The sequence below is a fragment of the Streptomyces sp. NPDC003635 genome, from assembly GCF_053587635.1.
Genome location: NZ_JBSFOK010000031.1, coordinates 56,256 through 105,526, shown reverse-complemented (window position 1 = coordinate 105,526; position 49,271 = coordinate 56,256). Strand labels below are relative to the sequence as shown.

The window sequence follows — 49,271 nt, the reverse complement described above, 5'->3', positions numbered from 1 at the left end:
TCCGCGAAGTCGTGCAACGACTTCGCCAGCAACCGCACCTGCTGCGGATCCCCCGGCACCGGATCCTTCTCCAGGTCCAGCACATGCCAATCCGTAGGCCGATGCCCCGCCATACCGCAACCCCCGCCACGTGCACATCACCAACACCCGTATGCACAAGTGAACATACAAGGCACGGGCGTTCGAGGTGAAGTTCCGCTTGACGCGCCGGAGGACGAAGTCAGCGCCACACCACGGGATCCAGCGCGGCGGTCACACACCCCTCCCGGTGGGTGACCGTCAGATCTGGATGGCGTGCGGACAACGCGACGCGTTCCGCGTCGAAGGCCTCGAACTCGAAGACGAAGAACTGCTCGATCGCGGCCCGGTCGAGCGGACAACCATCCAGGTCCACCGCCGAAGTCGCGCGATCCGCGCACTGGCAGAGCACCGGCACCAACAGAGCGAAGTGCGGCACCTGCAGCAGGCGATCGGCGCCCCGGATCACCCCCGCGACGCCGACGCCACCAGTGACCTCGCCGCACAGATCGTCCAGGCAGTCCACCATCGCGTCCCAGTTCCCGCCGAAGTATCCGGGGAAGCGGAAAACGCCGGCGAACGTGTCGTACACGCCTTGCTCGGTCATCAGGCAGCGGGCGTCGACGCGCCGGACACGGCCTCCCGCCGCTTCCAGCTCCGACAGTCGGCGCTGGGCCTCCGCCGAGCCCTCCGGGACGAAGAGGGCACCCCATGCGCTCATCGTTGCGAAGACTTCCCTCCCGTCGCTCACTCCGCGAAGCGGAATGTCGACGTGATCGCGTCGAAGATGTCGAAGAACGAGTCCGCGAGGTCCAGGACCTGGCTGCTGCCCGCCACCAGGGCGACCTTGCCCTCCTGGCCGGGGACCGGGATGAAGGTCTGCATCAGGACCGCCCGGATCGTGCGCTTGAGCGCATCGTCGGGGATCGGGATGTCCTCGATGCCGTACGTCCGGGCCGCCGGGCCCACGCCCGGGATGTCGACCGTGGTCACCTTGCGCCAGGAGTCGCCCTCCTTCCTGGCTTCCTTGACCGCGAGCGTGCTCGCCATGACCGCGGGGTCCGTCGACAGCGGCTCCCCGGACCTGGTGCTGCCGCCGACCAGGGAGACCGTGACCGAGCCGGTGATCGGGGTGTCGCCGCCGAAGCCGTCCGCCATGCAACCGCAGTACATGGCGCCCGACTTCCAGGCGTCGGCGGCCGCCTTGCGCAGGAAGTCCGTGTACACGTCCCGGTACTTCGCCAGCTCCGGCCTGCCCTCCAGCCGCTCGTTCACCATCCGCCGGATCGAGTCGTCCCGGGACTCCGGGCGGACGTCGAACTCCCACCACGATTCCGGGACCTTGATCCGGAAACCCCCGCGCTCGATGGTGAGCGCCTCCATGTAGCGGGCCATGACGTCGACCTTCCGTTCGATGTACCGTGCCGATCAGCCTACGAGTCACAGTCGGGGGACCAACACCATGGGCAAGGGCAAGAGCGACCTCTCGCTGCCGCTGACCGAGCTGGAGGACTACGGCCGACGGCTGCGGTCCATCAAGACGCGGATGAACCACACCAAGAAGATGTTCGAGTCCTACGCGGACGACATCGGTGACGGCACCGTCAACGACGCCCTCGGCGACTTCGAGTCCAACTGGGAGGACGGCCGCGAGGACATCGGCCAGCAGCTCGACGCCCTCGCCGGTATGTCCGACGCGGTGGTCCGCGAGTTCAAGAAGCTCGACGACGAGCTGGCCAAGCAGGTCAACGACTCGATGAAGGTCCAGGACACCCGGCCCAAGAAGGGGGACGGCGGCAAGGCGTGAGCCCCGGTCCGACGACCGGAGCCGGGCCGCTCAGCCCACCTCGTTCTCCGCCACCGCCTGGCCGCGCACGATGACGTCGCCGCCGTAGAACATGCCGGTGAAGACCGGGGAGTACGTCAGCTGGACCTCGACCTGCACCTGGTCGACGGTCGCCACCGTGCAGCGCGTCGCCGCGATGTCCGCGCCGGTCATGTCCATCTCGGTGGCGAACTCCTTCACCCGCGCGTCGCAGTTCTGGAAGTTGATCGGCGCCGGGCCGCCCTCGTTGTCGTAGAGGGCCTCGCGGTCGATGTCCTGGGCCGCGTAACGGGCCGCCTGTTCCGCGATGTCGGCCGCCCGCTCGCGCTTGGAGATGGACAGGCCGCCGTCGATCACGAACGCCGACAGCGACAGGAACACCAGCGCGAAGATGATCACCGCGCCCGCACCCGAACCCCGGTCGTCCATACGGCTCCGGCGGTCCGCCAGCCACTGCCTCACGCCGACCTCCTGAACGGGTCCAGCGGTGAGCTGAAGGACGCGTCCATCGTGGGGTCTATGTCCAGACCCAGCGTCGCGAGACCCCGGACGCGGCAGCTGACCTGCACCGAGAACAGCGGGTCCACCTCGGGGTCGAAGCCGACGCTGGTCTGCGTCACCGTCACGGGCCCCGCGCACACGTCCGCCAGGTTCGCCTGGGCCGCCTTCCGCGCCTCGGCCATCGCCGTGGCGTGGTCCTTCTGGATGGAGCCGGCCCGGGCCGCGTCACGCGCGGCGCCGTCCAGGGCGCCCCGGCCGTCCACGAGCTGCCCGAAGGCCACCAGGACGAGGATGAACAGCATCATCACCGGGGCGAGGATGACCACTTCCACGGTGGACAGACCGCGGTCGTCGTCGCGCACACGACCCATCAGTTCTCCCCCTCCGGCACGAACCGCTCCACCGGCCCCGCCGACTGCGCGTGCACCGTGAAGTCCAGCCCCGGAAACACCGACGGCACCTTCGCCGTGATCTCCACGCCCACCGTGTTCTGCTCCGGCTGGAGCATCCGTACGTCCGGCGAGAGCACCAGCGCCGGTCCCAGCTGCTCGATGTAGCTGTCGACGACCGTACGGGCCTCGCCGCGCCAGCCGCCCGGCTCGGCGTCCGCCGTGGCGCGGGCCTTGCGGGCGCCGGCCTGGGCGGCCGCCTGGGCGACGTGATCGGCGAAGAAGTACAGCGCGAACTGCACGGTGGCGAAGATCATGAAGAACAGCACCGGGGTCAGCAGCACGAACTCGATCGCGGTCATGCCGGAGTCGCCGCGCGCCGAGACTTCCTCCCGCCGCCGGCGTACCCAAGCCCGCATACGTCGCTGCACCCCCGTCACCGTGACCGTGATCAGCAGGTGCCGCTCTGGTTGGCCCCGTTGATGCAGTTCTCCACCTTCTCGGCGCCACCCTCCAGCGCGCGGTTGATGATCGCGGCGACCACACCGACGATCGCCACGACGACCGCGGAGATGATGACCCACTCCACGGCCGAGGCACCGCGGTCGAGTTCGCCGGACCGGGCGCGCTGCACCCGGCCCTGGAGGAAGGTGACGAGGAAGTCAACCGCCGGGATCCCGGTGCGGAAGTTCCGTTCGGTCATGATCAGTTGTCCTTTCAGAGGGTTGGCCGGCGTCAGACCTGGAACACACGCATTGCGGCCGGATAGATCAGGAACACCAGGAAGCCGGCGCACAGCAGCAGCTGCGCCACGAGCATCGACTGGGACTTCTCGCCCGCGCTGCCCTCGATCTCGGCGAGTTCGCGGTGCCGCATGGTCTCGGCGCGGGAGGCGAGGGACTCCCGGACCTTGGCGCCGTCGTCGGCGACCAGGGCCAACGAGGCGGAGAGGTCCTTCAGCTCCTCCACTCCCAGCTCCTCACCGAGCGAGCCCAGCGCCTGCCACTGGCTGATGCCGGTGATCCGGGCGTCGGCGAGGGCACTGCGGATGCGCTGGTTGGCCCAGCCGTCCGAGATCTCCGCCGCCGCCATCAGGGCCTCGGGGAGACCGCGGCCGCCCGCCAGGCTCATCGACACCAGGTCCAGGTACGCCCCGATGACCCGCCGCAGGTCGCGCCGCTTCTCGGCCGCGTCCCGCCGTACCTCCACGTCGGGGAGGAAGAAGAACAGGGCCGCGAAGAGCAGGGCCAGCCAGACCGGGACGATCGGGCTGCTGCTCAGGCTCATCGTCCACACCACGGCGAACAGGAACGGGCCGAAGAACAGGCCCGCCACCCCGAGCAGCACCTTCGTCGCCAGGAACTTCTCCCAGCTGCGCTCCAGTACCGCGAGGTCCGCCCGCAGCGAGCGCTGTTCCCAGCCCTGCTGCAGATAGAACTCGGCGACCCGCTGGCCGACCTCCGCGCGCAGGGAGGCGAAGCGGCCCGTGTCCTGCGTGGTCCGCGCCGACTCGTACGCCGCTCCCCGGGCCCGCATCGCGTCGATCCGCGCGACCTGCGCGACGGCGCTGCGCTTGGTCGGCATCAGCGCGCGGACGAGGGCGTAGACGCCCAGTCCGAAGACCGCGCCGACGACGATCGGCATCGTCACTTCACTCATCGTCGTGCCCCCTCGTCCGTGTAGAGCGGTCCCTGGGTCGCCGTGGGCGTGCGGGGCCGCACGAACTGCACCGACGACTCGTCCCGGACGAGGAACCGTTCGGGCGTCTCGATGGTCGACAGCTTCCGCAGCCACAGGAAGCCCAGCGCGAACAGCCCGCAGACGCAGGCGAGGACGAGCTGACCGACCGGGTCGCCGTACGGCTCGACGAACTCCCGGTTGAAGATGGACAGTCCGAGGACGAAGGCGACCGACACCGCGACGACGATCTGCACCGACCGCCGGGTGGAGGCCCGTTGGGCCATCACGCGCTGCCGCATGTCGACCTCCTCGCGGGCGGACTTGGCGAGCGCGCCGAGCACCTGCCGCAGACCGGGGCCGCGCAGCCGCGCGTTGAGGATGAGCGCGGCGACGATGATGTCGGCGGACGCGTCGTCGATCTCGTCGGCGAGCTGCTGCAGCGCGTCGGGCAGCGGGGTGCGCGCCCGCAACCGGTCGACGAGCGCGTCCAGATGCGGCCGCAGCACCGGGGCCGCGGCCCGGGCGGACGCCGGGATCGCCTGCTCCAGACCGACCGCGCCCGCGATCGTGTCCCGCAGCGACTCCGTCCAGGAGGCCAGCGCCTCGACCCGCTTCATGGCGGCCCGCTCCTCGGCGGCACCGCCGAAGAGCCGGTCCCAGAAGAAGACGAGGATGCCCGCCGCGATGCCGAGCACGGCCCACCGGGTGAGCAGCAGCACGGCCAGTCCCACGACGGCGGCGAGCGACCCGCGCTGACCGGCGAACCGGATCAACTCGTTCGCCCGCTCGCTGGCCTTCTGCTTCTCGTGCTCGGGCTTGGCTGGCAGCCCTCGTACGGCGATCAGGAGCAGCGCGAGCCCGCCCCCGACGGCGACACCGCAGGCGAGCGCGTACAGGACGGTCGTGGAGAACAGACCGCCGAGAGAACCGAGTTCTCCGCTCATCGTGTGCTCACCCCCATGTTCCGGCGGGCCGGTAGCCGTGCGCCATCAGGTCGTCCAGACAGGCGAGCGGCGCGTGCGGCACGACCCGGCCGTCGGGCGTCTCCGCGAACACCTCGCTGGACAGCACGCGGCCGTCGACGCCGTTGACCTCGCGGACGGAGGTCACCATGCGCTGGAGGCGACCGCCGCTCTGGAAGTCGTTGCGCCGCTGAATGAAGACGACGAAGTTCACCGCGCCAGCGATCAGCATCTGGCTGGCCTCGATGGGCAGCCGTTCGGTCGCCTGGAGCGCGTAGGTCGAAATACGGTTGAAGACCTCGCTGGAGCTGTTGGCGTGAATCGTGGACAGCGAGCCGTCGTTGCCCTGCGACATCGCGTTCAGCATGGTCACGATCTCGTCGCCGAGGACCTCACCGACGATGACGCGGGAGGGGTTCATACGGAGGGACCGCCGCACCAGCTCGGCCATGGTGATGGCGCCCTGACCTTCGGAGTTGGGCAGCCGCTCCTCGAACGCCACCACGTTGGGGTGGAGTTCGGGGAAGGTGTCGAGCCCCAGCTCCAGGGCGCGCTCGACGGTGATGAGCCGCTCGTGTCCGGGGATCTCGTTGGCGAGGGCCCTCAGCAGCGTGGTCTTACCGGCGTTGGTGGCGCCCGCGATCATGATGTTCTTGCGGGCCCGGACCGCGCAGGCGAGGAAGTGGCCGACCTCGGGGGTCAGCGTGCCGTTGCCGACGAGGTCGGAGATGAACACCTTGCCCATGCGCGCGCGACGGATGGAGAGAGCGGGGCGCCGGGCGACGTCCATGACGGCGGACAGCCGCGAGCCGTCGGGCAGCCGCAGGTCGAGCTGGGGGTTGGCGGAGTCGAAGGGACGGGACGAAAGACCCGAATAGGCACCGAGCACCTGAATGAGCTCGATGAGCTCCTCGTCGGTCTCCGCGACCGGATCCCCCTTCACCTCCCGACCGTCGCTGTACCCGACGAAGACCTGATCGCACCCGTTGATGTCGATGTTCTCGACCTCGGGATTGTCGAGAAGCGGCTGAAGCCGCCCCACCCCGAAGAGCGCGGCGTGCACGGCGGCCGCGTACTGCTCCTCGGTCTCCGCGTCGAGCGGAGTACGACCGGCGTTGATCTCGGTCCGGGCGTACTCCTCCAATATCTGCGCGATGACGGCACGGGCGTACTGCCGCTCGTCCTCGTTGGACATCGGGGTGACACCGCTGACCTGGTCCAGGCGGCGCTGCTCGGCGATCCGGTCGCCGGCCTCCTGCCGGAACCGCTTGACCAGCTGATGGTCGACAGCCGTCATCGGGCGGCCTGGCCGTTCATCTGGGCCTGGTGCGCCCACGCCGCCCCGTACTGCTGGTAGATGTCGGCGGCGACCTTGCGGGCCGAGCGGATCAGCAGCGACTTGTCGAGCCGTCCCCGCTTACGGCCGGCCAGCTGGTCGGCGCCGGTGGGGTCGTCGGCGATGGTGCCGACCACGCGGGCGCCGGTCTGGGCGTGCACGAGCATGTCGTTGACCTGGCCCGCGATCTTCCCGGCGTCGCCCGGGTCGGCGATGAGCACTACGCCGATCAGCGGGGTGGCGAGGCCGGCGGCTCCGCGCGGTCCTCCGTGCAGCTTGGTGGACAGGGCGGCGGCACGGTCCCGGACGCGCGCGATGGCCTCGGGTTCGGTACGGCTGATCAGCAGGACGAGCGCGGCATGCGGGAACAGTTCCACGGCCGGGGTGTCGCCGCTGATCCGGCCGCAGTCGGCGATGACGTCGGCGGGCGCGTTCGGGGAGTCGGCGAGGGCGGAGAAGGCGTGGCCGAGGGTGGGCCAGAGCCCGGCGAGTCCGGCGGCCTGCTCGGCGATGCCGAGTCCCACGAGGACCTCGAGCCCGCCACTCAACGGCTGCACGTGGTCCCAGAGTTGATCGGGCACGAGGCCGCGTCGCGCGGTGGCGGCTATGGAGAGCATGCCGGTGTTCGGGTTGAGCGGTCCGCCGTGCGCGGCGGCACTGCGGTACACCAGGTCCCCGCCCGCCGGGTCGGTCTCGGCGAGCAGGACGCGACGCGGCCAGACCGCCGAGAGGGCGACGGCCGCGGTGGTGACGCCGGGGGAACCCTTGTCGGCGGCGAGAGCGATGAGCGCCATGGGGTGTGTGCCGCCTTCTAGTTGCTGCCGGGGACGCGCACGACGGCCACTTCGCCGTTGGACGCGGCCTGGGCGAGGGGGGCGGCTTCGTCGGTGTCGACGGTCACGGTGATCGTGTAGTTGGTGCTGCCGACGAGGTCCTCGCCCTTGTCGCCGGGCACGGAGGAGATGGTCGCCTGGTCGACGATGACGCCGCTGCCTCCGGCGGTGGCACCGCCGCCGGTGTCGGCGTCGTCGGAGTTGGAGTTCGAACCGGTGGCGCCGACGCGGTAGGCGGCGACGACGTCGCCCACCTTCAGCCCGGTCGGGTACTGGCCGGCCTTGAGGGAGAGGCCGACGGTGGCCTTGCCCTGGGCGGGCCCCGCCTCCTCGCCGAACATCTCACCGACGGCGACGGCTCCGGCCGGGATGGTGTTGACGGCCTTGAGCTTCTTCAGGCCCTCCAGCTGGTTCCACTTGACGTAGTGGATGCTGTCGTCCTCGGCGACCATGACGGAGGTCACGCTGTCGTCGGTGACGGAACCGCCGGCCGGGATCTCCTTGGTCACCTTGACGACCTCGACCCGGTCCCCGGCCTGGAGCACGAGCATGGTCGCCCCGAGGGCACCCACCAGGATGAGCAGCACCGCCAGCGCGGCCAGCGCGGGTTTGCGCTCGCGAGGAGGGGTGGGAAGCCGGTCACCGACCGCAGGCTGAGCCGGAGCGGCGGAACGTCCCGCGCCCGCCCCCGTACGCTCTTGGATCTTCACGCAACCGCTCCCCGTACACCCAAGAAAATGTCTGCCAAATACTCTTCGAATCCGGACACTTCACCCGTTCCTGCGCGGATAACCAGCGGCTGGGCGAGTGTCAAGCCATCGCACCGTACCAGCCGCCCATAAGCCCCTCAAGGCGCGTCCGGCCCCGTGCGGAGCGGGGACCGTACTGTTACCCGTCCGCAACGGGAAGCCCACGTGCCCCAGTTGTCCTCATGCTTTGAGCTGCGCCGTTCTGCGTGTCAGCGGAGCAGGGCCCGCCCCGGAGCGCTCCCCTCACACCTCCCCCATGCACCCTGCACGATTCACTCACGAGAGCGGGAAGCGGCCGGGGGCCCGCCCTCACAAGACCGTCGCGGTTTCGCAGCAGCGAAGGGCCTGAGTAGAGTGCCGCGGTGAATTGCTGCCGGGCACGGGGGAGGCGACAGTGAGCAGGATGGGCGTGCGCGAACTCAGCTCTCGAATAGGGACGTTGCTCGTTCTGAGCACCCTGGCAGCACTGTTCGCGGGGTTCGTCACAGCCACTCCCGCACGCGCGGCGGACACCCAGGCGAGCTACCTCGCCGACCGCCTCCGCGAGAACCCGGTCTACGTCAGCGACCAACTCCCCCGCGAGGTCCCGAAGTCGATGACGCGGGACTTCGCCCGGGTGGCGAAGGGCACGGGCGTACCGACGTACGTCCTCGTGCTGCCCAGCGGCGCCGCGTACGACGACGGGCTGCTCGGCGCCGTGCACGACCGGCTCGGGCGGGACGGGCTGTACGTGATCCTCGACGAGTCGTCGGTGGCGTCCGCGATGGCCTACGGCGTCTCCGTACCGGTCGACGACGCACTCGCCGTGACCCTCTACGAACTGCCCTACGACGCGGGCCCCCTGCGCGAGCTCGAGCTGTTCGCCGAGGTCGTCACCCAGGGCGCCGAGAAGGCGGCCGCGCGGGCGGAGTCGGCGCGCGCGAAGTACGAGGACGGCGAGCCGGCCCCGATGTACCTCGGCCCGTCCGACCGCGAGAACCAGTCCTTCCTCACGGGGATGCTCATCACCGGCGCACCGCTGCTGATCGTGCTGCTGGTTCCGTACGTACGACGGTTGCGGCGCCGTAAGCGGACCGGGCGCTGGTGGGTGGCTCCCGCCGCCGCCCTCGCGACCGCCGGCGTCATCGTCGTGACGGCCCCCCTCGTCTTCGACCAGACGAGGTCCAGTGCCTCCCCCCGCCCCCGCGCGATCGACCTGAACGCCCGCCTCGACCGCGTCGTGGAGGGTCTCGCGCAGGCTCCGGTGTACACCGACCCGGAGAGCCCGCGGGTCCTCGACGCCGCCCAACTCACGCGGCTCCACGGTCGTATCGAGAAGTTCGAGCGATCCGAGGGCGGCGGCCCGGTCTTCGTGTCCGTAGTCCCCCAACTGCCGGAGGACGAGTCCGAGGGCGACGGGGAGATGTTCGCGGACTCGCTCCACGACAAGCTCGGCGAGGACGGGCTGTACGTGGTCGCCGACCCGCTCTACGGCGACATCGAGGTCTTCAACCACGGCCTGCGACTGGACAGCCTGGACCTCGCCTTCGAGCTCCCCGACTCCATCGCCCTCGTCGACGACAAGGCGCGGGAGGCCGACGACCATCGCCTCGGCGAACGGCTCGACGCCCTGATGAACCACCTCGACAAGGCCCCCCGCACGGAGGACCCGGACAGCATCGGCGACCCCTACCCGGTCACCAACCCGGTCACCGAGGACGACCTGCCCACCCTCTACGGCGCCGACGACTTCGAGCCAGGCCTGTTCATGGGCGCCCTGGCGGGGGGCGCCGTGTTCGGCCTGGTGGCGGCCGTCATCGGCATCGTCCGCAGGGTGATCCGGCGCCGGCGCCCCGAGCCCCTGGCGACGGACAGCCTCCCGGAGGTGTCGCCGACGGAGCCGTCGATGTCGTACCTGCGGACTGTGGCGAAGACCGAACTCCGCGCTCTGACCAGGGGCTTCGAGGACGCCCCACCCCGGTCCGACCCCCGCCCCGGCGACTGTCTCGACGCGGCGACGCTGCTACTGGACGGCGACCCCGGCCGTATCGCGGACGCGGACGCCGCCACCCTGCTCGCGGTCGTGGTGCTGGCCCGCTCCGGCAGGGCCGCGCTGGAGGGCAAGGGGTACAACCGCTGCTGCGCGGTCAACCCGCTGCACGGCCCCGCGGTCAACCGCCACCACGTCCGCGTCTCCGCCGACACCCGGGCCCGACGCATGCTCCACCTCTGCGGCCTGTGCCTCGACACGGCGATCGCGGCCCCGTCCACCCTCCGCACCCGCATGCTCACCCTGCCCGGCTCCGAGGCACGCGTGCCGTACGAGGAGGCCGACGACCTCCTCACCGCCGTACCCGACGGTGTCCGCCGCCTGATCGAACGGGTGAAGGAGCGGGTCCATGTCCCGTAGCGGTCGCGCGGCCACGGCGATGGCGGCGGGTCGTCGCTGCAGCGAGGCGGGGACGGGCTCGCGATAGCTTCCGCGAAGGGGTGGGTCGGCGGCACCCCGAGAACCGCCGCCTCCGCCGACTGCTCTCCGAGACCGACGTCACTCTCCAGCGGCTGCGTTCAGGACATCGAGGGCACCCCATTTGTGCCACTGAGAGCCCACTTGGCCACCTCCGACCGCGGGTTCCGCCTGGCGAACCCAGCAGCCCCACAGATACCGTCAGTGCCCTCAACTGCATCTGCATCTCACGGGGAGTCCACTGTGAAGCGCCGCTCTTTGCCCGTTGCTGCCGCGCTCGCCGCGACGGCGGCCCTGCTGCTGACAGCGTGTGGCAGCGAGGACGACAAGTCCAGCGACAACGACAAGATCGCCGGAGCGGAACAGGGATCGGAGAAGCCCAAGGAGTCGGCGGCGGCGTCGGGAGTCCCGGCGGAGACGAAGCCGGACGGCGTGGACGTGTCGTTGCCGAAGGACATGAACCTGGTCTTCGACTGGGAGACGCCGGAGGACGAGAACGAGGCGGCGGCGATGGCCGACGCCGCCAACTTCTTCCGTGCCATCTATCGAGGCGTGGACACGCGGACCACCGAGGACGCGGCGGTCACCTCGTACTCCACCGGCGATGGACTGCACTACGCGACCACGCAGATCAACGCCTGGATCGACGGCGGCTGGACCGCCACCGGCACACTGCGTCACTACGACGTCAGCACCCGGTCCGCCGAGAACGGCACATCAGTGGAGGTGGCGTTCTGTGCGGACGCCAGCAAGTTCTTCGGCAAGGAAGTCAAGGGCGGGAAGGTCCTCAAGACCGAGCCCAGCGTCGAGGACTTCGACTACTACAAGATCATCATGGTCAAGCACCCCACAGGGACCGACCTGTGGCAGGCATCGAAGGTGTTCGTCGAAACGAAGGCGGCGAAGTGCCAGTGAAGACGTCGCGCCGCGCCCTCCTCACCACCACAGCGCTGACCCTGGCCTTCAGCACGTTTGTCCTCACGCAATCGGCGTACGCAGGCAAGCCCGTGGGCTCCGGTGAGGGAGCCACGGAGGAAACAAACGGCGGCAGTGACAACACCGGCATTTACGCTGCCGCACGAGTGACCTACTCCGGCTCCGTCGCCAAGAGCGGCGGCAAGGGCAACGTGACGTCCACCGACGTCAACTGGACGCCCCCGCCCTGCTGGTACGCCCCCTACCTCGGTGCCAAGGACTTCAAGGAGAAGATGTCCAAGGACATCGACGGCCAGATGTCCGCACCCGGCATGGGCGGCCACGCGGGCGCCGCGCTCAGCGAGCTGCAGCGGCACTACGAGGACGAGTACGGCTGGACCGACACCCCCGGCTACAAGGACTACAACGTCGAGAAGGACGGCGAGGGCATGTTCTGGGCCGCCGTGGAGAACCCCGACGAGCCGGACATCCTCAAGCGCAGCTCGTGCAACGACCTGCCGTTCTGGGTGGACAACGGCGAGGCCCCGCCGCCCCAGTACGAGCAGGCGATCACGCCGGAGATACTCGCGGCACTGGCCTACCAGCACATGCAACTGCCGGACACGAAGGTCACGCTGGCCCCCGAGGCGATCACGAAGGTGAACCTCCCGACCTGGGCCTGGCTCGACAAGGCGGTCTTCGACGAAGTCCAGGCGACGGCGGCCATCAACGCCCCCGGCTTCAACCTCCAGGCGACAACGACAGCGAAGCCGGTCTCCCTGAAACTGGAGCCGGGCACGGCGGACGCGGAGACGTACCCGGCGTCGGGCGAGTGCACGATCGACGAAGACGGCTCGATCGGCGAACCGTACGCCAAGGGCAAGGCCGACCAGACCCCGCCCTGCGGCCTGAAGTACCTCCGCTCCTCCGGCGACGGCACCTTCGCCCTCCAGGCCACGATCACCTGGGAAATCACCTGGACCGGCACCGGCGGAGCCGGCGGCGACCTCCCGAACGGCACCTTCGGCAACGACCAGGCCGTAACGGTCCAGGAAATCCAAGCCGTCAACCGCTGACTCTCCACGGTCGAACAGTGAACAGACAGGAGGATTCATGTCGGACTTGGTCGTCGACTTCACCTTGCTCAGTACGTCGGCGAAGCAACTCGAGGCCATCCGGGACGAGTTCAAAAACCTCGGAGAGTGGAAGGACGACATCACGTCGGTGGTCGGCGCTTCGGAGCTACGGGATGCGATGGGTGAGTTCATCGACAACTGGGACGACAACCGCAAGAGGCTGCTGGAGTCCTTGAAAACGGTGGGGACCATGGTGGAGGGCACCCGCGACGCCTTCAAGGGCCTTGACGACGACCTGGCCAAGGTCGGCAAGTCGAAATAGCCGGCTTGCTCACATTCATGATTGATCCCATCTCGCACAGGGAAATTCAATGACCCGCCCCAAGGACTGGCATCCGCTGCGTGAGAGCGATCCCGTACCCGGAGATCCGGCGGGAATTCGCGATCAGGTAAAGCACATGAAGAAGATCGCTGAGTACCTGCGCACGCAAGCAGCCGCGCTCACCGCGATGGCTGACGCCGACAATCTCAAGGGTAAGTACGCCGAGAAGCTCGGCGAGGAGTCACGAGGTCTGGGCCGGAAACTCGACGAGGCAGAGGACCGGTATCGAGAGGTGAAGGGCCACCTCTCCAACTGGGCCGATGAACTGGAAGACTTCCAGAAAACGGCAGACAGGGCTCTCACGGACGCCAAGGAAGCGCAGCGCGTCATCGACAGTCATGCCGCCAAGCCCAAGGACGCCGCGAAGGACAAGGAGAAGGAGAAGGGCAAGGACTCCGGGGAGTCGCCGGACGAAGACCCCGCACTCAAGCAGGCCAAGGAAGACCTGGAGGACGCCCGCAAGCGTCTGAACACCGCTGAGGGGGATTACCAGGAGCGCTCAGGCCACTTCGCGAGCAAGATTCGATCCTCCATCGACGACGACATGAAGGACAGTTGGTGGACCGACTTCAAGGCCTGGGTCGCGGACGCGGATTGGTTGAAGGACTGGACCGAGCGCCTCAGTTGGCTGGCGACCGCCGCAGGAATCGTCGCCATGTTCATCCCTGTCGTGGGATGGATCGCACTCGGTCTGACCATCGCGGTGACGCTGTCCCATCTCACCATGGCCGCCACAGGGAACGGCTCATGGTTTGACGTCGTCATGGACATCGGTGCGCTGAAAATGGCCCGAAACGGCCTCAAGGCGGCGAAAGCCATCAAGGGGCTGCAGCAGAGTTCCCGCGCCACTGCCTCCGGAGTCGCCAACACGCAGAAGGCCGCGCAGTCCGCCCAGCGCAACGCCGCTGCCCGCGCCAACGCCCAGCGGGCGTCACGGAGGCGCGGCGGCACGTCGGGCAACAAACGTCGCGCCGCCAGGGCACGCAAATTGAACCTTGAGGCCAAGAACCGGGCAGCCGGCGAGAAGGCCGCTGCCGAAGTCCGCGATGCCGCGTTGCCACAGGCCACCGTGCGGGACAAGGTCAGTACCATCGGCGACGCGAAGCTCAGTCAGCAGATGAAGGACATCAAGAAGTGGCGGGACGAGTACCCGGACAACCCCACTCTGGCCGACAACGCGGCACAGGCTCAACGACACCAGAACACACTGCAGGGCTCCTGGGCGGTCGGCACCGGGCTCGACATGGGCGACAAGTTCGGCAATGACGTCTCCGGTGGCGAGTACGACAGGATGAAGGGGCGCATGGAGGCGCCGGTCGGTCAGTGGTGAAGGAAGAGTTCGGATGAGCAGTCGAATCGGTGCAGGGGAGAAGTCAGGGTCCGCGCAGGAGCGCATCGACCGTTCCCTGCTGGCCTTGAAGGTCATCCTGGTGATCGCCATCGTGCGGCTGCTCGTCGGCCCCGCGACCGAGGATCTCCTCGGGAACAAACTGATGAACCTGCCGACGTGGGAATGGTCCCTGTGCGCCCTCACCCCGCCGACGCTTCTGTTCCTCTGTCGCAGCCCGGCGAACTGGAAACGGCTGTCGTACGACGTCATCTATGTGAAGTCCGCCGCTGGGCTCTACCTCTTCTACGCGACGGCTTTCGTCGCCTTCCAGGGCGGATGGGTGCTCTGGATCGCCGTCGCGGCCTCGCTGGCTTCCTTCCTGGGTATTTGGTGGCTGAACCGTGAGGAGCGTTCGAGTGCCCGCTGAGCAGGCCGAGTCGATGGGCACCGCCATCACCGGCTATCGCATCATCCTGCCTGACGACTGGGCACAGATTCCCCTACGTCACGGCACGGAGGAGGCGATCCGTCATATTCTGGACGAGGCCTTCGGCGTCATTCCCGCCGATGCGCCGGCAGACAGCGTCGGCCCGTTCAAGCGTGAGCTGGAACGTCGTTTCCGTGCCGCTGTCGCCCAGGCACAGGAGAGCGACGCGCTCGACCTGTACATCCCGGTGAAGTCGACATCCGGGGTGAACCTGGGCGCGTCGATCGTTGTGTCCGAAAGCCTGCTGCCGAACCTCGGCACAGCGGCGGACGCACACGGCGCCCCGACTGATATCGCCGTACAACTGCTGGCGCAGGACGGCGTCGAGGACGCCGACCTGAGCTCGGGGCAGTTGGACGGAGCCCTCGCCGTGCGCCGGGAGCACGTCGTGTCGGCCCACCCGGACCAGGGTGTCGAACTCGGCTCTCGCCGGGTGGAGTACATCGTGTCCGTACCGGACGATCCCGACCGATGGTTCGTCGCTGCCTTCTCGACGGTGGGAAGCGGAGATCCGAGGGATGATCTGGCCGATGCACTCGTCGAATGGTTCGACGCAGTGATGGCGACCCTTCGCTGGAGCCATGGATGAACGACTTCTTCGCCATTCTCGACATCGAGCACATCGACCTCTATCCGTGGACGGTGATTCCTCCCCGGTCCGACGAGGAGAACCCGTTCGAGGCGTGGGTCGACATCGCCGCATGGTGCCGTGAGGAGGCCGAGGATCTGTGGGACGACCGCGAACTCGATCCGGGCCCGAACGGCGTCGACTTCGTCGCCGGGACCTTTGAACGCTGTGCGCAGGCGTTTTCTCCGCCAGGCTCCGACCATTGGCTCTTTCTGCACCGCGACCAGCCGACTGACCTGCCCTTGCCCGTGTGCGCGGCCGTCGGACCGGCTTCGGGCCCGCGAGACGCAACGCTGCGCGCGCTCACCATGGCGGATGATCCACAGGCGGTCGAGCCCCCGGTCGTCAAGCGCTTCACATCGGAGTACCTGGGCGAGGGACTGACCGCGTTCCGCTACGTGACCGAGGAAGGCTCGCCCCGCCTGCTCGCCTGCGTGCGCTACGCGTGGCGGGTCGAGGAGTGCGGTGCCGACGTCGTGATCTGGACCGCCACAGAGGACACCGCCCGCATTCTGCGGGCCGCCGAGGACATCGAGGATCTGGCGCGATCGCTGACGATCTTCAATCCCTGAGCCTCCGAGGCTCCCCCGGCAATTACCGCATACGCTCCCGCGCCGCCCGGCTCTTCCCCCCGCCCTTCTTTCGAAGCCGTCGCATGCGGGCGCGCTCCCGTGCCGCGCGCTTCTCGGACGCCGCGCCCTCCACCGAGAGCACCAGCCAGCCCACGACGATCACGGCTCCCGCGTAGGCCAGCAGGGCGCTCCCCGTGCCGGGGATGTAGGCGCACCTCGGGCCGTCGGAGTGGCAGTTCCTGCCGGGGAGGGATGCGAACAGGTAGTAGAGCGGGCCGACGGCGGCCAGCCAGCACACGCCGGATCCCGCCGTACGCAGTGCGCGTCGCGCACCCGCGCTGCCGCTCCCCCCGAGCAGCAGGCCGCCGCATGCTCCCGCCACCGAGATCAGTCCGAGTACCGCGCCGGCCGCCCAGGATCCGCCGGGAAGACCTACCAAAGCCGGCGCCGTGGCGCGGGCGAAGCTCTTCCAGAGGCCCAGGACCAGCAGGAAGAAGCCCACCACGGCGGCTCCGAAGCCCACGGCGCAGGTCAGTCCAGCGCCGATCTCAGCGCGAGACCGCGCGCTCAAACGCTCTGCCATCAAGTCCGTTCCTCAGCCGCACGCCGATGCGGCGGTGCGACGGCCGAACCGTCGCCCCGCCGCATCACGGACTCACTTGCCCCGAGCCTGCTTCGCCAGCTCGTCGTCGATCTGCTCGAACTTGTCCGCCGCCATGGTGAGGTAGTCCCCCATGCCGTCCAGACCGTCCAGCGTGTCCTTCGAGCCCTGGACGAACTCCGTGAAGTTCTCGTCGAAGGCCTTGGAGGAGCTCTTGGTGACGTAGCCCGACTCAACGAGGTTGTTGATGTACTTCTTCAGGCCGTCGAGCTTCTCCTGGAGCCGCTCCTTCTCCTTCACGACATGCTTGGCAGCGTCCCGCATGTCCTGATATGTGATGTCAAGGTCCTTGGCCATGAAGCCGCTCCCTCCAAAACGCCGCAGGGCCAACCCCCGTGGCTCCCTGTTTGCGGTCCGACAGTCACCGGCCGACGTCAACTCGCTTGTGACAGCCGGTGTTGGCCGGTGTGATCGACCGCTCTTGAGGCAGCAGCCTACTTGTGCGACTTGAGGTGTCACATCCCAGCGTCGTGAACAAGGCGTCCTGAGGTCGTAACGACACCCGCACAAGTCATTGCCATCGGGAAGCCCTCCGCGCCGACCGGCTGTCCGCGCCCCGCGCCCAGCGGATATCGTCGGGCTCCTACTGTGACCAGCGTTGTGGAAGCGGTCGCAGGGGCAGCGGGGAGGACAAGAGACGTGCGCCTGACTCTGACCGTCGTCGACCCCTTCGGCGGCGGCACCGCCGACGTCGTACTCGATGCCGATCCTGAGTCCACCGTGGGGGACATAGCGGCCGAGTTGGCCAAACAGGTCGGGCACAGCGGGGCTCAGATCATTCCCATCGGGCAGCCCCAGCACGTGCCCGGCAACAACGCCCCCCTCCTCTACGTCGACGGGTACGCCGTCGATCCATCCGCCACCGTCCTCAACTCCCCACTCCGCGAAGGCGCCGTCGTCAGCCTTCAGGATCCGTCCGGGTGTCTGCCCGGTGAGCCCGCCGGGCTCGTCGAACTGCGGGTCGTCGGCGGGCCCGTCGCGGGGTACGTCCACCGCCTCGGTGTCGGGCGCTACGACATCGGCAGCGGGCCCGCCAGTCACATCCGTATCGACGACCCCGAACTCGACGCCCGCGCCCTCACCCTCTCCGTCGCGACGGACGGCACCTGCCGGTTCAAGGTCCACGGCGACCTCGACGGTGTCTTCCTCGACGGCACCCCCGTCGACGAAATCCTCAACCCCAAAGAGGATGACAAGGACACAAAGAGGAAGAAGAGGAAGGAGAAGCGGCAGCAGGACACGGAAGCCGAAGCCGTCGCGCCCGCCGACCCCGACCTCTGGACCTTCGGCGCCCAGATCGCCATCGGCAACACCCTGGTGGAGCTGGCCCGTTACTCGCCGCCCAACGCCGCCCTCAAGTGGTCCGACGACGGCATCGGGCTCGACTACAACCGGCCCCCACGGCTCCGGCCGCCCGAGCGGCAGACCCGGTTCCGGCTGCCCTCGTCGCCCCGTGAGTACGAGGCCCGGCCGCTGCCGTGGCTCATGGCGCTCACCCCGCTCGTCGGCGCCGTCGTCGCCGTGCTGATCTTCCAGCGCTGGTACTACCTGATCATGGCGGGCCTCAGCCCGATCCTGCTCTTCGCGAACTACTACAACGACAAGAAGCACGGCCGGAAGTCGCACGCCAAGCAGGTCAAGGAGTACGAGGAGCAGAAGGCCCGGATCGAGCAGGACGCGCAGGACGCTCTCGTCGCCGAACGGAACGACCGGCGGCAGGCCATACCGGATCCGGCCACCGTTCTCTCCCTCGGCACCGGGCCCCGGACACGGCTCTGGGAGCGGCGGCGCACCGACCGCGATCATCTGCTGCTGCGCGTCGGCACCGGACAACTCCCCTCCGAGGTGGTCCTCGACGACCCCGAGCAGGACGACCACAAGCGCGAGGTCACCTGGAAGATCGAGGACGCCCCCGTCGCCCTCAACCTCCGCGGGCTCGGTGTCATCGGCATGGCCGGACCCGGCGACTCCGCGCGCGCCATGGGGCGTTGGGCCGTAGCGCAGACCGCCGCTCTGCACAGTCCCATGGACGTCCAGTTCTACGTCCTCAGCGAGCAGACCGCGCAGGACAGTTGGGACTGGGTACGCTGGCTGCCGCACGCCAGGCCCTCCGGCGGCCAGGACATCAACGTCCTCATCGGCACCGACGCCGAGACCGTCGGCGCCCGCATCGGCGAGCTGACGCAGATCCTCGACGCCCGCAAGAAGGCCGCCGAGCAGAATCGCAGCCAGGGAACCTCGTTCAGCGACCCCGACATCGTCGTCGTATGGGACGGGTCCCGGCGGCTGCGCTCCCTTCCCGGGGTCGTACGGCTGCTGCGCGAGGGCCCGTCCGTCTCCATGTACGCCCTCTGCCTCGACGCCGAGGAGCGGTTCCTGCCCGGCGAGTGCCAGGCCTTCGTCGTGGCCGAGCCGAAGGCCGTCGAACAGCAGAACCAGCAGCAGCCCCAGGCGCAGCAGGCCCCCGGCGGCTTCCCCTCCTTCCAGGCCTGGCACCAGGCCGCTCCCGAGCCCGCCCACTCCGCCGCGCCCGACAAGCTCCGCCTCCGGGTCGAGGAGGCCGGTGCCGAGCGGCGCAAGGACGTGCGGCCCGACTTCGTGTCCAGCTCGTGGTGTCTGCGGCTGGCCCGTTCGCTGTCCTCGCTGCGGGACATCAGCGGGGAGACGGAGGACTCGGCGCTGCCCGGCGCCAGCCGGCTGCTCGACGTTCTCGAGCTCGAACCGCCGACCAGCGACGCGATCGTCGCCCGCTGGCGGATGGGCGGGCAGTCGACCCTGGCCGTCATCGGTGAGTCGTACGACGGGGCCTTCGGGATCGACATCCGCAAGGACGGGCCGCACGGCCTCATCGCCGGTACCACCGGTTCGGGTAAGTCCGAGCTGCTGCAGACCATCGTCGCCGCGCTCGCCGTGGCGAACACGCCCGAGAACATGACCTTCGTCCTCGTCGACTACAAGGGTGGCGCGGCGTTCAAGGACTGCGTCCATCTCCCGCACACCGTCGGCATGGTGACCGACCTCGACGCCCACCTCGTCGAGCGGGCGCTGGAGTCACTGGGCGCCGAGCTGCACCGGCGCGAGCACATTCTCGCCAAGGCCGACGCCAAGGACATCGAGGACTACCAGGACCTCGTCAGGAGGGACCCGAGCCACAAGCCGGTGCCCCGACTCCTGATCGTCATCGACGAGTTCGCCTCGATGGTGCGCGATCTGCCCGACTTCGTCACGGGACTTGTCAACATCGCCCAGCGAGGACGGTCCCTCGGCATCCACCTCCTCCTCGCCACCCAGCGGCCCTCCGGCGTCGTCTCCCCGGAGATCCGGGCCAACACCAACCTCCGTATCGCCCTGCGCGTGACCGACGGCGGCGAGTCGACGGACGTCATCGACTCCCCCGAGGCCGGCCACATCTCGAAGAGCACCCCGGGTCGGGCGTACGTCCGCCTCGGGCACGCCTCGCTCGTGCCGTTCCAGTCGGGCCGCGTGGGCGGACGCCGGCCCGGTGCCGCGGATCCCGCCGTCCTCATGCCCTGGGTCGGGCCGCTGGCCTGGGAGGACCTGGGCCGTACCGCCCTCACCAAGCCCAAGGCCGAATCCCGCGAGGACGAGGAGATCACCGACCTCAAGGTGCTCGTGGACACCATCCGTGACGCCAACCGCTCGCTCGGCATCCCGCCCCAGCACAGCCCCTGGCTGCCGGCGCTGGACGAGCAGCTGCTCCTCGACGAGATCCCGGCCCCCGAGTTCACCCCGGCGCCCGGCAGACTGGCGCCCGCGGCCTTCGGTGTCGAGGACCTGCCCGCGATGCAGTCCCGCCGCCCGGTGGCCGTCGACTTCGCGAGCTTCGGCCATCTGATGATCGGTGGCGCCCCGCGCAGCGGCCGCTCGCAGGTGCTGCGGACGATCGCCGGTTCCCTGGCCCGTACGCACTCCACCGCCGATGTGCACATGTACGGCATCGACTGCGGCAACGGCGCCCTGAACGCGCTGACCCGGCTGCCGCACGTCGGCGCGGTGGTCAGCCGCAACCAGACCGAGCGGGTGGTCCGGCTCGTCAACCGGCTCAAGGGCGAGCTGGACCGTCGCCAGAATCTCCTGGCCGACAAGGGCTTCGCGGACATCGGCGAGCAGCGGGCCGCGGTCGCCGAGGAGGAGCGGCTGCCGCACATCGTGGTCCTGCTGGACCGCTGGGAGGGCTGGGTGCCCACCCTCGGCGAGGTCGATCACGGCGCGCTGACCGACGAGTTGCAGACGATGATGCGGGAGGGTGCCTCCGTCGGCATCCACCTCGTCCTCACCGGTGACCGAACGCTGCTGGTGGGCCGTATCGCCACCCTCACCGAGGAGAAGTACGGTCTGCGGCTGGCCGACCGCAGCGACTTCTCCACGCTCGGCATCCCGGCCCGCAAGGTGCCCGAGGAGATACCGCCGGGCCGTGCCTTCAAGAACGAGGCCGGTACGGAGACGCAGTTCGCGCTGCTCGCCGAGGACACCACCGGCCAGGGGCAGGCGGCGGCGCTGGCGGCGATCGGCGAGGCGGCGGCCGTACGGGACGCCGAAGTGCCGCGCGCCAGGCGGCCGTTCCGAGTCGACAGCCTGCCCAGCCGGATCTCCTTCGGCGAGGCCTGGGAGCTGCGCGACCCGGATGTGTCCCGGTCCAAGCTGTACGCGCTGGCCGGTATCGGCGGCGACGAGATCGTCGGCTTCGGCCCCGATCTCGCGCAGGGCGTCCCGTCGTTCGTGATCGCGGGTCCGGCGAAGTCCGGTCGCTCGACCGTCCTGATGAACTTCGCGCAGTCCTTCCTGAACCAGGGCGCACGGCTGATCGTCGCGGCCCCCAGGCAGTCCCCCGTACGCCAACTCGACGGTGTGGCAGGGGTGCTGAAGGTCTTCACGGGCGACGACATCGACGAGGACGAGTTCGAGGAGCTGATCGACGACTCGGAGCCGTCGGTCGAGAACCCGATCGTGGTGCTCATCGACGACGGCGAACTCCTCGAGGACTGCGACGCCGAGAGCCAGATGAAGAAGATCGTCTCCCGGGGCGCCGAACGCGGGCTCGCGCTCGTCATCGCCGGTGACGAGGAGGACGTGTGCAGCGGCTTCTCCGGCTGGCAGGTCGACGCCAAGAAGGCGCGCCGCGGCATCCTGCTCTCCCCGCAGGAGTCCTCCAGCGGCGACCTCATCGGCGTCCGACTCAACCGCGGCATGGTCGGCGGCCAGGCCGTCCCCGGCAAGGGCATGCTGCACCTGGGCGACGGGGAGCTGCGGACGGTCGTCGTGCCCGGCTGAGCGGCTACTCGATCCGTGACAGCCGGGACGTCGGTTTGCCCGACTCGGCGCTGTCCGAGGCGTAGTCGAGGTCGTCGCCCACCGGGGTGAGGGTGACGGTCGTGATCGCCGGGTTGCAGCCCTTGTGGTTGGACTCGGCGCCCGCGGACGAGGCCACCAGCCGCTTGGCGGACACCGTCTTCAGGGTCAGTACGTCGTTGCAGACCCCGCCGAGCAGGTCGGTCTGGCGGAGGGTGCCGAGCTTCTCGCCCGTCTTCGCCTCCTTGACGGTGAGGCGGAAGGTGCCGAGCGGAAGCTTGCCGTCCAGGGCCACGCCCTGGCCCTCCCAGGTGCCGAGGTAGGCGGCCAGGGCGTTCGCCCCCGCGGGGGCGGAGGCGCTGGGGACCTGGGAGTGGGCCGAGTCGGCGTTCGAACCTCCCCGGTCGTCCCCGGCGTCCTCCGGCAGCAGGTCCAGGACGAACACCGAGCCCACCGTGACCGCCGCCAGCGCGCCGGCCACCGCCAGCGCCACCGTGCAGCTCATCCGGCGGCCCCGGCCACCGGCACCCGGCACCGAGGTCGCCGCGACGGACACCGACAGCCGGCCGGGCGACCGGGTCGCCTTGGGCGGGGCGTCCCGCGGCTCGGGTACGGAGGCGGGGGAGAAGTCGGGAACGGACGCTGGGGAGGGAACGGACCCTGGGGCGGAGACGGGCGCGGGGGCGGGCACGGCCGCAGGGGCGGGCACGGCCGCGGGGGCCGGGGCGGCATCGGGCGGCGTCATGACCGGCGGCGGACCGAACTCCCCTACGGAACCGACCGGAGCCGCGGAACTCACCGGACCGCCCGGGCCCACCGGCGCCGGCGCGACCGAACCCACCGCACCCGTCACCCTCCCCACCGACGGACTGCTGAACCCCACCGGCCCCGACGGCTGTTCCCCGCCCGTCGCCTCCAGGTTCAGCACCTGCACCGCGCTCCGGCTCACCCGCTCCACCACAACCCCCGGAAGCCACCCCTGGGCCACCAGACCCGCCGCCCCCTGCGGGGCCAGCCGTCGGGCCAGCTCGCCGGGGGTGGGCCGGGCGGCGGGTGTCTTGTTCAGGCAGGCCTCCACCACGTCCCGCAACTCGCCCTCCAGCGAGCCGAGTTCTGGTTCCTCGTGCACGACCTTGTAGAGCAGCGCCGCCGAGGAGTCACCGGAGAAGGGCTGTGCGCCCGTCGCCGCGTACGCCAGCACCGCGCCCAGGGAGAAGACGTCCGCCGCGCCCGTGACCCCCTTGCCGACGATCTGCTCGGGCGACATGTAGCCGGGCGAGCCGATGGAGACGCCGGTGGAGGTGAGCGACGCCGTGCCGTCGGTGGCGCGGGCGATGCCGAAGTCGATCAGGAGCGGACCGTCGAGGGTCAGCAGGACGTTGGACGGCTTGACGTCCCGGTGCACCAGGCCCAGTCCGTGCACCGCCGCGAGCGCCTCCGCCAGCCCGGCCCCCAGCACCCGTACCGAGTGGTCGGGCAGCGCGCCGGTGTCGGTCACCGCCGCCGACAGGGACGGCCCGGCCGCGTACGCCGTCGCGACCCACGGCACCGGTGCCTCCGGGTCGGCGTCCAGGACCGGTGCCGTCCACGCGCCGCCGACCCGGCGGGCGGCCTCGACCTCGCGCCGGAAGCGGGTGCGGAACTCCTCGTCCAGCGCGAAGTGCGGATGCACGATCTTGACGGCGACCGTGCGGCCTCCGGCGCTGCGCCCCAGGTAGACCCGGCCCATGCCGCCGGACCCGAGCCGGCCGAGCAGCCGGTAGGGCCCCACGACGGTGGGTTCGTCGGCTCCGAGCGGCTGCATGGCGTCCCCTCCCCCGTTGAACTCCCAGCAGACTACGGCCTCAGCGCGCCGGGCTCCCCAGGGCGGGAGCAGCTGCCCCTCAGGGCTGGAGCAGATCGACCTTCACGTCCGCCGGGAAGCCCGTCGTGGGCCCCACCCGCCGGGCGAACTCGGCGACCGCCGCCAGCTGCGGGCCGCCGAAGCGGAAGTCCAGCGTGGTGAAGTACCGCTCCAGGACGCGCTCGTCGAAGGCCTCCCAGCGGGCGGCCTGCTCGGCGACCTTGCCGACCTCCTCCAGGGAGAGGTTGCGGGAGGCGAGGAAGGCCTCGTGGACGCGGCGGGTGATGACCGGCTCGCGCTCCAGGTAGTCGCGCCGGGCGGCCCACACGGCGAAGACGAACGGCAGCCCGGTCCACTCCTTCCAGAGCGCGCCGAGATCGTGCACCTGAAGGCCGTAGCGCGGTCCGTCCAGCAGGTTGGCACGCAGCGCCGCGTCCCCGATGAGTACGGCCGCGTCGGCCTCCTGCATCATCAGGCTGAGGTCGGGCGGACAGGTGTAGTAGTCGGGCCGCACGCCGAAGCGCTCGGCCAGGAGGAGCTGGGCCAGGCGGACCGAGGTGCGCGAGGTCGAGCCCAGGGCGACCCGGGCACCGTCCAGCTTCTCCAGCGGGACCTGCGAGACGATCACGCACGACATGACCGGTCCGTCGCATCCGACAGCGATGTCGGGGAAGGCGACGAGGTCGTCGGCGTTCTTGAGGAACTCGACCAGGGTGATGGGCCCGATGTCGAGGTCTCCCTGCACCAGCTGCTCGCTGAGCTTCTCCGGGGTGTCCTTCGTCAGCTCGAAGTCGAGGAGCGTGCCCGTTCTCGCGAGCCCCCAGTACAGAGGCAGGCAGTTCAGGAACTGGATGTGGCCGACGCGCGGCCGGGTGCGAGAATTGTCCACATCGCGAGGCTAGACCCTATGAGGTACGCTCCAGACTCCGGCCCCGACGTCAAGTGATTTAAGACCTTCAAACGTCCGGGTGACGTGATCTTGACCTCTATTGCTTTCGCCTGCCCCCGTGCTAGGCTCGCCGCAAGTTGCAGTTTGGTTTCCCTTGCAGTACAGAGCCTGCGGAGCATGTAACCGCGGGCTCTAGTCGTTTTCAGACGTATGCAGTGCGGCATTTGCTCTCACACTTGCAGGTTCTGGAGCAGGGCAACCCTTTGGGCCCAAGGAGGGCTTATGGCTACCGGAACCGTGAAGTGGTTCAACGCCGAAAAGGGCTTTGGCTTCATCGCCCAGGAGGGCGGCGGCCCCGACGTCTTCGTCCACTACTCCGCGATCAACGCGAGCGGCTTCCGTTCGCTGGAGGAGAACCAGCAGGTCTCCTTCGACGTGACCCAGGGCCCGAAGGGCCCGCAGGCGGAGAACGTCACCCCCGTCTGAGGCGAGCCTCGTCTCTGATCCGGAACTGAGAGCAGTACCCAAGGAGCCCCGCGCCGCAAGGTGCCGGGGCTCCTGCCTTTTCATAGACCTTACGGCGGGCTACACGTGCTGCATGACCAGCACGAACGTCGTCCCGGGCGCGAGCGCCTCGTACGAGTGCGGCACATCCCCCCGGTACGACATGTAGTCGCCCGCCGCCAGTTCGACCTGTTCGCCCGTCGGTCCGGCCTTGATCCGGCCCGATCCCACGATCAAGTGCTCCACCGTGCCCGGAATGTGCGGCTCCGATTCGCGGGCCGGGCCCGGTTCGGCTCGCAGGTGGTAGATGTCCCGGCGGGCGCCGGGTGGGCTGGCGGACAGCAGGGTGGCCGCGTAGTCGGACTTCTCCGAGGCCACGGAGGGCCCCTGTCCCGCGCGGATGACCTGGACCGACGGTGTGGGGGGTTCGACCAGGGCGCTGAACGGCACGCCGAGCGCGACCCCGAGCGCCCAGAGCGTCTCCACGCTCGGGTTCCCGCCGCCCGCCTCCAGCTGGGAGAGAGTGGACTTGGCGATTCCGGCGCGTTTGGCCAGCTCGGAGAGGGAGAGGCCGGCGCGGGCGCGCTCCCTGCGCAGGGAGGCGGCGATCCAGTCGAGGGGGAGCTTGGACGGGGGACTGTCGGACATGCTGTTCGCTCCGTAGGTACGATCGTTCGCCTTGACGAACGCGAGGCCATCTGTCCATTGTAGAGAACATGCGTACGGCAGAGCGAACAGCGCGGGTTTCCCGGGAGCTGGTCCGGGACGCCTCCCTCGTGTGGGTCGCGAGCGGGGTCGTCGGGGTCTCCTTCGGGGCGATCGCGGTGGCGGGCGGGCTTCCGATCTGGGTCCCGGTGGTGATGTCGCTGCTGGTCTACGCGGGATCGGCGCAGTTCAGCGCGGTGGGGGTGCTGCTGGCCGGGGGCGGGCCGCTCGCCGCGGCGGCGACCGGGCTGCTGCTGAACACCCGTACGGCGGCGTTCAGCCTCGCGGTCGCCGACGTCCTCGGCGGCCGGGGCCGGCTGTCCCGCCTCGTCGGGGCGCACCTCGTCACGGACGAGACGGTCGCCTTCGCGCTGGCGCAGCCGGATCCGGGACGGCGGCGGACGGCGTTCTGGGTCTCCGGGATCGGTCTCTTCGTCGTGTGGAACGTTGGGGTGCTGGCGGGGGCGCTGGCCGGTACGGCTCTGGGGGACACCGCGGTGTACGGGCTGGACGCGGCGTTTCCGGCGGTGCTGGTCGCGCTGGTGCTGCCGACGCTGCGGGTGGACGCGGCGGTGCGGCGGTGTGCGGTGGCGGGGGCCGCGATGGCCCTCGCGGTGGCGTCGGTGGTTCCGGCGGGGGTGCCGGTGCTGCTGGCACTGCTGGGGCTGTTCCTGTACGGCCGTAAGGGGGGCGTGGCGTGAGCGCGACCGTGGCTCTGATCCTGGCGCTGGCGGTGGGGACGTACGCGTTCCGGCTGGTGGGACCCGTCCTGCACGGCCGGGTCGTCCTGCCCGACCGAGTACGGGAACTGCTGTCGGCGGGTGCGGTGGTGCTGCTGGCGGCACTGCTCGCCACGGGGGCGCTGACGGAGGCCGGGGACTTCGCGGGCTGGGCCCGTCCGGCGGGAGTGCTGGCCGGAGGCGTCCTGGCGTGGCGCCGGGCCCCGTTCGTGGTGGTGGTCCTGGGCGCGGCGGGTGTCGCGGCGGGGTTGCGGTGGCTGGGGGTGCCGTGACCTCGGTGAGTTCAGAGCGTTCCCGCGATGTGCTTCGCCGCTATGTAACCGAACGTCATCGCCGGGCCGATCGTGGAGCCCGCGCCGGCGTAGCTGTGGCCCATCACCGCCGCGCTGGCGTTCCCGGCGGCGTACAGGCCGGGGATCACCGTGCCGTCGGCGCGTAGGACCTGGGCCGCGGGGTTGGTGAGCAGGCCGCCCTTCGTACCGAGGTCGCCGGGGACTATGCGGAAGGCGTGGTACGGGGGGAGCCACAGGGGGGCAAGGCAGGAGTTCGGGGTGATCGCCGGGTCCGTGTAGTAGTGGTCGTACGCGCTGTCGCCCCGGTGGTGGTCGGTGTCCTCGCCCTGTCGCGCCAAGGTGTTGAAGCGGTCCACCGTGGTGCGCAGGGCACCGGCGGGCACGCCGATCGACCTCGCCAGGGCGTCCCAGGTCCAGGCCTTGTGGGCCGCGCCCGAGCTGTACCAGGAGTCCGGGAAGGGGAGTGTGGGGGCCACGTCCCGGAAGAGGTAGCGGTTGCGGTAGTTCTGGTCGACGATCAGCCAGGACGGGATCGCCGGGTTCGTCGGATGCTGGTCGTACATCGTGTGCACGACATCGCTGTACGGCGCCGCCTCGTTCACGAAGCGGGCGCCCGCCGCGTTGATCAACAGTCCCCCGGGCAGCGTGCGTTCGGCCAGACAGAAGTACGGCTGGCCAGGGAGCGGGATCGCCGGTCCCCACCAGGCGTCGTCCATCAGATCCAGCGCGCCGCCCGCCCGCTCACCCGCGCGGATCCCGTCCCCGGTGTTCTCCTTCGCCCCGACCGTCCACTCCGTGCCGATCGGCTGGCGCTGGTACTGCCCGCGCATGGCCGCGTTGTGCTCGAACCCGCCCGAGCCGATGATCACGCCCTTGCGGGCCCGGACGAGGGCCGGCCCGGAGCCTTCGCGGGTGACCACCACGCCGGAGACGACGCCGTCCTCGATGTGCAGGTCGGTGAGGGGGGTGCGGAGCCGGACCGGGACCCCCGCGGAGGCCAGCCCCGCGCGCAGGCCCGCCGCGAGGGACTGGCCCATGGTGAGCGGCTTCTGCCCCAGCAGGGCGGCCTTGGTGCCGCGCGCCAGACAGGTGGCGGCCACGGCGGCGCCCTTCGCGCTCACGGCCGCCAGGGCGAGCCATTTGTAGTCGGCGCTGAAGACCACCATGCCGGCCGGGACATCCATGTACGGCGGGTTGAGGCGCGCCAGTTCGGCGCCGAGGATGGTGCCGTCGAGCTGGTCGGGTTCGATGGAACGGCCGTTGGGGAGACCGCCGGGGAGCTCGGGGTAGTAGTCGCTGTACCCCTCCATCCAGCGGAAGCGAAGGGGGCTGTGCGCCATGACGTACGACAGCATGGCCGGGCCGTGGGCGAGGAAGGCGCGCTGACGGTCGAGGGAGACGTCAGGGCCGACGACCGCGGCGAGGTAGGCGGCCGCCTTGGCCGGGGTGTCGGGGACTCCGGCGGCGAGGACCACGGAGTTGTTGGGGATCCAGATCCCGGCACCGGAGCGGGCGGCCGAGCCGCCGAAGGTGCCGGCCTTCTCCAGGACCACGCAGCTCAGGCCCTGGTGGGCGGCGGTCAGCGCGGCGGTCATTCCGGCGGCCCCGGCGCCCACGACCACGACGTCGTAGGTGCCGAGGAGGGGTAGGTCGGCGGCGGTCGCGGGGCGGTGGGTGAGGGCGAGGCCCGCCGCGGCGGTGGCGGTGGTCGCGAGGACCCGTCTGCGCGTGGGGGAAGAAGTCGGCGTGGTCATGGCTCGGCGCTCCAGCATCCCGGGAGACTCTGACGAAGCGTCAGACTCGCGAATGTGGCGCGACGGTCTTGTGAAGTCAAGCGGCGTGCAGCGCAGGGAGCTCGGCTGACACGCGGGGTCGACGCGCGTGTGCCGAGCAGCCGCGGACGGGGGGTGGGCAGACACCCGGGTCGGTTCCCATGCTGCGAGCAGCCGCGGACGAGGGGCTGGGCCGACACCCGGATCGGTCCGCATGCGCCGAGCAGCCGCGGACGAGGGGCTGGGCCGACACCCGGGGTCGGCGCGTGTGCTCCGAGCAGTTGCGGACGGGGTTGGCTGACACCGGGTCGGCGCGTGTGCGCCGAGCAGTTGCGGACGGGCGGCGCTCCGGTCCGTCAGTGGCCCCGCCCGGCTGGTGCGGGAACGGCCCCGGAGTCAGCGGGCGTACAACTCCTCGATCTCCTCCGCGAAGTCCCGCATGACCTGCTCCCGCCGCAGCTTCATCGACGGGGTGAGGTGGCCCGCCATCTCCGTGAAGTCGTACGGGAGGATCCGGAAGCGCCGGATCGACTCGGGGCGGGAGACCAGCTTGTTCGCCTCGTCCACCGCGCGCTGGATGATCGCCCGCAACTCCTCGTCGTCCAGCAGGAGTTCGGCCGGTACCGGGTGGCGGCCGTTCATCCGGCGCCAGTGGGTGACGCCGTCCATGTCGAGGGTGATCAGGGCAGAGACGTACGGGCGCCGGTCGCCGAGGACCATGGCCTGGGAGATCAGGGGGTGGGAGCGGAGCCAGTTCTCCAGCGGGGCGGGGGCCACGCTCTTGCCACCCGCCGTGATCAGCAACTCCTTCTTGCGGCCGGTGATGGTCAGATAGCCCTCGTCGTCCAGTTCGCCGATGTCGCCCGTGGCCAGCCAGCCGTCCAGCGCCGCCGGGACCACTCCCCCGGCCGCCGGGTCCCAGTAGCCGCGCAGCACCTGTTCGCCGGAGATCAGGATCTCGCCGTCCGCCGCGATCCGGACCCGGGTGCCGGGCAGCGGCCAGCCGACCGTGCCCAGACGGGGTTTGAGGGGCGGGGTGACGGTGGCGGCCGCCGTGGTCTCGGTCAGGCCGTAGCCCTCGTAGATCTCGATGCCCGCGCCCGCGTAGAAGGCCGCGAGCCGGCGGCCGAGCGGGGAGCCGCCGCAGATCGCGTGGCGGACCCGGCCGCCCATGGCGTTGCGGATACGGCGGTAGACGAGCGGGTCGTAGAAGCTGCGGGCCATGCTCAGGGCGCGGCCGGGCCCTGATCCGGTGCCGTGCTGCTTGGCCTCCGTGGCCTCGCCGTAGCGCCCCGCGACCGCCGCGGCCCGGTCGAACATGGTCAGCCGGCCGCCCTCCTCCGCCTTGGCGCGCGCGGAGTTGTACACCTTCTCCAGCATGTACGGGATGGCCAGCAGACAGGTCGGGCGGAAGGCCGCCAGGTCGGCCATGAGGTCCTCGGCCTCGAGGCTGGGCGCGTGGCCGAGGCGGACCCGGGCGCGGACGCAGGCCACCGCCACCATGCGGCCGAAGACGTGGGACATGGGGAGGAACAGGAGGACCGAGTCCTCCTCGTTCGATCTGGACTTGAAGACGGGATAGAGGAGTTCGATGGCGTTGTCGACCTCGGCGAAGAAGTTGCCGTGGGTCAGCGCGCAGCCCTTGGGGCGGCCGGTGGTGCCCGAGGTGTAGACGAGGGTGGCGAGGGTGCTCGGGCCGAGCATGCCCCGGCGGACGTCGACCTCCTGGTCGGGTATCTGCGCTCCGGCCTCGGCGAGCCGCTCGACATGGCCTTTCTCCATGACCCACAGGTGCTGGAGGTCGGGGATGCGCTCGCGCTCCGGGCCGAGGGCGGCGGCCTGCGCGACGGTCTCGGTGACCAGGGCGACGGCGCCGGAGTCCTGGAGGATCCAGCGGGTCTGGAAGACGGAGGAGGTCGGGTAGACCGGGACGGTCACCAGGCCCGCGGCCCAGGCGGCGAAGTCGAGCAGCGTCCACTCGTACGTCGTCCGCGCCATGACCGCGATGCGGTCGCCCGGCATCAGGCCCTCGGAGATCAGCCCCTTCGCCACGGCGAGCACCTGTTCGGCGAACCGCGTCGCCGTCACGTCCGTCCAGCCGCCCTGCTGCGTCTTCCGGCTGAGCAGCACCTTCTCCGGTACGGCGACGGCGTTGTCGAACGGCAGGTCGCCCAGCGAACCGTGCGACACGGGCGGCGCGAAGGGCGGTACGTAGGCCTCCCGGACGACACCGTCAAGACGCCGGGTCTCGGGCTCCACGAGGGTGGGCGCGGGAGCGTCGTCGAAGGCGGCGGACGCGGCGAAGGAAGGCAGAGGCGTGGACACGGGCGGCTCCTGGCACGGCGTTCACGGACGGCTCCCCGTGTGCGGACATGGGGTTACCGCCGGTTAGACAGGGGATCGTACGGGGCTGACGTGTGGGGGCTGTGCTGGTTCGGGGAGGGATGGGGGGCGGGGCTGTGCAACCTCGGGGGTTACGTGAGGGTCACTCAGCTCTGTGCCGTACGCACCCCCTTACCTCCGGTAACCTTACTCCGGAGTAAGCAACTGGAGGAGTAGGGAGACGCCCCCATGACGGTCCTGGCCTTCACAAGTCCCCGCCCCGACGCGGACTTTCCCCGCACCCCGCTGGTCCGCCCCTCCGTCCGCGTCGACCTGGCCCGGCTCTCGGCCTATGAGCGGGTGTGTGGGTTCCCGACCGGGGAGGACGCGCTGCCGGTGACGTACCCGCATGTGCTGGGGTTCCCGCTCGCGCTGCGTCTGATGGCCGGGCGGGGCTTCCCCCTGCCGCTGCTCGGTCTGGTGCACACCTCGATCGACATCACGGGGCATACCCGGCTGCCGGCGACCGGGGTCTACGAACTCTCCGTGCGCGTCGACGGGTTGGCGCCGCACCGGCGCGGGACCGAGGCGGGGCTCGTCACGGAGGTCAGGGCCGGGGAGACCGTCGTATGGGAGTCGCGCAGTACCTATCTCGCCCGGCATCGGACGGACGCGAAGGGCACACCCAGGCGGGAGCCGCCGCCCCTGCCCGCGGTCGCCGAGTGGCGGCTGGGGGGTGACATCGGACGGCGGTACGCGGCCGTGTCCGGGGACCGCAACCCGATCCACCTCCACCCGCTCACCGCCCGCCCGTTCGGCTTCCCGAGGGCCATCGCGCACGGCATGTGGACGGTGGCCCGCTGCCTCGCGGCCTACGGAGTCCCCCCGGCGGGACGGGTCACGGCGGAGTTCCGGGCGCCGGTCCTGCTGCCGGGGACGGTGACGTACGGCGCCGGGCCGAGGCGGTTCGAACTGCGCGGCGGCGACGGGCGCGTACACCTGACGGGAGCCGTCGGCTGACGGACGAGGGCCGCGTACAGGTGACAGGGGCCGTCCTGACGAGGGCGGGCGGACCGATCAGTCGGTGGGGGGCGCCCAGGGCCGGCCGTCCATCATGTCGCCCAGGCCCGCCCAGGCGAAGTTCATCAGGGTCGTCGCGGCCTGGCGGGCGGTGACGCCCGGGGTGGCGTTGGCCCAGTCGGCGAGCGACTCGGCGGCGCCGACCAGGGCTTCGGCCAGGCCCGCGACCTCGTGCTCGGGGAGGTCCGGGTCACGGTGGGCGGCGCGGGCGGCGGCCAGGATCAGCTGGGTGACGAAGGCGACGATCTCCTCGCGCATCGCGGTCACCTCGGCGGCGAACACCTCGCCGTGGGTGCGGGCCTGGAGATGCAGTACGGCCCAGCCGTCCGGGTACCGCGCGGTGTGCGTGAAGAACGCCCGCAGTCCGTCCCAGAGTTGGCGGTCGGCGGGCGCCCCGGTGTCGACGCCGGTCCGCACGGCGGCGGTGAGCGCACGCGCCTCGCGGCGGATGCAGGCGGTGAAGAGGTCGTCCTTGGAGTTCAGGTACAGGTAGACCAACGGCTTGGAGACACCGGCGAGTTCGGCGATCTCGTCCATCGAGGCGGCCATGTACCCGCGTCGCCCGAAGGTCCGTACGGCGGCGTCCAGCATCTGCTGTTCCCGGACCGCACGCGGCATTCGCTTGGTCTTGACTGCACCCATGGGAGCAAGACTAGGACGTCTGCCCCTGGGCCCGGGCCGTGTCGTCGGCGAGGTCCTCCTGGCTGCGGTTGGCCTCGAGGTTGGCCTTCACGCTGTCGACCTTGCGGACGATCTGCTCGGAGGCGCGGTCACGCTCCTTGCGCAGGACGACGAAGCTGATCGGGGCGGAGAGCAGCAGGGCGAGCAGGATGACCCACATGCCGTTGGAGTCGCCGAGGCCGCGCGGGGCGAGACCGGAGTAGACGAGACCCCAGACGACCACGAGGCAGCCCACGAAGATCCCGAGGCGCATCAGCGTGTAGCGGAGCATCTCAATCCACTCTTCCGATTCCGACAATTCCAGTAAGGAGCGACATCCAGTGAAGCATGTCCGCCGCACGATCTTGGGGGCGGGGCTCAGTCGAGCGGCAGCAGCATGATCACGTCGTCGCGGTGATCGTCCGGCGCGACCCGGATGGCCTCCGGTATCCGGCCGACCTCCTTGTAGCCGCAGGAGCCGTAGAAGCGCTCCAGGCCCTGGCCGCCGCGGCAGGTGAGCCGGATCGCCCGGATGCCGTCGAAGCCGCGGGCGGCCTGCTCGGCGGCGGCCAGCAGGTCCCGCCCGTACCCCTTGCCCTGGTGTCGCGGATGGACCATCACCGTGTACAGCCACACCCAGTGGGTCATGAGCCGGTGTGTGTTGAACGAGAAGAAGGCGGTGGCGGCGACCTGCCCGTCCGCGTCCCGCCCGACGAGCAGCCGCGTCCGCCCCTCGGCCATCGCCACGAAGTGCCTGACCAGCTCGGGCCGGATCACGTCCCGCGTCACGGGCGGCACGAAGCCGACCGAACCACCGGCGTTGGAGACGTCCGCCCACAGATCGAGGACCCCGTCGCGCAGGGCGGGGTCGATGGCGGGGTCGAGCGTAAAAGTAAGGGACACAATTGCATAGTAACCATTACGCCAGAACTCGCGCCGCCACTTCCAGATCCGAGACCAGCCCCTGGTAGGCGGCATCACGATCGTCGGAACGCAGCACGGAGGACGGATGAACAGTGGCCACCAGCCGCTCGGGCCGGCCGTGGATCTCCTCCTCCAGCACCGTCCCGCGCACCTGCGTCACCCGGAACGACGCCCCGAGCAGCGCTTTCCCGGCGGTGGCCCCGAGCACGACGATCAGCTCGGGTTCGACAAGAGCGATCTCCCGCGCGAGCCAGGGCCCGCAGGCGGTCATCTCCCGCAGGGTGGGCGCCTTGTGAATACGCCGCTTCCTGGGCTCGGCCTGGGTGAACTTGAAGTGCTTGACCGCGTTCGTCACATAGGTGTCGTCCGGATCGATCCCCGCCTCGGCGAGGGCCCGGTCGAGCAACTTCCCCGCGGGCCCGACGAAGGGTTTGCCCTGCCGGTCCTCCTGATCGCCCGGTTGCTCACCGACGAGCATGACGGCGGCGTGCGCGTTCCCGACACCGAAGACGGTCTGCGTGGCGGCCTCGTGGAGCGGACAACCTCGGCACTCGGCGGCTGCCCGCCGGAGGGCGGGAAGACCGCCACGCTCCGGCAGAAAGGGTTCCGCGGTGTAGTGATCCTCGGGCGCCTTACCGACCATGCGCTCCGAGTACCCACCTCAGGGGCCGCGGACGACAGGCTCACACCCGCATCGGCTGCGGAGACTCCCGGCGCGCGGGGTCCGGCCCGTCGAACTCCCGGATGATCTCGTACCGGGTGTTCCGCTCCACCGGCCGGAACCCCGCGTCCCGGATCAGGTCCAGCAGATCGTCCCGCGTCAGCTTGTTCGGCGTGCCGTAGTTGTCCGCGTCGTGGGTGATCTTGTACTCGACCACCGACCCGTCCATGTCGTCGGCGCCGTGCTGAAGGGCCAGCTGGGCCGTCTGGACGCCGTGCATGACCCAGAAGACCTTGACGTGCTGGACGTTGTCGAACAGGAGGCGGGACACCGCGAAGGTCTTCAACGCCTCCGCGCCCGTCGCCATCTGCGTCCGCGCCTGCAGCCGGTTCCGGACCTTGCCGTCCTTCATGTCCACGAAGTCGTGCTGGTACCGCAGCGGGATGAAGACCTGGAAGCCGCCGGTCTCGTCCTGGAGTTCCCGCAGCCGCAGCACGTGGTCCACGCGGTGGCGCGGTTCCTCGATGTGGCCGTACAGCATGGTGCTCGGGGTCTTCAGACCCTTCTCGTGCGCCAGGCGGTGGATGCGGGACCAGTCCTCCCAGTGCGTGCGGTGGTCCACGATGTGCTGGCGGACCTCCCAGTCGAAGATCTCCGCGCCACCGCCGGTCAACGACTCCAGACCCGCGTCGATGAGCTCGTCGAGGATCTCCGACGCCGACAGACCCGAGATCGTCTCGAAGTGGTGGATCTCCGTCGCCGTGAAGGCCTTCAGCGAGACGTCCGGCAGCGCCGCCTTCAGCTCGCGCAGCGACCGGGGGTAGTACCGCCACGGCAGGTTCGGGTGCAGCCCGTTCACGATGTGCAGTTCGGTGAGGTTCTCGCTCTCCATCGCCTTGGCGAGCTTCACCGCCTCCTCGATGCGCATCGTGTACGCGTCCTTCTCGCCCGGCTTGCGCTGGAACGAGCAGTAGGCGCAGGACGCCGTGCAGACGTTGGTCATGTTGAGGTGGCGGTTGACGTTGAAGTGGACGACGTCGCCGTTCTTGCGCGTGCGCACCTCGTGGGCGAGGCCGCCGAGCCACGCCAGGTCGTCCGACTCGTACAGCGCGATGCCGTCCTCGCGGGTCAGCCGCTCACCGGCCATGACCTTCTGCTCCAGCTCGCGCTTGAGCCCGACGTCCATGCGTACACCTCTCTCAGACCGACTGCGACAAACCTACGCCTACGCCTCTTCCGGAAGCTCACCCACCCGGTTCTCCCACTTCGTGGAGAGCACGATGGTGGTACGGGTCCGGGAGACACCCTTCGTCCCGCTGAGCCGCCGGATGATCTTCTCCAGGCCGTCGACGTCGTTCGCCCGCACCTTGAGCATGAACGAGTCGTCGCCGGCGATGAACCAGCAGTCCTCGATCTCCGGCAGGTCCTTCATGCGCCGGGCCACGTCCTCGTGGTCGGCGGCGTCGGAGAGCGAGATGCCGATCAGGGCGGTGACGCCGAGGCCGAGGGAGGCGGAGTCGACGGTGGCGCGGTAACCGGTGATGACGCCGGCCGCCTCCAGCCGGTTGATGCGGTCGGTGACACTGGGTCCCGACAGGCCGACGAGGCGCCCCAGCTCCGCGTAGGAGGCCCGGCCGTTCTCCCTCAGGGCCTGGATGAGCTGCCTGTCCACCGCGTCCATGCGATTCGAAGCCTTCCGCTGAAAGTTCTGAACGTTCCCGATGTGATGAGTACTACTGGTCCCGCTTGATGCTCAGGTGCCGCGCGCGCCGCCGAGGTCGCCCTTCCAGCGGCGGTAGAGCCCGTGCTCCACCCCCGCCGCGTCGAGGACGCGTCCGGCAACGAAGTCCACCAGGTCCTGGATGTGGGTGGCCCCGGCGTAGAAGGCGGGCGAGGCGGGTACGACGGCGGCGCCCGCGTCGTCGAGGGCGACCAGGTGCCGCAGGGTCTGCCCGTTCAAGGGGGTCTCCCGAACGGCGACGACCAGCTTGCGCCCCTCCTTGAGGGTCACGCTCGCGGACCGCTGCAGCAGGTCCTTGGACAGCCCGAGCGCCACGCCCGCGACACACGCGGTGGACGCCGGCACGATCAGCATGCCCTTGCTGGGATACGACCCCGATGACGGCCCCGCCGCGAGGTCCCCGGCGCTCCAGTGCCGTACGCCGGCGATGTCCGCGTCGAAGGTGTCCGGCTTGCCGTCGGCCCCCCGCGCCAGCCATTCGCGCAGGTCGGTCTCCCAATGGGCGTCGCGGAAGGAGATCCCGGTCTCGTCGAGCAGGGTGAGCCGGGAGGCCCGGCTCACGACCAGGTCGACGCTCTCCCCCGCCGCCAGCAGCGCCCGCAGCACGGCCGCCGCATACGGCGTCCCGGAAGCTCCGGACACCCCCACGATCCAAGGCACGCGCTGCGATTCTCCTGCGTTCACACCACTGAGCCTACCGGCGGGTCGCTCGGTCTTCAGACCGTCAGGCCCCGGACCAGGAGATCGAGCAGCGCGCACACGAACAGGGCGATCCCGATGAAGCCGTTGACGCTGAAGAACGCCCTGTTCAGACGGGACAGGTCGGTGGGGCGGACGATCGAGTGCTCGTAGACGAAGGCGCTCGCGACGATCATCAGGCCGAGCCAGAAGAACGTGCCCGCGTCCGTCGCCAGCGCGTACCAGACGAGGAGGGCCGTCGTCAGGGCGTGGCACACCCGCGCCGCCCGGATGGCCGCCGGGATGCCGAAGCGGGCCGGAACCGACATCACGCCGATCTCGCGGTCCGTCTCCACGTCCTGACAGGCGTAGATCAGATCGAAGCCACCGATCCAGATGCCCACCGCGAGGCCGAGGAGCACCGCGTCCCACGACCACGTGCCGGTGATCGCCAGCCAGCCGCCCACCGGGCCCATCGCCTGGGCCAGGCCCAGGATGGCCTGCGGGAAGTTCGTGAACCGCTTGCCGTAGGGGTAGACCACCATCGGGATCACCGCGACGGGGGCCAGGGCCAGGCACAGCGGGTTCAGCAGGGCCGCCGAACCGAGGAAGATCACCACGGCGATCAGGGCGCCCGTCCAGGCGTGCTTCACCGACATCGCGCCGGTCACCAGCTCGCGCTGCGCCGTCCGGGGGTTGCGGGCGTCGATCTCCCGGTCGATGATCCGGTTCACCGCCATGGCGAAGGTGCGCAGGCCCACCATGCAGATCGTGACCAGCAGCAGCCTGCCCCAGTGGATGTTCTTGTCCCACTGGAACATCGCGGTGAGGGCCGCGATGTAGGCGAAGGGGAGCGCGAAGACCGAGTGCTCGATCATCACCAGCCGCAGGAACGCCTTGGTGCGTCCCGGCTGCGGTAGCGCTGCGGAAGCCGAGCTCACAGGCCGTACTCCTTCCAGCGGCGGTCGACCTTCGCCGCCGTCTCCGGGTCCGACTCCACCATGTCCGGCCAGCCCCCGTCCCGGGTGTAGCCCTCCTCGGGCCACTTCCTCGTCGCGTCGATGCCCGCCTTGCCGCCCCAGAACTGCTGGTAGGAGGCGTGGTCGAGGTGGTCGACCGGACCCTCCACGACCGACAGGTCGCGGGCGTAGTCCGTGTTGCCGAGTGCCCGCCAGGCGACCTCGTGCAGGTCGTGGACGTCGCAGTCGGCGTCGACCACCACGATCAGCTTGGTCAAGGACATCATGTGGGCGCCCCAGACCGCGTGCATGACCTTCTGGGCGTGCTTGGGGTACTTCTTGTCGATCGAGACGATCGCGCAGTTGTGGAAGCCGCCCGCCTCGGGCAGGTGGTAGTCCACGATGTCCGGGATGATGATCTTCAGCAGCGGCAGGAAGAAGCGCTCGGTCGCGCGGCCCAGCGGGCCGTCCTCGGTCGGCGGCCTGCCGACCACGATCGACTGGAGCAGCGGACGCTTGCGCATCGTCACGCAGTCGATGGTCAGCGCGGGGAAGGGTTCCTGCGGGGTGTAGAAGCCCGTGTGGTCGCCGAAGGGGCCTTCCGGCAGCATCTCGCCGGGCTCCAGCCAGCCCTCCAGCACGACCTCCGCCTGCGCCGGCACCTGGAGCGGGACGGTCTTGCAGTCGACCATCTCGATCCGCTTGCCCGCGACGAAGCCCGCGAACAGGTACTCGTCGATGTCGCCGGGGAGCGGTGCGGTGGAGGCGTACGTCACGGCCGGCGGGCAACCGAAGGCGATAGCGACCGGCAGCCGCTCACCCCTGCGCGCGGCGACCTGGTAGTGGTTCCGGCTGTCCTTGTGGATCTGCCAGTGCATCCCGATCGTGCGCTTGTCGTGCCGCTGCAGCCGGTACAGACCGAGGTTGCGGACGCCGGACTCGGGGTCCTTGGTGTGGGTCAGGCCGAGGTTGAAGAAGGAGCCGCCGTCCTTGGGCCAGGTGAACAGCGCCGGGAGCTGGTCCAGGTCGACGTCCTCGCCGCGCAGCACGACCTCGTGCACGGGGGCGTCCTTGACCTTCTTCGGCGGGACGTGGGTCATCGCGCCGAGCTTGCCGAAGGCCTCCCGGACCCCGACGAAGCCGTGCGGCAGCTCGGGCTTGAGCAGCCCGCCGATCTTCTCGGAGATCTCGCCGTACGACTTCAGCCCCAGGGCCTTGAGCAGGCGCCGGTCCGTCCCGAAGACGTTCATCGCGAGGGGCATGGCGGAGCCCTTCACGTTCTCGAAGAGCAGTGCCGGGCCACCCGCCTTCTGCACCCGGTCGACGATCTCCCCGACCTCCAGATACGGATCGACCTCCGCCTTGACGCGCTTGAGGTCGCCTTCGCGTTCCAGTGCCCTGAGCAGGGAACGAAGATCGTCGTAAGCCATGGGGTCAAGTATCCCCGAGCGGCTACCCTGGCCCTGTACCTGGGGGCTGTGATCGCGGCCCCGACCACCATCTCGCGGGAGGGCCCCATGCTCCGGGTGCTGATGTTCCTGGTACCACTGGCGCTGAGCATCTACGCGTTCATCGACTGCATCAGCACCAAGGACGAGGACGTCCGGCACATGCCCAAGCCGCTGTGGGCGATCCTCGTGCTGCTGTTCCCGCTCGTGGGCTCGATCTCCTGGCTGATCGCCGGGAAGAAGCGGGCACCGGCGGCGGAGGGGTGGTCGGGGGTGCGGACGAACCGCTCCCGGCAGTGGGTCGCGCCCGACGACAACCCCGAGTTCCTGAAGTCCCTGGACGACGACGAGAAGAACAAGCGGGACGAGCCCTGACATGGAGCTGCGGCTGCTCGTCACGTTCGAGAAGGTCGCGACCGTCCTGAGCTTCACCCGGGCGGCGGCCGAACTGGCGTACGCGCAGTCCAGTGTGACGAGTCAGATCCGCGCCCTGGAAACCTCCCTCGGCACCGAACTGTTCGACCGGCTCGGCGGCCGGATCCGGCTGACGGAGGCCGGTGAGCGGCTGCTGCCCTACGCCCGGCAGATCATCGAGCTGACCGAGGAGGCGCGGGCGGCGGTGACGGGGGCGGAGGAGCCGACGGGGTCGCTGGTCGTCGGCACCATGGAGTCGCTGACCTCCTACCGGCTGCCCCCGCTCCTGGAGCTGTTCCACCACCGCTACCCGGGCGTACGGCTGGCGCTGCGCACGACGATCGGCGCCGAGACCCAGGAGGCGCTGCGGCAGGGGACGTACGACCTCGGCTTCCTCATGGAGGAGAAGGCCGAGCATCCCGGCCTGGAGAGCGAGGTGCTGGCGGTGGAGCCGCTGGCGCTGGTCTCGGCCCGTCCGCTCGACGCGACGGCCACCGCCGATCTCGTCCGGCATCCCCTCCTCGCCCTCGAACCGGGCTGCGCCTACCGGGACTTGTTCGAGCGGGAGCTGAAGTCGGTCTCCCCGACGGTGGAGTTCATGGAGTTCGGCACCATCGAGGCGACCAAACGAGCGGCGGCGGCCGGTCTCGGGATCGCTCTGCTGCCCGAGGTGACGGTCGCCGCCGAACTCGCGGAGGGGTCGTTGGTACGGCTGCCCTGGGAGCCGCCGTTCACACTTCGGACGCAACTGGCGTGGCGGTCCGGGAAGCGGCTTCCGGCGCACGCCCGGCTGTTCCTCGAGCAGGCGCGGAAGCTGGTCGCCGAGCAAGGGTGACCTTCAGGCTCGCCGTCACGATCAGCGGGACGCCGAGCGCCTGGACGAGGCCGATGTGGTGGCCGTACACCATCCAGTCGACGACCATCGCGACCGCCGGGTAGACGAAGGCCAGTACGGCGATCTTCGCGGTGGGGAGCTGGGCGTAGGCGGCGTACATCAGGACGTACATCAGTCCCGTGTGGATGAGCCCGAGGCCCACCAGCCACCCCCAGTCGGCGCCGGTGCCGGCCATCGCGCCGAAGTCGGCGAAGGGGAGCAGGAGCGGGATGCCGACGAGGACCTGGACGAGGGCGATGAGGTGCGGACGGACTCCGGTGATGCGCTTGGTCACGACGGTGGACAGGCCGTAGAGCAGGGCGGCCAGGAGGGCTTGGCCGACACCGGTCAGATACGCCCCGCCGCCCGCGAAGTCCCCGGGCGTCACGCCGGACACGAGGATCAGCCCCGCGAAGGCGACGGCGATCCAGCCGGCCTTCGCCGCGGTCAGGCGCTCGCGGAAGAGGAGCGCGCCGAGCAGGACGACGTAGAACGGCTGCGTGTGGTAGACGACCGTCGCCACGGAGATCGACGTGTTCTCGTACGACTGGAAGAGCAGGACCCAGTTGAGGACGATGAACACACCGCCGAGGACGGCGAGTCCGAGGGTGCGCGGGGTGAAGCCGTGCTCCCGCAGCCAGCCCCGGGCGAGGATGTAGCCGCCGAGCGCGAGGGCGCCGAACAGGACGCGGAAGAAGACGACGTTGAAGGGCGAGGCGCCCGACTCGACGACGAAAACGCCGAGGGTGCCGGAGAGCACCATCGCGGTCGTCAGCTGGGCCGTGCCCTTGTTCTCTGAGGTCATGTGCGGGACGCTACGACCCCTCTGACCTGCGGGTCCACGCCCTGCTGGGGCGTCCTGCCGATGGGCCCATCGGCGGCGTCGATGAGCCCAGGTGGTCAGTCCAGGTGGGCCTGCCCGACGCGCACGACCTTGATGTGCTCCGTGCCGAACGCGTCGTGGACGAGGGGTTCCGCGGTGCCGGGATCGTCGACTCCGACGCGCACCCAGCCCCGCTCGTCGACTCCGACCTCCCGCAGCTGGAAGGTGCCGTCCCAGCGGTACATGTCCGCACTGATCCGGTCGGCGAGGGCGTCGAGGTCCTTCCGGTGGGCGTCGGTGTCGTGGATCCGCACGATGACGCCCTTCTCGGCGCCGTCGCAGACGGCCTCGTCGAAGGCGGCGGAGGGGATGCGGTAGAGGTCGGTCGCGTTGTCGTCCAGGTCGACGGAGAGCCCGGTGAAGGACCGCGCGTACCGCTTCGCGGCGAGGCGGTCGACGAGGTCGACGGTGCGATAGAGGGGGGTGTCGTCCGGGTTGCCGTCGCCGGACGCGGTGGGGGCCGGGCGGGTGCCGACGCACAGGGAGTCCAGCGCCTCGATTTGCGGGGGCAGTTCACCGTCCCGGCGGACGGCGACCAGTCGGAGGTCGGCCGGGTCGTCCCCCACGGCGACGGCCACCTCGGGGTCCAACCCCCTGACCCGGTACGCCGTCACCTCGCGCGCGGGCGCGCCGTCGTCGCCGTCGCTCGGGGTGTCGTCGCACGAGGGCTCCACCGCGGTGCCCAGCTTCCCGCCCCGCTGGAACTCGATGCCGGACACGTCCCAGTACTGGCGGTCGTCGTACTCGACGCGGTACGCGCAGACCGCGTCCGCGGTCCCGCCCCCGCCCGCCTCGGCACAGCCGACCGCCCCCAGCGCGACGACCGTGATCCCGGCCATCAGCACCACTGCCCTCATGAACGCCCCCTCCTCCGGTCACCTGTGACTCCGACGCGGCGATCACCGGATTCGTTCGGTCAGGAGGCGTCGACGATCTTCCCGTTCTCGTCGAGGGTGTGGGTGCGCCAGTAGACGTCCCACTTGTCGTCGACGTGCTCCGGCACCTTGCCCTCGGGGTAGCGGGTGTAGCCCTTGGCGGGCTCCTCGCCGTCGGGCACGCAGTCCGAGCCGGTGCCGTTCACCGTGAGGACGGGGTACGAGCCGTTGCTGCAGATGGCTTCCCGGTACTCCAGGCCGGCGCATCCGGTGAGCAGCACGGCCGCCGCCGAGCCCGCGAGGGCGGCGCCGAGGATCTGGCGGCTGCGGAGCTTCCGCATGGTCGTCTCCTGTGGTTGAGGGGTGTTCCGACGTCACCCACTCTCGCCGCGCCGGGGCACCGGGACCTGAGCACGCGTACTCATACGCAGTGGTTCGCGTGCCTACACGGGCAGAGTGGACGTATGGATCAGGCACAGGCACGTATCTGGCTCGACACCGCCGTCGAGGAGGCCCGCGCCGGGCTCGCCGAGGGCGGGATCCCGATCGGGGCCGCGCTCTACGGCGCCGACGGCACCCTGCTCGGCCGCGGGCGCAACCGGCGCGTCCAGGACGGCGACCCCTCCCTGCACGCGGAGACGGCCGCGTTCCGCGCGGCGGGACGGCAGCGGTCGTATCGCGGTACGACGATGGTGACCACCCTCTCGCCCTGCTGGTACTGCTCCGGTCTGGTCCGGCAGTTCGGCATCTCGCGGGTGGTGATCGGCGAGGCCGTCACCTTCCACGGCGGGCACGACTGGCTGGCCGGACACGGGGTGGAGGTGGTGCTGCTCGACGACACCGAATGCGCCGTCATGATGCGTGACTTCATCGAGAAGAACCCGGCTCTGTGGAATGAGGACATCGGTGAGTGAGTCCCGGACCCCCCGCATCCCCACGATCGATCTGGGGCCCTGGTTGGACGGCGACCGCGCCGCCCGCGCCGGCCTCGCCCGGACCGTCGACCAGGCCCTCCGGACCGCCGGGTTCCTGCTGGTCACCGGGCACGGCGTCGACCCCGTGCTGCGCTCCCGCATCCGGCGGGCGGCGCGGTCCTTCTTCCGGCTGCCCGCCGAGGCCAAGCAGCCCTACGCCGCGAAGGTCGGCGGCCGGGGCTGGCTGGGCCCCGGCGCCGAGGCCAACGGCTACTCCGAGGGCACCGAGACCCCTCCCGACCTGAAGGAGTCGCTGACCTTCGCCACGCACGAGCCCTTCGACGACCCGGTCGTCAACGCCGAGTGGTACGCGCCCAACGTCTGGCCGCGCGAAGTGCCCGAACTGCGCACGCTCTGCGAGGAGTACCTCGCGAGGATGGCCGAGCTGGAGAAGGAGCTGCTCTCCCTCCTCGGGGAGGCCCTCGGGCTCGAACGGGACTTCTTCTCCCGGCACATGGACCGTCCGACGTACGGCTTCAACATCAACTGGTACCCCGGCACCGATGTCCTCGGGGCCCCCGCGCCGGGGCAGTTCCGGATCGGACCGCACACCGACTTCGGGACGGTGACCATCCTGGACCGGCAGGCCGGCAAGGGCGGGTTGCAGGTCTGGACGGACGAGGGCGGCTGGGAGGACGCGCCTTTCGATCCGGCCGCCTTCACCATCAACATCGGTGATCTGATGGCCCGTTGGACCGGCGACCGGTGGCGCTCGGGGCGGCACCGGGTGCTGCCGCCGCCCGCGGACGCGCCGGCCGAGGAGCTGATGTCCCTGGTGTACTTCGGCGAGTGCACACCGGGGACGATCGTGGAGTCCGTGCCCGCGCCGGTCGGCCGGGTGGCGTACGAGCCCGTCGACTCCCATGTGTATCTGCGGGAGAAGCTGGACTCGATCACCGTCGACTGACTACTGCATGACCTGAAGGTGAGGGTGGTCGTAGGACTCGGGGCAGAGGTAGATCTGCATCGTGTAGCCCCGGCCGATGTTGACCATCGTGGGTTCGTGGGACTGCGGATAGTTCGGGCGCCGGTCCTCCGAGGGCTCCTCCACGGGGCACCAGCTGCCCGAGCCGCCGTCCCACTCAGAGCTGTCGACGGTCAGGAACGGCCGCATGGGGCCGCCGCACTCGGCGCAGTCCATGGGCCAGGGGTCGCAGAAGCCCCAGTTGCCGTAGCCGCCGAGCTTCCAGCCGGGGGCCACGGCGAGGTCCGACTGGTAGTCGTACGGCCTGCCCTCCTCCCATGCGTCGATGCGCCGGGCGAGGTCGTCGTCGAGCTCGTGACGGGCCGGGTACTCGACGACCCCGTGCTCGGGGTGGAGCAGACAGGGCTCGGGCAGGTACCCGTCCTCGCTCACCACCGGCGGCCCCTGCTCCTCGCGCACCTCCCCCACGTCGGCGGCCCGCCGCCAGCGCAACCGGACGCCGGGCATGCAGTCCTCGCCGTGCTCGAAGCTGCACCACAGCACCTGGAGGAGGTCGGTGCCCTCCGGGCGGGGCAGGGAGGGGACGTCACGGGCGTAGACCTGGAGGACGGGCAGGAGGGGGACCTCTCCCTCCAGGGGTATGCGTACGCCGGTGTAGCCGATGCCGTTGACGAAGGCGCGCTCCTCGGGGGTGAGGAAGTCGGTCCCCTCAACTCGCGGGCGGGCCCAGCCCTCGGTCAGGATCCGGCGCTGTTCGCGCAGGTCGGCGGGGTCGTGACCGAGCAGCCAGGGGCCGGTGTGCTCAGGGCAGGTGGGCCAGGGTTCGTCCGCCGGCCACAGCAGGGGGCCGCCGACCGAGCTGTCCGCGGCGGTGGGCGCGGCGGGACGCGGGTGCAGGCGGACGGTCGTGCGGGCGAGGGGCGCCAACTCCGGGAGGACGGCGGCTATGTCGACCGGCCGGGGCGGGGTGGTACGGGTCATGCGGGGAGGCTACGGGAGGGGGCGCCTGCCGCCTTCCTGGGCGACCTCAAGAGACTCGATCAAACGTTCGAAGCGCCCACGCCAGCGCTCCTCCGACTCGTGCTCCCCCTGGAACTCATGGGTGAACCGGAGGGCACTGGCCTCGTCTCCGTCGCGTTCCAGGTGGAAGCGGAGGCGGCCGCCGCCCTCCACGGTGTACTCGGCGATCCGGTCCACGTCCCAGGCGGTGACCACGCCCGCGCCCAGCCCGCGCAGCGCGACGATCCCGCCGAGCCGGGGTTCGAGGACATCGACGTCGGTGAACCAGTCGGCCAGCCCCTCAGGGGTCGCGAGGGCCGGCCAGACCGCTTCCATGCGTCTCGGGAGCCGCACCAGGAAGTGCAGTACGTGCGTGCTCCCCTGGGTCCGGCTGGTGCCCTGTTCGATGGGTCCGGTCATGACACCAGCGTAGGTTCAGAACCCCACGGACTGCAGCGCGCCCAGGCCCACGTCGGCGTAGGAGTGCTTGCCGGAGACGAAGATGTTCACGCCGTAGTAGTTGAAGAGCCAGCAGCCGAAGGCCACCAGGGCCAGGTAGGCGGCCTTGCGGCCCTTCCAGCCGGCCGTGGCGCGGGCGTGCAGGTAGCAGGCGTAGGCGACCCAGGTGATGAACGACCAGGTCTCCTTGGGGTCCCAGCCCCAGTACCGGCCCCAGGCGTCACCCGCCCAGATCGCGCCCGCGATGATCGTGAACGTCCACAGGGGGAAGACGGCCGCGTTGACGCGGTAGGAGAACTTGTCCAGGGAGGCCGAGGAGGGCAGCCGGTCCAGGACGGAGTTGGCGAAGCGGCCCGGGGTGCCGCCGTTCGCCAGCTTGTTCTCGTAGGAGTCCTTGAAGAGGTACAGCAGCGTGGAGACCGCGCCGACGTAGAACACCGCGCCACAGAAGATCGCCGTGGAGACGTGGATGTACAGCCAGTACGAGTGAAGGGCGGGAACCAACTGGTCGCTGGCGGTGTACAAGACAGTGACGGCGAGGCCGAGATCGAGGAGGACCGTGGTGATGAGGAACAGCCCGAGCCAGCGCACGTTCTTCCGCAGTGCCAGCAGCGTGAGGTACACACCGACGGCGACCGTGGAGAAGGTGATGTTGAACTCGTACATGTTGCCCCACGGCGCCCGCTGCACCGACAGGGCCCGGGTGAGCACACCGCCGAACTCGATGAGGAAGGCGAGCACCGTCAGGGACACGGCGATACGGCCGTAGAGGTCCCCCTGCTCGTCGCCGCCGTGCGCGCCGGGTCCGTCCGGCACGTCACGCGAGCCGCTCGCGGCCCGGACCACGACCTTCGGCCGCTCCAGTACGGCGGTGCCGCCGGCCTTCTTCACCGTGACCGCCGGCGCGGCGGAGGCCTTCTTCGTCGCGGTGAGCGCGGCGGCCGTGCGGCCGACCTTGCTGCGGCTGCCGAAGAGCCATTCGGCGATGTACGCGAAGAAGGCCAGGGTGTAGACGGCCATCGCGGAGTAGATCAGCGTATTGCTGAGATTCGCGAGGCTTTCGTTGGTAGCGGCGGCGAGAGTCACTTCTCAGCCCCTTCGGCAGGTACAGCGGAGTCGGTGGTCGGTTCGGGGTCGTCGGGGGCTTCGGGGTCGGGCGCCCCCGGGGCCTGGTCGTACAGGGTCCCGGCGAGCTCGCCGAGTTCCTCGGGCACCTTGGCGGACTCGCTGCGGCCGAGCCCGGCCATCTCCACGACGGTCACGCCGTCGGCGCCCTTGACCGCCCGCACCCACACCCGGCGGCGCTGGATGAACAGGGAGGCGGCGAGACCGAAGATCGCGGCGAGGGAGCCGGCCAGCGCCCAGCCGCTCGCGGGCTGCTGGGTCACCTGGAAGTTCGCCCACTCCTTGGTGTCCTCGTAGGTGATCGAACCCGCGCCGTTCGGGAGTTCCACGGTCTGCCCGGGGCGCAGGTTCTTCCGCAGCTGCTTGCCCTTGGCGTCCTTGAAGCCCTTCATGTGCTTCTTGTCGAGCTGGTACACGCTCTGCGGGATGCCCGAGTTGACGCCCAGGTCGCCGTAATAGGGCTCAAGGTTGAGCACCGGGTTGATCAGGGCGGGGAAGCTGGAGGCGACCTCGCTGCCCGCGGTGTAGGTGGGCAGGAAGAAGGCCTTGATCCCGAGTTGCTCGGTGACACCCTCGGCGTTCTTGTAGCCGTCGAGGACCTTGATCACGCCGGTGGAGGTGACGTTGGAGTCCAGCGGCAGCAGCGGAACGGCGTCGCGGAACACGATCTTGCCCTTGCCGTCCCGGACGGTGACGACGGGGGCGTAGCCGTGGGCGGTGAGATAGACCTTGGAGTCGCCGATCTCCAGCGGCTCGTTGACCTTGACGGTCGCCTTGCGGTCCTTGCCGTAGGCGCCCTCGGCGTAGGTGAGGGTGGTCTGGTAGGTACGCGGAGTGCCCTTGTTGGGGCCGGAGGCCTCATAGGTTCCGGTGAAGTCGTTCAGGCGGAAGCTGAACGGCGTCAGATCGTCGGTGCTGAACAAGTTGCCGGATTTGAAGTCGTCGTAGGAGATCAGGGTGTTGGAGAACCCGTTGCCCTCGACGAGGAGCTTGTTGCCCTCGGACTTGAAGAGCTGGCCCCAGGCGAAGGCAATCAGCATCACGATCAGCGCGAGGTGGAAGAGGAGGTTGCCGACCTCGCGCAGATAGCCCTTCTCGGCGGCGACCGCGTCACCGGCGACATGAGCGCGGAAGCGGTTCTTCTTCAGCAGGGCGAGCGCGGCCTCGCGGACCTGCTCGGGCTCGGCCTCGGTGCGCCAGGTCGTGTGGGCGGGCAGCCGGGTCAGGCGCCTGGGCGCGCCCGGCGGGCGGCCGCGCAGCTGGCCGACGAACTGCCAGGTGCGGGGCACGATGCAGCCGATGAGGGAGACGAACAGCAGGATGTAGATCGCGGAGAACCACACCGAGCTGTAGACGTGGAAGAGGCCGAGCTTGTCGTAGACCGGCGCGAGGGTCTCGTGCCGGTCGCGGAAGTCGGCGACCTTCGTCTCGTCACTGCCGGACTGCGGGATCAGCGAGCCGGGGATCGCGCCGAGCGCGAGGAGCAGCAGAAGCAGCAGTGCGACCCGCATCGAGGTCAGCTGCCGCCAGAACCATCGGGCCCAGCCGATGACGCCCATGGCGGGCAGGCTCGACAGCTCCTCCTTGGGGGCGGTGGAGAGCTGGGAGCCGGCGGCGCCGAGGTCCTGCTCTTCGGCGCGGTCGGTGGTCGTGTTGCTCATCGGTCAGATCCCCACAGTGAATCCGGCGGACCAGGACTGCATGTCCTGTACGAGGCTGTCCCAGGCGCCGGTCAGCAGCAGCAGACCGGTGACGATCATCATCGCCCCGCCGATCCGCATCACCCAGACATAGTGGCGCTTGACCCAGCCGAAGGCGCCGAGCGCCTTGCGGAAGGCGACCGCGGCGAGCACGAACGGCACACCGAGGCCCAGGCAGTAGGCGACGGTCAGTATGGCACCGCGGCCCGCGCTCGACTGCTGCGAGGACAGGGCGAGCACGGAGGCGAGGGTCGGACCGATGCAGGGCGTCCAGCCGATCCCGAACAGCGCGCCGAGCAAGGGGGCGCCGACCAGTCCGGCCACGGGCTTCTTGTGGAAGCGGAACTCCCGCTGCGTCATCCAGGGCATCAGGCCCATGAAGAACACGCCCATGACGATCATGAGCCCGCCCAGCACCTTGGACAGCACACCCTGCTGCTCCTGGAGCGTCGCCCCGAAGTAGCCGAACAGAGCCCCGCCGGAGACGAACACGGCGGTGAAGCCGGCCACGAACAGGGACGCCCCCGCGACCATCCGGCCGCGTCGGGCCTCGGCCAGATCGGTGCCGCTGATGCCGGTGACGTAGGACAGATAGCCGGGGACCAGCGGCAGGACGCACGGCGAGAAGAAGGACACGAGTCCGCCGAGCAGCGCGATGGGCAGAGCGACCAGCAGGGCGCCGTTGAGCACGGTGCTGTTGTAGCCCTCCGCGGCGAGCGTGGTG

General features: G+C 70.0%; 53 protein-coding genes (1 of these 53 only partly in view). 18 read left to right on the top strand and 35 right to left on the bottom strand.

Translation table 11 applies throughout. The features are described from left to right. Window positions 1-220 precede the first annotated feature (220 nt). The gene (locus tag ACWDRW_RS26465; RefSeq protein WP_451726546.1) at window positions 221-739 is read right to left on the bottom strand and encodes a barstar family protein; all 519 of its coding nucleotides are present in this window, start codon (window positions 737-739) and stop codon (window positions 221-223) included. A gap of 26 nt (window positions 740-765) precedes the next feature. After that, complete coding sequence (locus ACWDRW_RS26460) at window positions 766-1,413, bottom strand: hypothetical protein (protein WP_451726545.1); 648 nt, start codon at window positions 1,411-1,413, stop codon at window positions 766-768. Window positions 1,414-1,480: 67 nt separating this feature from the next. Here ACWDRW_RS26460 and ACWDRW_RS26455 point away from each other — a divergent pair, with 67 nt between their 5' ends. Further along, the gene (locus ACWDRW_RS26455; RefSeq protein WP_451726544.1) at window positions 1,481-1,825 is read left to right on the top strand and encodes a hypothetical protein; all 345 of its coding nucleotides are present in this window, start codon (window positions 1,481-1,483) and stop codon (window positions 1,823-1,825) included. 30 nt (window positions 1,826-1,855) lie between these two features. Here the strand turns inward: ACWDRW_RS26455 and ACWDRW_RS26450 are convergent, their stop codons facing one another. From ACWDRW_RS26450 to ACWDRW_RS26410, 9 genes are read right to left on the bottom strand one after another with little or no spacing between them, the layout of a single operon-like run. Next, on the bottom strand, window positions 1,856-2,272 hold the full coding sequence (locus tag ACWDRW_RS26450) for a pilus assembly protein TadG-related protein (RefSeq protein ID WP_451726548.1): 417 nt from the start codon (window positions 2,270-2,272) through the stop codon (window positions 1,856-1,858). Window positions 2,273-2,301: 29 nt separating this feature from the next. Then, entirely contained in the window at window positions 2,302-2,715 is a 414-nt protein-coding gene (locus ACWDRW_RS26445) for a TadE/TadG family type IV pilus assembly protein (protein WP_451726543.1), read from the bottom strand. Next, on the bottom strand, window positions 2,715-3,152 hold the full coding sequence (locus tag ACWDRW_RS26440) for a TadE family protein (RefSeq protein WP_451726542.1): 438 nt from the start codon (window positions 3,150-3,152) through the stop codon (window positions 2,715-2,717). The genes ACWDRW_RS26445 and ACWDRW_RS26440 overlap by 1 nt, the downstream gene beginning before the upstream one ends. A gap of 32 nt (window positions 3,153-3,184) precedes the next feature. After that, window positions 3,185-3,436 carry a hypothetical protein gene (locus ACWDRW_RS26435; RefSeq protein ID WP_015658575.1) on the bottom strand — a complete coding sequence of 84 codons (252 nt, stop codon included), beginning with the start codon at window positions 3,434-3,436 and terminating at the stop codon, window positions 3,185-3,187. 32 nt (window positions 3,437-3,468) lie between these two features. Next, window positions 3,469-4,392 (bottom strand): type II secretion system F family protein, encoded by a 924-nt coding sequence (locus ACWDRW_RS26430; RefSeq protein WP_451726541.1) that lies wholly within the window; start codon window positions 4,390-4,392, stop codon window positions 3,469-3,471. Further along, entirely contained in the window at window positions 4,389-5,357 is a 969-nt protein-coding gene (locus ACWDRW_RS26425) for a type II secretion system F family protein (protein WP_451726540.1), read from the bottom strand. The genes ACWDRW_RS26430 and ACWDRW_RS26425 overlap by 4 nt, the downstream gene beginning before the upstream one ends. 7 nt (window positions 5,358-5,364) lie before the next feature. After that, window positions 5,365-6,672 carry a CpaF family protein gene (locus ACWDRW_RS26420; protein ID WP_451726539.1) on the bottom strand — a complete coding sequence of 436 codons (1,308 nt, stop codon included), beginning with the start codon at window positions 6,670-6,672 and terminating at the stop codon, window positions 5,365-5,367. Continuing rightward, on the bottom strand, window positions 6,669-7,505 hold the full coding sequence (locus ACWDRW_RS26415) for a hypothetical protein (RefSeq protein ID WP_451726538.1): 837 nt from the start codon (window positions 7,503-7,505) through the stop codon (window positions 6,669-6,671). The genes ACWDRW_RS26420 and ACWDRW_RS26415 overlap by 4 nt, the downstream gene beginning before the upstream one ends. A gap of 17 nt (window positions 7,506-7,522) precedes the next feature. Next, window positions 7,523-8,254: a hypothetical protein gene (locus ACWDRW_RS26410; protein ID WP_451726537.1), complete on the bottom strand. Its 732-nt coding sequence runs from the start codon at window positions 8,252-8,254 to the stop codon at window positions 7,523-7,525. A 478-nt stretch (window positions 8,255-8,732) separates the two neighbouring features. On the opposite strand from ACWDRW_RS26410, the gene ACWDRW_RS26405 reads away from it, so the two are divergent. From ACWDRW_RS26405 to ACWDRW_RS26370, 8 genes are all read left to right on the top strand, one after another. Beyond that, window positions 8,733-10,682: a hypothetical protein gene (locus tag ACWDRW_RS26405; protein WP_451726536.1), complete on the top strand. Its 1,950-nt coding sequence runs from the start codon at window positions 8,733-8,735 to the stop codon at window positions 10,680-10,682. Between the two features lie 300 nt (window positions 10,683-10,982). Then, on the top strand, window positions 10,983-11,654 hold the full coding sequence (locus ACWDRW_RS26400) for a hypothetical protein (RefSeq protein ID WP_451726535.1): 672 nt from the start codon (window positions 10,983-10,985) through the stop codon (window positions 11,652-11,654). Beyond that, window positions 11,645-12,730, top strand: a complete 1,086-nt coding sequence (locus ACWDRW_RS26395) for a hypothetical protein (RefSeq protein ID WP_451726534.1) — start codon at window positions 11,645-11,647, stop codon at window positions 12,728-12,730. The genes ACWDRW_RS26400 and ACWDRW_RS26395 overlap by 10 nt, the downstream gene beginning before the upstream one ends. Before the next feature lie 37 nt (window positions 12,731-12,767). After that, window positions 12,768-13,052, top strand: coding sequence for a hypothetical protein (locus ACWDRW_RS26390; protein ID WP_451726533.1), 285 nt, complete (start codon window positions 12,768-12,770; stop codon window positions 13,050-13,052). 49 nt (window positions 13,053-13,101) lie between these two features. After that, on the top strand, window positions 13,102-14,442 hold the full coding sequence (locus ACWDRW_RS26385) for a putative T7SS-secreted protein (RefSeq protein WP_451726532.1): 1,341 nt from the start codon (window positions 13,102-13,104) through the stop codon (window positions 14,440-14,442). Between the two features lie 13 nt (window positions 14,443-14,455). Continuing rightward, complete coding sequence (locus tag ACWDRW_RS26380; protein ID WP_451726531.1) at window positions 14,456-14,869, top strand: hypothetical protein; 414 nt, start codon at window positions 14,456-14,458, stop codon at window positions 14,867-14,869. Next, complete coding sequence (locus ACWDRW_RS26375; RefSeq protein WP_451726530.1) at window positions 14,859-15,518, top strand: hypothetical protein; 660 nt, start codon at window positions 14,859-14,861, stop codon at window positions 15,516-15,518. Before ACWDRW_RS26380 ends, ACWDRW_RS26375 begins: the two co-directional genes overlap by 11 nt. Next, window positions 15,515-16,129 carry a hypothetical protein gene (locus tag ACWDRW_RS26370; RefSeq protein WP_451726529.1) on the top strand — a complete coding sequence of 205 codons (615 nt, stop codon included), beginning with the start codon at window positions 15,515-15,517 and terminating at the stop codon, window positions 16,127-16,129. Before ACWDRW_RS26375 ends, ACWDRW_RS26370 begins: the two co-directional genes overlap by 4 nt. A gap of 22 nt (window positions 16,130-16,151) precedes the next feature. On the opposite strand, the gene ACWDRW_RS26365 is transcribed toward ACWDRW_RS26370, so the two are convergent. Beyond that, window positions 16,152-16,712 (bottom strand): hypothetical protein, encoded by a 561-nt coding sequence (locus tag ACWDRW_RS26365; RefSeq protein WP_451726528.1) that lies wholly within the window; start codon window positions 16,710-16,712, stop codon window positions 16,152-16,154. A 72-nt stretch (window positions 16,713-16,784) separates the two neighbouring features. Beyond that, the gene (locus ACWDRW_RS26360; RefSeq protein WP_363159324.1) at window positions 16,785-17,087 is read right to left on the bottom strand and encodes a WXG100 family type VII secretion target; all 303 of its coding nucleotides are present in this window, start codon (window positions 17,085-17,087) and stop codon (window positions 16,785-16,787) included. A gap of 342 nt (window positions 17,088-17,429) precedes the next feature. Between ACWDRW_RS26360 and ACWDRW_RS26355 the strand changes: the two genes are divergently transcribed. After that, entirely contained in the window at window positions 17,430-22,082 is a 4,653-nt protein-coding gene (locus tag ACWDRW_RS26355) for an FtsK/SpoIIIE domain-containing protein (RefSeq protein ID WP_451726527.1), read from the top strand. A 4-nt stretch (window positions 22,083-22,086) separates the two neighbouring features. Here ACWDRW_RS26355 and ACWDRW_RS26350 read toward each other — a convergent pair whose 3' ends face one another. Next, window positions 22,087-23,904, bottom strand: coding sequence for a protein kinase domain-containing protein (locus ACWDRW_RS26350; protein ID WP_451726526.1), 1,818 nt, complete (start codon window positions 23,902-23,904; stop codon window positions 22,087-22,089). 79 nt (window positions 23,905-23,983) lie between these two features. Continuing rightward, window positions 23,984-24,832 carry a menaquinone biosynthetic enzyme MqnA/MqnD family protein gene (locus tag ACWDRW_RS26345; RefSeq protein WP_451726525.1) on the bottom strand — a complete coding sequence of 283 codons (849 nt, stop codon included), beginning with the start codon at window positions 24,830-24,832 and terminating at the stop codon, window positions 23,984-23,986. Window positions 24,833-25,114: 282 nt separating this feature from the next. On the opposite strand from ACWDRW_RS26345, the gene ACWDRW_RS26340 reads away from it, so the two are divergent. Next, the gene (locus ACWDRW_RS26340) at window positions 25,115-25,318 is read left to right on the top strand and encodes a cold-shock protein (RefSeq protein ID WP_003992177.1); all 204 of its coding nucleotides are present in this window, start codon (window positions 25,115-25,117) and stop codon (window positions 25,316-25,318) included. 99 nt (window positions 25,319-25,417) lie between these two features. On the opposite strand, the gene ACWDRW_RS26335 is transcribed toward ACWDRW_RS26340, so the two are convergent. Beyond that, the gene (locus ACWDRW_RS26335; RefSeq protein WP_451726524.1) at window positions 25,418-25,984 is read right to left on the bottom strand and encodes a helix-turn-helix domain-containing protein; all 567 of its coding nucleotides are present in this window, start codon (window positions 25,982-25,984) and stop codon (window positions 25,418-25,420) included. 68 nt (window positions 25,985-26,052) lie between these two features. Here ACWDRW_RS26335 and ACWDRW_RS26330 point away from each other — a divergent pair, with 68 nt between their 5' ends. Together ACWDRW_RS26330 and ACWDRW_RS26325 are read left to right on the top strand one after the other, a co-directional pair. Further along, window positions 26,053-26,742 carry an AzlC family ABC transporter permease gene (locus tag ACWDRW_RS26330; RefSeq protein WP_451726523.1) on the top strand — a complete coding sequence of 230 codons (690 nt, stop codon included), beginning with the start codon at window positions 26,053-26,055 and terminating at the stop codon, window positions 26,740-26,742. Beyond that, entirely contained in the window at window positions 26,739-27,053 is a 315-nt protein-coding gene (locus tag ACWDRW_RS26325) for an AzlD domain-containing protein (protein ID WP_451726522.1), read from the top strand. The genes ACWDRW_RS26330 and ACWDRW_RS26325 overlap by 4 nt, the downstream gene beginning before the upstream one ends. An 11-nt stretch (window positions 27,054-27,064) precedes the next feature. On the opposite strand, the gene kstD is transcribed toward ACWDRW_RS26325, so the two are convergent. Further along, a complete protein-coding gene (gene kstD / locus ACWDRW_RS26320) occupies window positions 27,065-28,828 on the bottom strand; it encodes a 3-oxosteroid 1-dehydrogenase (RefSeq protein ID WP_451726521.1) in 1,764 nt (587 codons plus the stop codon). Between the two features lie 414 nt (window positions 28,829-29,242). Continuing rightward, the gene (locus ACWDRW_RS26315; RefSeq protein WP_451726520.1) at window positions 29,243-31,171 is read right to left on the bottom strand and encodes an AMP-dependent synthetase/ligase; all 1,929 of its coding nucleotides are present in this window, start codon (window positions 31,169-31,171) and stop codon (window positions 29,243-29,245) included. A 246-nt stretch (window positions 31,172-31,417) separates the two neighbouring features. On the opposite strand from ACWDRW_RS26315, the gene ACWDRW_RS26310 reads away from it, so the two are divergent. Next, on the top strand, window positions 31,418-32,188 hold the full coding sequence (locus ACWDRW_RS26310) for a MaoC family dehydratase (protein ID WP_451726519.1): 771 nt from the start codon (window positions 31,418-31,420) through the stop codon (window positions 32,186-32,188). 57 nt (window positions 32,189-32,245) lie between these two features. Here the strand turns inward: ACWDRW_RS26310 and ACWDRW_RS26305 are convergent, their stop codons facing one another. The 9 genes from ACWDRW_RS26305 to ACWDRW_RS26265 form a co-directional block, all read right to left on the bottom strand. After that, window positions 32,246-32,890 carry a TetR/AcrR family transcriptional regulator gene (locus ACWDRW_RS26305; RefSeq protein ID WP_451726518.1) on the bottom strand — a complete coding sequence of 215 codons (645 nt, stop codon included), beginning with the start codon at window positions 32,888-32,890 and terminating at the stop codon, window positions 32,246-32,248. A 10-nt stretch (window positions 32,891-32,900) separates the two neighbouring features. After that, a complete protein-coding gene (locus tag ACWDRW_RS26300) occupies window positions 32,901-33,200 on the bottom strand; it encodes a DUF4229 domain-containing protein (protein ID WP_451726517.1) in 300 nt (99 codons plus the stop codon). Window positions 33,201-33,286: 86 nt separating this feature from the next. Further along, the gene (locus ACWDRW_RS26295) at window positions 33,287-33,811 is read right to left on the bottom strand and encodes an N-acetyltransferase family protein (RefSeq protein ID WP_451726516.1); all 525 of its coding nucleotides are present in this window, start codon (window positions 33,809-33,811) and stop codon (window positions 33,287-33,289) included. 16 nt (window positions 33,812-33,827) lie between these two features. Continuing rightward, window positions 33,828-34,475, bottom strand: a complete 648-nt coding sequence (locus ACWDRW_RS26290) for a UdgX family uracil-DNA binding protein (RefSeq protein ID WP_451726515.1) — start codon at window positions 34,473-34,475, stop codon at window positions 33,828-33,830. Window positions 34,476-34,515: 40 nt separating this feature from the next. Next, the gene (gene mqnE, locus ACWDRW_RS26285; protein WP_451726514.1) at window positions 34,516-35,679 is read right to left on the bottom strand and encodes an aminofutalosine synthase MqnE; all 1,164 of its coding nucleotides are present in this window, start codon (window positions 35,677-35,679) and stop codon (window positions 34,516-34,518) included. A gap of 39 nt (window positions 35,680-35,718) precedes the next feature. After that, window positions 35,719-36,174, bottom strand: a complete 456-nt coding sequence (locus ACWDRW_RS26280) for an Lrp/AsnC family transcriptional regulator (RefSeq protein WP_451726513.1) — start codon at window positions 36,172-36,174, stop codon at window positions 35,719-35,721. Window positions 36,175-36,246: 72 nt separating this feature from the next. Then, window positions 36,247-36,894, bottom strand: a complete 648-nt coding sequence (locus ACWDRW_RS26275; RefSeq protein ID WP_451726512.1) for a UbiX family flavin prenyltransferase — start codon at window positions 36,892-36,894, stop codon at window positions 36,247-36,249. A 56-nt stretch (window positions 36,895-36,950) separates the two neighbouring features. Continuing rightward, complete coding sequence (gene mqnP / locus ACWDRW_RS26270; RefSeq protein ID WP_451726511.1) at window positions 36,951-37,853, bottom strand: menaquinone biosynthesis prenyltransferase MqnP; 903 nt, start codon at window positions 37,851-37,853, stop codon at window positions 36,951-36,953. After that, entirely contained in the window at window positions 37,850-39,301 is a 1,452-nt protein-coding gene (locus ACWDRW_RS26265; RefSeq protein ID WP_451726510.1) for a menaquinone biosynthesis decarboxylase, read from the bottom strand. Before ACWDRW_RS26265 ends, mqnP begins: the two co-directional genes overlap by 4 nt. An 87-nt stretch (window positions 39,302-39,388) precedes the next feature. On the opposite strand from ACWDRW_RS26265, the gene ACWDRW_RS26260 reads away from it, so the two are divergent. Both ACWDRW_RS26260 and ACWDRW_RS26255 read left to right on the top strand, forming a co-directional pair. Next, window positions 39,389-39,694 carry a PLD nuclease N-terminal domain-containing protein gene (locus ACWDRW_RS26260; protein WP_451726509.1) on the top strand — a complete coding sequence of 102 codons (306 nt, stop codon included), beginning with the start codon at window positions 39,389-39,391 and terminating at the stop codon, window positions 39,692-39,694. Between the two features lies 1 nt (window position 39,695). Beyond that, on the top strand, window positions 39,696-40,568 hold the full coding sequence (locus ACWDRW_RS26255; RefSeq protein ID WP_451726508.1) for a LysR family transcriptional regulator: 873 nt from the start codon (window positions 39,696-39,698) through the stop codon (window positions 40,566-40,568). Here the strand turns inward: ACWDRW_RS26255 and ACWDRW_RS26250 are convergent. The 3 genes from ACWDRW_RS26250 to ACWDRW_RS26240 form a co-directional block, all read right to left on the bottom strand. Beyond that, complete coding sequence (locus tag ACWDRW_RS26250) at window positions 40,465-41,412, bottom strand: DMT family transporter (protein WP_451726507.1); 948 nt, start codon at window positions 41,410-41,412, stop codon at window positions 40,465-40,467. The two genes, ACWDRW_RS26255 and ACWDRW_RS26250, sit on opposite strands and share 104 nt — an antisense overlap. Before the next feature lie 95 nt (window positions 41,413-41,507). Then, complete coding sequence (locus tag ACWDRW_RS26245) at window positions 41,508-42,347, bottom strand: DUF6281 family protein (RefSeq protein WP_451726506.1); 840 nt, start codon at window positions 42,345-42,347, stop codon at window positions 41,508-41,510. A 59-nt stretch (window positions 42,348-42,406) separates the two neighbouring features. Next, window positions 42,407-42,706, bottom strand: coding sequence for an SCO0607 family lipoprotein (locus ACWDRW_RS26240; protein ID WP_451726505.1), 300 nt, complete (start codon window positions 42,704-42,706; stop codon window positions 42,407-42,409). A gap of 123 nt (window positions 42,707-42,829) precedes the next feature. On the opposite strand from ACWDRW_RS26240, the gene ACWDRW_RS26235 reads away from it, so the two are divergent. Then, entirely contained in the window at window positions 42,830-43,279 is a 450-nt protein-coding gene (locus tag ACWDRW_RS26235) for a nucleoside deaminase (RefSeq protein ID WP_451726504.1), read from the top strand. After that, window positions 43,272-44,246 carry an isopenicillin N synthase family dioxygenase gene (locus ACWDRW_RS26230; protein WP_451726503.1) on the top strand — a complete coding sequence of 325 codons (975 nt, stop codon included), beginning with the start codon at window positions 43,272-43,274 and terminating at the stop codon, window positions 44,244-44,246. Before ACWDRW_RS26235 ends, ACWDRW_RS26230 begins: the two co-directional genes overlap by 8 nt. Here the strand turns inward: ACWDRW_RS26230 and ACWDRW_RS26225 are convergent, their stop codons facing one another. The 5 genes in view from ACWDRW_RS26225 to ACWDRW_RS26205 are tightly spaced (at most 15 nt apart) and all read right to left on the bottom strand, a layout consistent with a single transcriptional unit that may run on beyond the window. Beyond that, window positions 44,247-45,245 carry a hypothetical protein gene (locus ACWDRW_RS26225; protein WP_451726502.1) on the bottom strand — a complete coding sequence of 333 codons (999 nt, stop codon included), beginning with the start codon at window positions 45,243-45,245 and terminating at the stop codon, window positions 44,247-44,249. It abuts the gene before it with no gap. Between the two features lie 9 nt (window positions 45,246-45,254). Then, complete coding sequence (locus ACWDRW_RS26220) at window positions 45,255-45,683, bottom strand: hypothetical protein (RefSeq protein WP_451726501.1); 429 nt, start codon at window positions 45,681-45,683, stop codon at window positions 45,255-45,257. A gap of 15 nt (window positions 45,684-45,698) precedes the next feature. Next, window positions 45,699-46,808 (bottom strand): c-type cytochrome biogenesis protein CcsB, encoded by a 1,110-nt coding sequence (gene ccsB / locus ACWDRW_RS26215; RefSeq protein ID WP_451726500.1) that lies wholly within the window; start codon window positions 46,806-46,808, stop codon window positions 45,699-45,701. Then, the gene (resB, locus tag ACWDRW_RS26210; RefSeq protein ID WP_451726499.1) at window positions 46,805-48,508 is read right to left on the bottom strand and encodes a cytochrome c biogenesis protein ResB; all 1,704 of its coding nucleotides are present in this window, start codon (window positions 48,506-48,508) and stop codon (window positions 46,805-46,807) included. The genes ccsB and resB overlap by 4 nt, the downstream gene beginning before the upstream one ends. A gap of 3 nt (window positions 48,509-48,511) precedes the next feature. Beyond that, on the bottom strand, window positions 48,512-49,271 hold the 3' portion of the coding sequence (locus ACWDRW_RS26205; protein WP_451726498.1) for a cytochrome c biogenesis CcdA family protein. The gene runs 11 nt beyond the window's last position; 760 of the gene's 771 nt are visible here — the last part of the coding sequence; its start codon lies beyond the right edge, outside the window; it ends in the stop codon at window positions 48,512-48,514.

Bases quoted from the DNA above. Each gene is read 5' to 3' on its own strand.
- ACWDRW_RS26220 (WP_451726501.1), bottom strand. From the start codon at position 45,683: ATGACCGGACCCATCGAACAGGGCACCAGCCGGACCCAGGGGAGCACG.
- ACWDRW_RS26305 (WP_451726518.1), bottom strand. From the start codon at position 32,890: ATGGGTGCAGTCAAGACCAAGCGAATGCCGCGTGCGGTCCGGGAACAG.
- ACWDRW_RS26255 (WP_451726508.1), top strand. From the start codon at position 39,696: ATGGAGCTGCGGCTGCTCGTCACGTTCGAGAAGGTCGCGACCGTCCTG.
- kstD (WP_451726521.1), bottom strand. From the start codon at position 28,828: ATGACCACGCCGACTTCTTCCCCCACGCGCAGACGGGTCCTCGCGACC.
- ACWDRW_RS26360 (WP_363159324.1), bottom strand. From the start codon at position 17,087: ATGGCCAAGGACCTTGACATCACATATCAGGACATGCGGGACGCTGCC.
- ACWDRW_RS26310 (WP_451726519.1), top strand. From the start codon at position 31,418: ATGACGGTCCTGGCCTTCACAAGTCCCCGCCCCGACGCGGACTTTCCC.
- ACWDRW_RS26235 (WP_451726504.1), top strand. From the start codon at position 42,830: ATGGATCAGGCACAGGCACGTATCTGGCTCGACACCGCCGTCGAGGAG.
- ACWDRW_RS26435 (WP_015658575.1), bottom strand. From the start codon at position 3,436: ATGACCGAACGGAACTTCCGCACCGGGATCCCGGCGGTTGACTTCCTC.
- ACWDRW_RS26260 (WP_451726509.1), top strand. From the start codon at position 39,389: ATGCTCCGGGTGCTGATGTTCCTGGTACCACTGGCGCTGAGCATCTAC.
- ACWDRW_RS26300 (WP_451726517.1), bottom strand. From the start codon at position 33,200: ATGCTCCGCTACACGCTGATGCGCCTCGGGATCTTCGTGGGCTGCCTC.
- ACWDRW_RS26380 (WP_451726531.1), top strand. From the start codon at position 14,456: ATGAGCAGTCGAATCGGTGCAGGGGAGAAGTCAGGGTCCGCGCAGGAG.
- ACWDRW_RS26430 (WP_451726541.1), bottom strand. From the start codon at position 4,392: ATGAGTGAAGTGACGATGCCGATCGTCGTCGGCGCGGTCTTCGGACTG.
- ACWDRW_RS26445 (WP_451726543.1), bottom strand. From the start codon at position 2,715: ATGGGTCGTGTGCGCGACGACGACCGCGGTCTGTCCACCGTGGAAGTG.
- ACWDRW_RS26370 (WP_451726529.1), top strand. From the start codon at position 15,515: ATGAACGACTTCTTCGCCATTCTCGACATCGAGCACATCGACCTCTAT.
- ACWDRW_RS26240 (WP_451726505.1), bottom strand. From the start codon at position 42,706: ATGCGGAAGCTCCGCAGCCGCCAGATCCTCGGCGCCGCCCTCGCGGGC.
- mqnE (WP_451726514.1), bottom strand. From the start codon at position 35,679: ATGGACGTCGGGCTCAAGCGCGAGCTGGAGCAGAAGGTCATGGCCGGT.
- ACWDRW_RS26335 (WP_451726524.1), bottom strand. From the start codon at position 25,984: ATGTCCGACAGTCCCCCGTCCAAGCTCCCCCTCGACTGGATCGCCGCC.
- ACWDRW_RS26265 (WP_451726510.1), bottom strand. From the start codon at position 39,301: ATGGCTTACGACGATCTTCGTTCCCTGCTCAGGGCACTGGAACGCGAA.
- ACWDRW_RS26385 (WP_451726532.1), top strand. From the start codon at position 13,102: ATGACCCGCCCCAAGGACTGGCATCCGCTGCGTGAGAGCGATCCCGTA.
- ACWDRW_RS26225 (WP_451726502.1), bottom strand. From the start codon at position 45,245: ATGACCCGTACCACCCCGCCCCGGCCGGTCGACATAGCCGCCGTCCTC.
- ACWDRW_RS26420 (WP_451726539.1), bottom strand. From the start codon at position 6,672: ATGACGGCTGTCGACCATCAGCTGGTCAAGCGGTTCCGGCAGGAGGCC.
- ACWDRW_RS26440 (WP_451726542.1), bottom strand. From the start codon at position 3,152: ATGCGGGCTTGGGTACGCCGGCGGCGGGAGGAAGTCTCGGCGCGCGGC.
- ACWDRW_RS26330 (WP_451726523.1), top strand. From the start codon at position 26,053: ATGCGTACGGCAGAGCGAACAGCGCGGGTTTCCCGGGAGCTGGTCCGG.
- ACWDRW_RS26340 (WP_003992177.1), top strand. From the start codon at position 25,115: ATGGCTACCGGAACCGTGAAGTGGTTCAACGCCGAAAAGGGCTTTGGC.
- ACWDRW_RS26455 (WP_451726544.1), top strand. From the start codon at position 1,481: ATGGGCAAGGGCAAGAGCGACCTCTCGCTGCCGCTGACCGAGCTGGAG.
- ACWDRW_RS26350 (WP_451726526.1), bottom strand. From the start codon at position 23,904: ATGCAGCCGCTCGGAGCCGACGAACCCACCGTCGTGGGGCCCTACCGG.
- ACWDRW_RS26390 (WP_451726533.1), top strand. From the start codon at position 12,768: ATGTCGGACTTGGTCGTCGACTTCACCTTGCTCAGTACGTCGGCGAAG.
- ACWDRW_RS26250 (WP_451726507.1), bottom strand. From the start codon at position 41,412: ATGACCTCAGAGAACAAGGGCACGGCCCAGCTGACGACCGCGATGGTG.
- ACWDRW_RS26425 (WP_451726540.1), bottom strand. From the start codon at position 5,357: ATGAGCGGAGAACTCGGTTCTCTCGGCGGTCTGTTCTCCACGACCGTC.
- ACWDRW_RS26415 (WP_451726538.1), bottom strand. From the start codon at position 7,505: ATGGCGCTCATCGCTCTCGCCGCCGACAAGGGTTCCCCCGGCGTCACC.
- ACWDRW_RS26280 (WP_451726513.1), bottom strand. From the start codon at position 36,174: ATGGACGCGGTGGACAGGCAGCTCATCCAGGCCCTGAGGGAGAACGGC.
- ACWDRW_RS26450 (WP_451726548.1), bottom strand. From the start codon at position 2,272: ATGGACGACCGGGGTTCGGGTGCGGGCGCGGTGATCATCTTCGCGCTG.
- ACWDRW_RS26465 (WP_451726546.1), bottom strand. From the start codon at position 739: ATGAGCGCATGGGGTGCCCTCTTCGTCCCGGAGGGCTCGGCGGAGGCC.
- ACWDRW_RS26365 (WP_451726528.1), bottom strand. From the start codon at position 16,712: ATGGCAGAGCGTTTGAGCGCGCGGTCTCGCGCTGAGATCGGCGCTGGA.
- ACWDRW_RS26460 (WP_451726545.1), bottom strand. From the start codon at position 1,413: ATGGCCCGCTACATGGAGGCGCTCACCATCGAGCGCGGGGGTTTCCGG.
- ACWDRW_RS26245 (WP_451726506.1), bottom strand. From the start codon at position 42,347: ATGAGGGCAGTGGTGCTGATGGCCGGGATCACGGTCGTCGCGCTGGGG.
- resB (WP_451726499.1), bottom strand. From the start codon at position 48,508: ATGAGCAACACGACCACCGACCGCGCCGAAGAGCAGGACCTCGGCGCC.
- ACWDRW_RS26290 (WP_451726515.1), bottom strand. From the start codon at position 34,475: ATGGTCGGTAAGGCGCCCGAGGATCACTACACCGCGGAACCCTTTCTG.